Raw genomic sequence first — 57,671 nt, 5'->3', positions numbered from 1 at the left:
TTTTTTCAAGCGTATCCGCGGTTCCACCTTTGCCCGCCGCGATACCTGGGCCTACTCGCCGCTGTGCGTGTTGCTGGGCCTGGGCTTGCTGGCAGTGGCCTGGGGTTAATTGCCGCCATCGGTGCGGCGGCTGCTGATTTCCGCCGGCACGTCGTCGCCGGCCATGCGCTTGCGGAACAGACCCGCCCGGGCCAGCAGCAGGGTGGTCACCGGCATGGTGATCGACAGCAGGATCGGGATCAGCCAGGCATGCAGCACGGGGCCTTCCTTGAGCGCCGAAAAGTAGAGGATCGAGGCCAGCGCCACGGTCCACGCCCCGAGTGTGGAGGCCAGGGCCGGCGGGTGCATGCGCTGGAAGAAGTCCTTCATGCGCACCATGCCCCAGGCGCCTGCCAGGGTGAACAGGCTGCTGAGCACCAAGAGGATGCCCACCGGTAGTTCGATCCAGATCGACAATTGGCTGACGCTGTTCATTCGATCACCTCGCCGCGCAGCAGGAACTTGGCCAAGGCAAACGAGCCGACAAAACCCAGCAGGGCGATCAGCAGCGCGGCCTCGAAGTAGGTGTCACTGGCGTAGCGGATGCCCAGCACCAGCATCATCAGCATGGCGATGATGTACAGGTAGTCCAGCGCCAGAACCCGGTCCTGGGCCGAGGGGCCCTGGAACAGGCGCACCAGGGTCAGGACCATGGCCAGGGAAAAAATGAACAGGCTCACGAGTATCGCGTTGGCGAGCAGGGGGCTCATTCAAAGATCTCCATCAATGGCCGCTCATAGGCCGCCTTGAAATGCTGGATAAACCGCGCTTCGTCATCCAGGTCGAACACGTGCAGCAGCAGTACGCTGCGGTCCAGGGCCAGTTCCGACCACACCGTGCCGGGCACCACCGTGGTAATCATCGACAGCGCGGCCAGGCCATTGGCGTCGCGCAGTTGCAGCGGCACTTTGACAAAGCGCGAGCGCGGCGGGCAGCGCCCGGCCCTGAGCACGCCCCACGCCACCAACAAGTTGGACACCAGCACATCCTGGCCCACCCGCAGGACCAGGCGCAGGATCACACCGGGGCGGCGGATGCGGATTGGCAGCGGCCGCAACGGCCGCATCATCAAGGGCGCGACAAGCCCCAGGAGCGCGCCGAGCAGCAGATTGCCAGCGCTCAAGGACAGGTTCAGCACCAGCCACAACAGCCAGAGCGCCAGGGACAGCCAGGGAGCCGGGAACAGACGTTTCATGGTTGCACCTGCGCGCCTGCGGCACGGGCTTCGGGGCTGGGAACTGCCCGGGTGCCGAGCACGGCCATCACGTACTGCTCGGGGTTATTCAGGCTCTGCGCGGCGGCCTGGGTGTAGCGCAGCAGCGGCTCGGCCTTGAAGGTCATACCGATGCTCAGGCCCACCAGCAAGATGATGGGCACGCACTCCAGGCGATGCAGCAACGGCGAGGGGCGTTCTTCGGGGGTCCAGAAGCGCTGGATGCCCAGGCGCGAGAAGGCGATCAACGACGCCAACCCCGAGAGAATCAGCAGCGCCAGCAGGCCCCAGGCCGCGCCCGGGATCGGCGCGTCGCTGTCGGCGCCCAGGCCCATGGGGTTGAGCAGGGCGCTCATCAGGCTCAGCTTGCCGATAAACCCCGACAGTGGCGGCATGCCGATAATCAGCAGCGCGCAGGCGATGAAGCTCAGGCCCAGGAACGCCATGGTCCAGGGGATTACCTGGCCGACTACGGCTTTTTGATCGTCATCGAGGTTGGTGCCCTTGATCGGTTGCGCCGATGCCGGGATGCGCGGCAGGGCTTCGGCCTCGTCTTCCAATGCCGATTCATGGACCGAACGGCAGCGCTCGATCAACTCGGCCAGCAAGAACAGTGCGCTCAAGGCCAGGGTCGAGCTGACCAGGTAGAACAGCGCCGCTGCAACCAGGCTGGGCTGGGCGAAACCGACGGCGCACAGCAGGATCCCGGCGGAGACGAGGATGCTCAGGCTGGCCATGCGCTCCAGGCGCTGGGCGGCGAGAATCGCCAGGGCGGCGCAGACAATGGTGGCCATACCCCCGTAGATCAGCCAATCGCCGCCAAAGTACGCCGAGGCGCCGGCCTGCCCGGAAAACAGCAAGGTCCACAGGCGCAGCAAGGTGTACACGCCAACCTTGGTCATGATCGCGAACATTGCCGCCACCGGTGCGCTGGCGGCGGAGTAGGCCGGCACCAGCCAGAAATTCAGCGGCCACATCCCGGCCTTGGCCAGAAACGCCACGGCCAGGATTCCCGCACCGGCGTGCAGCAGGCCGCGATCGGCCTCGGGCACCAGGGGAATCTTCAGCGCCAGGTCGGCCATGTTCAGGGTGCCGGTCACCCCATAAATCAGCGCCGCGCCAATCAGAAACAGCGAAGAGGCCAGCAGGTTGATCGAGATGTAGTGCAGGCCCGCCGACACCCGCGGGCGCCCAGAGCCGTGGAGCATCAAGCCGTAGGAGGCGGCCAACAGTACCTCGAAGAACACGAACAGGTTGAACAGATCCGCTGTGAGGAACGCGCCATACAGACCCATCAACTGGATCTGGAACAAGGCGTGGAAGCTCGAACCGGCACGGTCCCAGCGCGCCATCGCAAACAGCAGGGCGCACACGCCGATGATCCCGGTCAGCACCAGCATCAGTGCCGACAGACGATCGACCACCAGCACGATGCCGAAGGGCACTTGCCAATTGCCCGGCAGGTAGACGCCGATGGCGCCGGGCACCTCGGTGCGCATCGTCCATTGCAGCAGGGCGATGGAGATACCCAGCCCCAGAATGCTGGAGAACAGGTTCAGGCGCGCCTTGAGCGGGCGCCGCTTCTCGCCCAGCATCAGCATCAACGCGGCGGTGAGCAGCGGCAACAGGATGGGGGCAGCGATCAGGTGGGTCATCCCGTTCATTCTTTAGGCTCCCGGCCATCGACATGGTCGGTGCCGGTCAAGCCCCGGGAGGCCAGCAAGACCACCAGGAACAGGGCGGTCATGGCGAAACTGATGACGATGGCCGTAAGCACCAGGGCCTGGGGCAACGGGTCGGTGTAGTTGAGCAAATCCTGCGGCACGCCGTCCTTGATGATCGGCTCCTTGCCGATAAACAGGCTGCCCATGCTGAAAATGAACAGGTTGACCCCATAAGACAGCAGGCACAGGCCCATCACCACTTGGAACGTCCGTGGCCGCAGCACCAGCCAGACGCCGGACGCGGCGAGCACCCCAATGGCAATTGCAATGACTTCTTCCATTAGGCGGCTCCAGGCGCGAGGACGGGTTTGGATGGGGTGCCAGGCTTGTGGCCACGCACCGATTGGTGCGCCAGGGCAGTGAGAATCAACAGGGTGGAGCCGACCACCACCGCGTACACGCCCACATCGAAGAACAGCGCGCTGGCGATATGGATATCCCCCAAAAGCGGCAGTGCAAAGTGCCAGGTGTGGGTGGTCAGGAACGGATAGCCCGCCGCCATGGCGCCCAACCCCGTGACGCTGGCGAACAGCAGCCCGGTGCCCATCCAGCGCATGGGGCGCAGGCTCATCTGGGCCTCGACCCACTGCGTGCCGGCGACCATGTACTGCAGGATGAACGCCACCGACATCACCAGCCCGGCGACAAAACCACCGCCAGGTTGGTTGTGCCCGCGCATGAACAGGTAGAACGACACCACCAGGGCAATCGGCAGCAGCAGGCGTACCAGCACCGCCGGCACCATCATGAAGCCCAGCGCTGTGTCGCTGGCCTGGCGTGGGTTGACCAGGTCGGTGACCACGTCCGGCGCCAGTAGGCGCTGCTGGGCGGGGAGCTGCATGCTCTCCTTGGGTGGGCGGAAGCGGCGCAGCAGGGCGTAGACGGTAAGCGCCACGGCGGCCAGCACGGTGATTTCGCCCAGGGTGTCGAAACCCCGGAAATCCACCAGCATCACATTCACCACATTGCTGCCGCCGCCTTCAGGCAGGGCGCGGCTGAGGTAGAAGGAGGAAATGTCGTTGGGGGTCTGGCGCGTCAGCATCGCGTAGGACAACAACGCCATGCCGCCGCCGACCACCGTGGACAGCAGCAAATCGCGCAGGCGCCGCATCCGTGCCTTGCGCAGGCTGCTGGGCAATGGCGAGACCTCTTCGATGCGCCGTGGCAACCAGCGCAGGCCCAGCAGGATCAGCACCGTGGTCACCACCTCAACCACCAACTGGGTCAGGGCCAGGTCTGGCGCGGAGAACCAGACGAAGGTCACGCAGGTCATCAGGCCGCAGACGCTGACCATGGTCAGGGCCGCGAGCCGGTGGTACTTGGCCTGCCACGCGGCGCCGAGGGCGCAGGCGATAGCCAGCAGCCAGAGGGTGACGAACACGATGGAACCGGGGATCTTCGGCCGGTCGCCCCAGCTCAGGGAACTGTGGAGCATGGGGATCAGGCCGGCCAGCACCGCCGCCAGCACCAGCCAAAACAACTGGGTCTGCAAGCGCCGAGTGCTGATGAAGCGCTCCAGGCGCCGGGCCCAACGCATCATGATGACCAGGCCACGCTCGAACAGGCGCTTGCCGTTAAAACGGTTGATAAGCGGCGCATGGGCGAAGCGGCCGTGGCGCAACTGATTGCGCAGCACCAGGTACAGCACGATGCCGCCGGTCATGGCGATCAGGCTCATAATCATCGGCGCGTTCCAGCCGTGCCAGATGGCTAGGCTGTACTGGGGCAAGGTGCCGCCCACCACCGGCAGTGCCGCAGCGGCCAGCAGCGAACCGACCATTTGTGCCGGAAAAATCCCCACCAACAGGCAGGTAAACACCAGCAATTCCACCGGCGCACGCATCCAACGCGGCGGTTCGTGGGGTGTATGGGGCAGGTCGGTGGCAGGCGGGCCGAAGAACACGTCCACGGTGAAGCGCAGGGAATAGGCGACGCTGAACGTACCGGCAATGGTCGCGATCACCGGCAGCGCGGTTTCCACCCACGCGGTGGCGGAGATGAACACCGTCTCGGCGAAGAACATCTCCTTAGACAGGAAACCGTTGAGCAGCGGCACGCCAGCCATCGAGGCACTGGCCACCATGGCCAGGGTGGCGGTGAATGGAATCAGTTTTATCAGGCCGCTGAGCTTGCGGATGTCCCGGGTGCCGCTTTCGTGGTCGATGATCCCGGCGGCCATGAACAGCGAGGCCTTGAACGTGGCGTGGTTGAGAATGTGGAACACCGCCGCCACCGCCGCCAGCGGGCTGTTGAGGCCTAGCAGCAGGGTAATCAGCCCCAAGTGGCTGATGGTGGAATAGGCCAGCAGGCCCTTGAGGTCGTTCTGGAACATCGCGCAGTAGGCACCCAGCAACAGGGTGCAGGCGCCGGCGCCGCTGACGATGTAGAACCATTGCTCACTGCCTGACAGCGCGGGCCACAGCCGCGCCAGCAGGAACACACCGGCCTTGACCATGGTTGCCGAATGCAAGTAAGCCGACACCGGCGTCGGCGCGGCCATGGCGTGGGGCAGCCAGAAATGGAAGGGAAACTGCGCGCTCTTGCTCAGCGCACCGATCAGGATCAGGGGCAGTAAAACGGGGTAGAGGGCATGGGCGCGGATCAGATCACCGGCCGCCAAGACCTTGTCCAGGTCATAGCTGCCTACGACATGGCCGAGCAGCATTACCCCCGCCAACAGGCATAAACCGCCCGCGCCCGTCACCATCAGCGCCATATAGGCACCGCGGCGGGCGTCGGAACGGTGGTGCCAATAGCCGATTAACAGGAACGAAAACAGGCTGGTCAGTTCCCAGAAAAATACGATCTGGATTAGGTTGCCGGAAATCACCAGGCCCAACATGGCGCCCATGAACGCCAGAAAAAACGCGAAGAAACGCGGCACCGGGTCGTCCGGTGACATGTAGTAGCGCGCATACAACGACACCAAGGTGCCGATGCCCAACACCAGCAAGGAAAACAGCCAGGCGAAACCGTCCATGCGCAGGACAAAATTCAGCCCCAGGCTGGGCAACCAGAAAAATTCCTCACGGATCACGCCGCCATCGGCGATTTGCGGGTAGAGCAGGGCGACTTGAATAGTGCCGGCCAGGGCAACGAGGCCGGCCAACAGGGATTCGGTGTTGCGTGCGTTGTGCGGCAGCAGGGCCGCTAGACAGCTGCCTATAAAGGGCAGAAGCAGTAGAACTATCAGGGACATAGGCTTCTAATCTGCGGAAGTTTGCGAAGGATCATACGTGCCGTGCCCCAGATCACCAACCGCCAAGCTGTGGCAGAATCCTACAGAGTGTATGGAAAAAACCGATTCCATGTTGCTCCAACCCAGTAGCAAGGGGGCTTGCCCGCGCTGGGTTGCGCAGCAGCCCTAATAGAGTGGCCGCGCGGCCTATTTACGGTCGCTACGCGCCTGAGCGCGGGCGAGCCCGCTTACTACAGGAGTCAGGGCTGCAATTCGTTTTCCAGGGTTTCTTGCGGTCCGGGCGGGGTGTTGCGTTGGCCCTTGGTTTTGAGTTCGCTGACGATCACCGCGACCACGATCAGTGCCGCGCCGAACAGGGCGATGGCAGGCAAACGCTCCCCCGCCAGGCGCCCGGCGATGCCGGCCCACACCGGTTCACCGGCGTAAATCAGAGTGGCCCGAGTGGGTGAAACGCTCTTCTGCGCCCAGTTCATTGCCACCTGGATCGCCGCACTCGCCGCGCCCAGGCCCACGGCGCTGGCCAGGAGCAGCCAGGAAAACGACGGAATCGCCTCGCCGGTGGGCACAATCATCACAAAGGCCAGCACCGAGGCAGTGGCCAGTTGCACCAAGGTGACCCGGCGCACATCCACTTGCCCGGCATAGGTGCTGATGAGGATGATTTCCGCAGCAATCGCCACGGCGCTGATAAGGGTGACAATTTCGCCGCTGCTGAAATTCAACGAAGCGCCTGCTGGCCCCGATAACAGCATCAGCCCGGTAAAGGCCAGCATGATGCCAATGCTCGGCATCAACCCAGGGCGGCGCCCCAGCACCAACCATTGCAGCAGCGGCACAAAAGGCACATAGAGCGCCGTGATGAACGCCGATTGGCTGCTGGGGATGGTTTGCAGGCCCACGGTTTGCAAGCCGTAGCCGAGCATGATCGACACGCCGATAAAGGCTCCGGCGCGCAACTCAAAAAACGTCAGCCCGCGCAGGCTGCGGGCCGAGAACAGCGCGACGATGACAGCGGCGGCGGCAAAGCGTAGGCCGACAAAAAACATCGGGCCGCTGACCGTCATCGCATGTTGCACCAGTAAAAAGGTGCCGCCCCAAATCATGGTGATAAACACCAGTACGCACTCGGCTTTGCTGAACCGCGAGAACAGAGGAGAGGAAGACGAGGGTTTCGCTGATGTCATGACCTTGCACACACCTGGAGTGAGACGCACAATGCGCGAAATGTTGGGCAGTATACTGCCCAACGCCATTTGGTGAGCAATATAGTGCACAAAGAAACCGCCCCCCGTACTTCGGTCCTACAACATGTCAGCCAGAACGTACGGCGCCTGCGCCATGCCGCCCGGCTCAGTCAGAGTGCGCTGTCGGAAAAGTCCGGGGTGAGCCGGCGCATGCTGGTGGCCATTGAGGCCGGCGAAAAGAATGTCAGCCTGACCACCCTGGACCGGGTCGCCGAGGCGTTGGACGTGGTGTTCAGCGACCTGATCCAAGCCCCTGATGCCCGCGACCCGAGCCGCATCGATGAGTTGGCCTGGGTCGGCGAAATTGCCGGTAGTAAAGCGGTACTGCTGTCCAAGGCCAGCGCCACGCGGGAAGTGGAACTGTGGGAATGGCGCCTGGAGGCGGGCGAGCGCTATCCCTCGCAACCGGATGCCGTTGGCTGGAGCGAGCAGTTCTATGTGTTTGAGGGGTGCCTGACCCTGGAGTTGACCGGGGGCGACCAGCGGATTGGTACGGGAGAGTTCTATATGTTTGCCAGCCATCAACCCCATGCTTATCGCAATGACGGGCCTGGGCCGGTGCGGTTTGTGCGAAATGTGGTGATCTAAAAAGCACTAGCGAGGCCAGGCCTCGCTAGTGTGGAAGTCCAGAAACAACACCTAAAGCAGCCCCTTATCAAGAGTGGGAGTGAGCGCTACTTGAAGGAGTTGCCGATGCCTGGGGAAACACCGGGTGTTATTTCTGGAGAACCAAAGCATTACGCGTTTCAGCGAATGTTATTGATGGTGCCTTTGTTGCCGGTAACGGTCACGTCCACTTTCTTGAAGATGAAGTAGTCGGCGACATTGACTTCATAACGCGGTGCAACAATCAGGTCCGAACCGGAGCTTTTTACAGCCTTGTAAGCCGCTGCGGCTTTGGCCGATGCCACCGGGTCCAGCAGGCTGAAACCCGAGCCGCTGCTGCCACCGTAGCCAACGCCATCGGCGAACTGGCTGTCGCCGCCCACTTGCAGCCATCCGAACAGGATGTTGGTGGAAGACTGGCCAGTGATTTTTTCGCCGACTTTAACATCGGCCTTCAACTTGGCATCTACTTGGCCAACTAGGGGAGCCGTTGGTTGATTGATGTTATGACTTGTGCAACCACTGGTGGTGATAAGTGCAGCGACAACCAGTGCGGGCATCCACAGTTTTTTCATTGTAAAGCTCCAGAGTTGTTGTGTTCCGTATTTGCAGCGGCGGAACTGTACTCAGGCGAAAAATAAATTAATGTCGGCAACATTTTCATGACTTGTAAGGTTGTCGTGTTTTTTGTGTAGGAAATGATGATGATGGTAGGTTTTTTCGTCGGAAGACTGGAGGATTTGTGCCTCTATTCGTCCGAATCAATACAAGCCTGTTACCCGTATAACCCCATTAAAACGGGGCCCATGGCCTGTTTAGTTCAGGGCGAATAACAACCCCGCCCTTGTTTTTTATAGACGCAGGTGGCGGTGCAATACTGGCCTTTAGTACTGCTTGTGAAATTAAGATGCGCGCCCCGGTTTATGATTCACGCCAAGAGGGTGGGCGCAATGGATAACCACAGAGAGAACGGCATGAGCGATCGGGCAGGGCACACAGATATCCTGATTGTCGGCGGCGGCCTGAGCGGTACCCTGCTGGCGGCGCAGTTGATGCGCCTGCCGGGGCGCCGGCGGGTGCGGGTTATCGAACCCCGCGCCGAACTAGGGCGGGGCGAGGCCTATAGCGCGGTGGAGTTGGGCCACACCCTTAACGGCAACGCGGCGCGCATGAGCGTTGACCCGGACAACGCCGATGACCTGAGCCAATGGCTGAGCGAGTTCATCGACGTCGGCGGCTGGCCCGAGGCCCATGAGCAACGGGTGTCGGTCAGCGAGTTGTTCCCGCCCCGGGGCCTTTTCGGTTTGTACGTGCAGCAGCGTTTGGCCGAGGCGCAAGCTGTGGGCGAGCCTCAGGGCTCCAGCGTCGAGCACATCCGTGGCGAAGCGGTGCGGGTAAGCCCCGATGGCCCAGGTGTGCAGGTGCAACTGGCAGATGGCCAGTGCTTGCAGGGGGATGTGGCGGTGTTGGCCACCGGCATGTTTGCCGCGGCCCACACGCCCCAAATTCACGCCACTGGTGTCAACGCGACGGCCCTCGACCCATGGGACGTGGCCGCCATGGCGCGCCTGGCCCCCCAGGCGCCGGTGCTGATAATCGGCTCCGGGTTGACCATGGTCGATGCCGTGGTGTCGCTGGAGCAAGCCGGGCACCGCGGGCCCATCGAGGTGTTTTCCCGTCATGGCCTGTTGCCCCATGTGCGCCGTCAGCCCCCGGCCTGGGTGGACTTCCTCGCCCAGGACCTAAGCCTGCGCAGCCCCCGTCAACTGCTGCGCGAACTGCGTCGCCAATGCCGCGCGGCCCAACAGCAGGGGGTGGACTGGCAAGCGCCGTTGGACACGGTGCGCAGCCATATCCCGCGCCTGTGGAGCCAGGCCAGTGATGCCCAGCGCCGCCAATTCGTGCGCCATGTGCGGCCCTGGTGGGAAAGCCATCACCACCGTTCGCCACCGCTGAGTGCGGCCCTGGTGGCACGCTTGCATCAGCAAGGGCGACTGCGCATCCACGCCGCGTCCTTCCAGGGCCTGGAGCCCGCGCCATCGGGCCAGGTGTGCATCCGCCTGCGCCGCCGCGGCCAGGCCCAGAGCGAAGTGGTGTGCGGGGCAGCGCTGATTAACTCCAGCGGCATTGAATACGACTGGCGCCGGGTGGCCAAGCCGCTGCCCCAGCAATTGCTGGCCAGCGGCCTGATCCAGCCTGGCCCTCTGGCGCTGGGGATCGCTGCCGACCCGGGCGGTGCGCTGATCGACGCCCAGGGCCAGGTGGCCCGGTGCTTGTTCGCCCTGGGCCCGCCTCTGCGAGGTATGTGGTGGGAAAGCACGGCGGTGACGGATGTGGCGATTCAGGCCAAGGCCCTGGCAGAACGCTTGGCCCATTGCCGTTGATGCGCCTTAGCGCAGGGTGCCCACCAGCGCGGCCACGGTGCTCAACACGTCTTTGCCCAGTTGCATCGAACGCTTGCCTGACCAACCGGTGATTGGGTTCGGCGCATCGTTGTTGTCCTTGAACGGCATTTCCAGGGTCAGGGACAGGCAGTCAAAGGCCTGGCCAACGCTGTTGCACGCCAGGGTCATGTTGGCCTGGCCGGGCAGGTCGCGGGTGTAGCCGTGTTTGCTCTGGAAGTCTTTGGTGAGGCCTTTGAGGTGCTCGCGAAAATGCTTTTCCAGGGCTTCGATGCGTGGTGTGTAGCCGGGGTTGCCTTCGCAACCGGCGGTGAACACGTAGGGGATTTCCTCGTCGCCGTGGATGTCGAGGAACAGGTCAACACCATGCAGCTTCATTTGCTGCTGGACGAAGAACACTTCCGGGCTCAGTTCTTCGCTGGCGTTCTGCCACGCCCGATTGAGGTCCTGGCCCTTGGCGTTGGTGCGCAAATGGCCGTGGAAGGCGCCGTCAGGGTTCATGTTCGGCACCAGGTACAGGTCGGCGCCGGCCAGGAGTTTTTCCAGGATGGTGTCGTCGTGACGGCACAGGCGCTCGATCACGCCTTCCATGAACCATTCGGCCATGTGCTCGCCGGGGTGTTGTTGGGCAATGATCCAGACCTTGCGCCGGCCTTCGGCGCCGCTGCCCTTACGTAGCAACGGGATGTCGCGGCCCTCGACGCTTTTGCCGGTGGCCAGCAGTTCGGTGCCGGCTTTGGTCAGGGCGTGGTCGATCAACCAGTCGTGGCGGGCACGGCTGTAGGGCTCGAAGTAGGCGAACCAGGCGTGGGTGTGCTCGGCCTCGAGGCTGAAGCGCAGGGTGTCGCCTTCGAAGATGGTGGGTACGCGGAACCAGTTGACGTGATCGTAGGACGCCACTGCCTGATAGCCGTCCCACGCCTTGTTGAAGAAGGACTTGCTGGCGTTGCCCAGACGAAACCAATGCTCTTGGCCCACATGCAGGCCGCTGACCTTGAAGTGGAACCATTGAAAGTGCGGGCTGTGGGTGTCGGGCTTGATCTCCAGCAGTACTTGGAGTGGGTTGCTGGTGTCCAGCACCTTGATATTGCCGCTGTCGAAAGCGTCGGTGATCTGAAAACTGCGGTGCGCCACGGTCATAGTCTGGGTCCCTGAATATGATTGTTGTGGCGGCTACTTTACACCCGGGGCCGGGAAAAACAGGGGGGTAGATCAGGGAAATGGGGAAGGGGGCGTCATCCTTGACGCTGGGCAAGCTTAGGGTTTATGCGATTGATTCTCAAGTGCTAAATAGGGATACATGCCGCCGCAGCCTTGCAACGCGATATTCTTTTGCTATCATCGCGGCCATTCAGAGGCAGTGACCACTGCCCACCGTCTTCATTAGCCTGAAGCGCAAGCCAGAAAACTGGCAAAAAAAAGACCCGGCCAAAGAGCCGGGTCAAAAACCGTGATTAGCCTGATGAGGAGATAGCCCAGGCGACCGACCTAAGGTCACTTGGTCTATCACTGATCTCGCGATCAGTTGCTGCAATAATAATCATTATCATTTGAAAGTCAAATGACTTTCTGTGCTTTGCCGAAATTATTTTCTGGCGCCTTCTCGCTACCCCCGCACACCTGGAACCTCACGCTGATTGCGCGTGCTGTTCATGCGGTCCGGTTCCCGTTCAGGGACCTGTCGACCATGGCCTTGGCCAGATCAATCATGTAGACCACCGAGAACGCCAGGTCCCTGGGCGTGCCGTTGAGGCTGCCTGCCGATTCGTAGGCTGCGGCCGCGGCACAGCGCAGCAGGTCCGAGGCGTGGATCATCGCTTCTTCGCCGCTGATGCCAGCCTTGACCTCGAACAGCGAATCCTCGAGGGCCGGCGCGTCGGCGCTGCCCACTGAAACAGTTGGTTTCAAGTAATAATCCAGGGCGCGCTGGGCGGCGGTGCAGTCTTTATAGGACGCGGCGACGGGGCGTAGGTCCATGTCCAGTGGGTCGTCGTTGGGTATTGTCATGGGGCGGGTACTCCGGTACGTATTGAAATGAGTCACCGGTAAAGTTAGTACATCACGTATTTGTTCCGAAAAATTAAATACTACAATATGTGTATTGAGGGCCCGAGTACACAAAGTATTGTTCCGGCCATGGATAAATGGATCGAATTGGTCAAGGCCAAAATGAGTGAGCTTAAAATCACTCAAGAGAAACTCGCAGAACGCCTGGGCATGTCCCAAGGTGGCGTGGGCCATTGGCTCAACAAACGTCGCGAGCCGAAAATCACCGACATGAACCGTGTGCTCGAGGAACTGGGCCTGGGGTTTCTCGAAGTGGCGCTGGTGATCCGCGAGCCAGCCACACAACAGACGCTGGATGGCGAAGACGAGGCCTACGGTTTGACCCTTGCAGAAAAGTACAACCCGTACTTCCGCTACCCGGTGAGCGACTGGAAAGACCCTTGCCAGACGCGCGAATCCCCACCCGGGGCGTACAACCCCAATCGTTATGAATTGACCGATTACCACGCCCAGGGCGCGGCGTTCTGGCTACGGGTCATTGGCGATGCCATGACCGCCCCCAGCGGTTTGAGCGTTGCCGAGGGCATGTTGATTCTGGTGGACCCGGCGGTGGAGGCGGTGCCGGGCAAACTGGTGATCGCCCGTTGGCCGGGCAGCGCTGAGGCGACCTTCCGCAAGTTGATCGAGGAGGGCGGCCAGCGTTACCTGGTGCCGCTCAACCCGACGTACCCCAAGGCGCTGTACAGCGAAGAATGCCGGATCATCGGCGTCGTCATGCAGGCCACTGCCAAATTCTGACAGCCCACGGCCCGGCGCCTGACACCGGGCCGTGGTTTTTCGCGGTCACTCCAGCTCCACCAGCGCACTGCCTTCGCTGACCATTTCCCCTTCAGCACAGAACAACGCCTTGACCACACCGGCCTCGGGCGCGCGGATGCTGTGTTCCATTTTCATCGCTTCGAGCACCACCAGTTGCGCCCCGGCTTCTACCTGTTGGCCGACTTCCACCAGCACCCGCACGATGCTGCCGTTCATTGGGGCCGTCAGCCCGCCCTGTTGGCTGTGGCTGGCGTCGGCGGCAGCAATGGGGTCGTAGGCTTTGATGCAGTGGAGTTCGCCGCCCCAGTGCAGGTACAGGCTGTCGCCCTGGCGGATGGCCCGGTGCTGGCGGCGCACGCCCTGCTGGGTGCGGTGCAGGTATTCGCCGTGCAGTTCGGCGCCGTCGGGCGCGAGGTTGACGGCGCGGTCCTGTTCCTCGCAGCTCAGGTGCAGGCTGGTTTGGGCCGCCAAGCCCAAGCGCAGGCCGGTGGTGGCCGCCCAAGGCGAATCACGCTCATCGTCACGCTGAAGGGCCGGTTGGCTCTGGATAAATGCCTGGGCGGCGGCTTCCCAGAACTCGTCGCTGAGTTCGCCTGGTGCTGGCAGCAGTTGCGCCTGGTGGCGCGGGATGAACCCGGTGTCCAGCTGCGCCTCGGCGAAGGCCGGGTGGGCGATGATGCGCCGCAAAAAGCCGATATTGGTCTTCAGCCCGCCGATGGCGAACTCATCGAGCATGGCCAGCAAGCGCAGGCGCGCCTGTTCGCGGTTTTCGCCCCAGGCGATGAGCTTGCCCAGCATGGGGTCGTAGAACGGTGAAATCACATCGCCCTGTGCCACGCCGCTGTCCACGCGCCGCCCCGGGCCCGGCGCGGATTCGCGGTACAGCGCCAGGCGCCCGGCGGCCGGAAGAAAGTCGTGGCCGGGGTCTTCGGCGTACAGCCGCACTTCGATGGCATGGCCGTGCAGGGGCACTTGGGCCTGGGTCATGGGCAGCGCCTCGCCCTGGGCGACGCGGATCTGCCACGCTACCAGGTCCAGGCCGGTGATGGCTTCGGTGACCGGGTGTTCGACCTGCAAGCGAGTGTTCATCTCCATAAAGAAGAATTCGCCGCGGGCATCGAGCAAAAATTCCACGGTGCCCGCGCCCACGTAGCCGATGGCTTGTGCGGCGCGCACGGCGGATTCGCCCATGGCCTGGCGCTGGGCTGGGCTCAGGCCGGGGGCCGGGGCTTCCTCGACGACTTTCTGGTGGCGACGCTGGATCGAGCAGTCGCGCTCGTTGAGGTACAGGCAGTGGCCGTGCTGGTCGGCGAACACCTGGATTTCCACGTGGCGCGGTTTGAGCAGGTACTTTTCCACCAGCATGCGCGAGTCGCCGAACGACGACAGTGCTTCGCGCTGCGCCGAGGCCAGGGCTTGGGCCAGTTCGCCGACGTGCTCGACCACTTTCATGCCTTTGCCGCCGCCGCCCGCCGTGGCCTTGAGCAGCACCGGGTAGCCGATGCGCTCGCAGGCGAGGCGGAAGGTTTCCAGGTCTTGCTCGGCGCCGTGGTAGCCGGGCACCAGGGGCACGCCCGCGGTTTCCATCAGGGCCTTGGCCGCGGACTTGCTGCCCATGGCGTCGATGGCGGAGGCGGGCGGGCCGAGGAAGATCAACCCGGCGGCCTCGATGGCGCGGGCGAACCCGGCGTTTTCCGAGAGAAAGCCGTAGCCGGGGTGAATCGCCTGGGCGCCGCTGGCCTGGGCGGCGGCGATCAGTTTGTCGATTTGCAGGTAGCTGTCGGCGGCCTTGCTGCCGCCCAGGTCAACGCAAATGTCCGCTTCGCGGCTGTGTCGCGCCTGGCGGTCGGTGGCGCTGTGCACGGCCACGGTGGTCAGGCCCATGGCCTTGGCGGTACGCATGACCCGGCAGGCGATTTCGCCGCGGTTGGCCACCAGCACGGTGGTGATACGGGGGGCGCTCATCAACGGGGCTCCTGGGCGGTGGTGTCGGTTTGCCAGCTGGGCGTGCGTTTTTGCAGGAAGGCGCGCAGGCCTTCCTGGCCCTCGGGGCTGACGCGGATACGGGCGATGGCGTTTTCGCAGTAGCGGCGCAGGGCCGGTGTGGAGACGCCGCTGCCCACTTCACGCAGCAGGTCTTTGCTCGCCCGCATGGCGGCGGGGCTGTTGAGCAGCAGGTTGGCGACCCATTGCTCGACCCGTTGCTCCAGCTCCGTGGCCGGGTAGCTGTCGGATAGCAGGCCGATTTCCCGCGCACGCTGGCCGTCGAAGCGCTCGGCGGTGAGGGCATAGCGCCGCGCCGCGCGTTCGCCGATGGCCTGCACCACGAAGGGGCTGATGACCGCCGGGGCCAGGCCGATGCGTACTTCGGAAAGACAGAACTGCGCGTCGTCAGCACCGATGGCCATGTCGCAGCAACTGATAAGGCCCAGCGCGCCGCCGAACGCCGCGCCCTGAACCACCGCCAGGGTGGGGATTTTCAGCTTGGCCAGGTTGTACATCAGCTCCGCCAGTTCCCGGGCGTCGTCCAAGTTGGTGTTGTAGTCCAGTTCGGCCGATTGCTGCATCCAGGCCAGGTCGGCGCCGGCGCTGAAGTGCTTGCCGCGCCCGCGCAGCAGCAAAAAGCGCAGGCTGGGGTCGGTTTGCACCTGGTCCAGGGCCAGGATCAGTTCGCGGATCATTTCGGCGTTGAAGGCGTTTTTTTTCTGCTCGCGGTTCAGCCACAGGGTGGCAAAGCCGCGCGGGTCGCGGCTCAGTTGCAGGGTGTTGAAGCTGTTCATCGTTGTCTGTCTCCACGGTGCTGGTGGCCGCGCGCTGGCGCCTGCCACGGGAGCGATCACATCCGGAACACGCCAAAGCGGCTCGGTTCGATAGGCGCGTTCAGCGCGGCGGATAGGGCCAGGCCCAGCACGTCGCGGGTTTGCGCGGGGTCGATGACGCCGTCGTCCCACAGGCGGGCGCTGGAGTAGTACGGGTGCCCCTGGTGTTCGTACTGGTCGAGGATCGGTTGTTTGATCTCGTGTTCCTGGGCGGCGCTGAACGCCTGGCCGCTACGCTCGGCCTGTTCGCGCTTGACCTGCACCAGCACGCCGGCGGCTTGTTCGGCGCCCATCACGCCGATGCGCGCGTTGGGCCACATCCACAAAAAGCGCGGGTCGTAGGCGCGCCCGCACATCCCGTAGTTCCCGGCGCCAAAACTGCCGCCGATGATGACGGTGAACTTGGGCACCTGGGCGCAGGCCACGGCTGTCACCAGTTTGGCGCCGTGCTTGGCGATGCCGCCGGCCTCGTACTTCTGGCCAACCATGAAGCCGGTGATGTTCTGCAAAAACAGCAACGGGATGCCGCGCTGGCAGGCCAGTTCGATGAAGTGCGCGCCTTTTTGCGCGGCTTCGGCGAAGAGGATGCCGTTGTTGCCCAGGATCGCGATGGGGTAACCGTGCAGGTGGGCGAAGCCGCACACCAGGGTGGTGCCGAACAAGGCCTTGAATTCATCGAACACCGAGCCGTCCACCAGGCGTGCGATCACTTCGCGCACGTCGAAAGGCTGCTTGGCGTCCGCCGGCACCACGCCGTACAACTCATCGCTGGCGTACAGCGGCGCGATGGGCGTGCGTTGCTGCACCTGGCCCAATTTGCGCCAGTTAAGGTTGGCGACGCTGCGCCGGGCCAGGGCCAGGGCATGTTCGTCGTTTTGCGCGTAGTGGTCGGCCACCCCGGAAGTGCGGCAATGCACGTCGGCACCGCCCAAATCCTCGGCGCTCACCACCTCGCCGGTGGCGGCTTTGACCAGCGGCGGGCCGGCGAGAAAGATCGTCGCCTGCTCGCGCACCATGATGGCTTCGTCGGCCATGGCCGGCACATAGGCGCCGCCCGCGGTGCAGGAGCCCATGACCACGGCGATCTGCGGGATGCCCTGGGCGCTCATGTTGGCTTGGTTGAAGAAGATCCGCCCGAAGTGTTCGCGGTCGGGAAAGACTTCGTCCTGGCGCGGCAGGTTGGCGCCGCCGGAGTCCACCAGGTAAATGCACGGCAGGCGATTCTGCTGGGCGATGGTCTGGGCGCGCAGGTGTTTTTTCACTGTCAGCGGGTAGTAGGACCCGCCCTTCACCGTGGCGTCGTTGGCCACGATCATGCACTCGACGCCTTCGACACGGCCGATGCCGGCGATCACGCCCGCTGCTGGCACGTCTTCGCCGTACACCTCATGGGCCGCCAGTTGGCTCAGCTCCAAGAAGGGCGAACCGGGGTCGAGCAGGCGATTGATGCGTTCGCGGGGCAACAGTTTGCCCCGCGAGGTGTGGCGCTCCTGGGCCTTGGCGCCGCCGCCTTGGCGGATCGACTCAAGCAGTGTGCGCAGGGCTGCGACCTGTTCAAGCATGGCTGCGCTGTTGGCGGCGAAATCCGCCGAACGGGGATTGAGCTGGGAATGCAAATGCATGGATGACTCCGTCGTAGCGGCAAGCGGCAAGCTTTAAGCGGCAAGAGCGTAGGGCTGCTGCGGGTGGCTTGCAGCTTGTCGCTCACCCCTTGCCGCTGCCCTTATTTCGTTTCGTTGAAGAGTTCGCGCCCGATGAGCATGCGGCGGATTTCGCTGGTGCCGGCGCCGATTTCGTAGAGCTTGGCGTCGCGCAGCAGGCGCCCGGCGGGGAATTCGTTGATGTAGCCGTTGCCGCCCAGGATCTGGATGGCGTCCAGGGCCATTTGGGTGGCGCGCTCGGCGCTGTAGAGGATCACCCCGGCGGCGTCCTTGCGCGTGGTCTCGCCGCGCTCGCAGGCCTGGGCCACCGCGTACAGGTAGGCGCGGCTGGCGTTGAGCTGGGTGTACATGTCGGCGACTTTGCCTTGGATCAGCTGGAATTCGCCGATGCTCTGGCCGAACTGCTTGCGGTCGTGGATGTAGGGCACGATCAGGTCCATGCAGGCCTGCATGATGCCGGTGGGGCCGCCGGAGAGCACCACGCGCTCGTAGTCCAGGCCGCTCATCAGCACCTTCACGCCGCCATTGAGCACGCCGAGGATGTTTTTCTCGGGCACGGGCACGTCATCGAAGAACAGCTCGCAGGTGTTGGAACCGCGCATGCCGAGCTTGTCGAACTTGTTGCTGCGGCTAAAGCCCTTCCAGTCGCGCTCGACGATGAACGCGGTGATGCCGTGGGCGCCCTTGTCCAGGTCGGTCTTGGCGTAGATCACGTAGGTGTTGGCGTCGGGGCCATTGGTGATCCAAGTCTTGCTGCCGTTGAGCACGTAGTGGTCGCCGCGTTTGTCGGCGCGCAGCTTCATCGACACCACGTCGGAGCCGGCGTTGGGCTCGCTCATGGCCAGGGCGCCGACGTGCTCGCCGCTGATGAGCTTGGGCAGGTACTTGGCTTTCTGTTCGTGGGTGCCGTTGCGGTTGATCTGGTTTACGCACAGGTTGGAGTGGGCGCCGTAGGACAGCGCGACCGAGGCCGAACCGCGGCTGATTTCTTCCATGGCCACCACGTGGGCCAGGTAGCCCAGGCCCGCGCCGCCGTATTCCTCAGGCACGGTGATGCCCAGCAGGCCCATGTCCCCGAACTTGCGCCACAGGTCGGCGGGGAACAGGTTGTCGATGTCGATCTGCGCCGCACGCGGGGCGATTTCTTTGGCAACGAAGGACTGGACCTGATCGCGCAGCATGTCGAGGGTTTCGCCCAGGGCGAAATTCAGGGAGGGGTAGCTCATGGGTCACCTTTTGATGTTTTTGTCGGGCGGGAAGGGCGCGGGACTCGCTCTCACCTTTACGTTAACGTAAACCTGCGTCCGCAGGCTGTCAATCGACGGCTGGCCCATGAAGGCAACCTGCCAGTGTTGTGCCTTGCTTTGTGCGGACACTTCTCCTTACCATTAGCAATGATTCTTAATAACTTTTGAGCCAATTCCTATGCCCCTCGTCGAGCCGCCGTATCAGCGCGTGATTCACGACCTCTACAGCGAGCACCACGGTTGGCTGCTGGGCTGGCTGCGGCGCAAGTTGGGTTGTGCCCACAATGCCGCCGACGTGGCACAGGACACCTTTGCGCGGATTCTCGCTACCCGCGAGTCGGTGGGGGCCATTCGCGAGCCCCGGGCTTACCTGAGCACCACTGCGCGGCGGCTGATGATCGACCAGGCGCGGCGCAGGCAGATCGAGAGTGCTTACCTGCAGGAATTGATGCTGACCGTCGATACCCTGCAAGGCTTCCAGTCGCCGGAACAGCTCCATGCCACCCTGCAAGCCCTGGAGCAGATCGCCTTCCTGCTCGAAGGCCTGGCGGAAAAACCCCGCCAGGCGTTTGTGCTGTATTACCTGGACGACCTGACCCAACGGCAGATTGCCAGCCAGTTGCGGCTGTCCGAACGCACGGTGCGCAAGTACCTGATTCAAGCACTGCTGCATTGCAGCCACAGCCTGGATGTTTGAGCGCGCTATGCCCATGTCTTCGCGCCAACAGATCGACGAGCAGGCTGCCGAATGGATGCTGCGCCTGCATGAAGGGCCGCTGAGCGAAGAACAGCGGGCGGCGTTCGAGTGCTGGCAACAGCAAGGCCCGCAACACGCGGCGGCGGCGGCGCGGATGCAGGAAGTGGTGGGGCGCATGCAAGCCTTGCGCGGCCGCCCGGCGGCGGCCAAGGCCGGGCTCAGCGCGGCGTTCGCCGGCAGCGGCAAGCGGGCGGTGCGTCAGCGTGCCATGCGCCACTGGGCGTTGGCCGCGTGCCTGGTGGTGCCGGCGATGCTGCTACTCAACAGTTCCTACCCTGGCCGTTGGACGGCGGACTTGAGCAGCGGCCCCACCGACTGGAAAACCGTGCGCCTGGAGGATCAGTCCACCCTGGTGCTCAATGGCGCCAGCGCGGTGAACCTGCACTTCGACGGCCAGCAGCGGCGCATCGAATTGCTCCAGGGCGAGGTGCTGGTGGAGGTGGCCCCTGACGCTGCGCGGCCGTTTATCGTGCAGACCGCCCAAGGCACGATGCGCGCCCTGGGCACCCGTTTTGTGGTGCGCCGCGGCCAGGACACCACCGTGTTGACCATGCTCCACTCGCGCGTGGCCGCGCAGAGCCTGGACGCGCGGCAAACCCTGGAAGTGGCAGCGGGAGGGCAGGCGTTGATCCGCGCCGATGGCGTGCAACGCCTGGGTGCGATCGACCCGCGCAGCATCGACGAAGCCTGGCGCCGCCATCAACTGGTGGTGGACGACCGCCCGCTGCCCGAGGTGCTGGATGAATTGGCCCGCCACCGCCACGGCCGGGTGCAGTTCGACCGCGCTGCCCTGGCGCACCTGCGGGTGTCGGCCGTGCTGCCCCTGGACGACACCGACCGGGCGTTGCAACTGATCGCCGAGAGCTTGCCGGTGCAGGTGCGCCAATTCACGCCCTGGCTGTCGTGGGTGAAGCCGTCGCCAGGTGCTGAAAAATAATTATTCGCATTGCTTCCGCTTTTTTTCGGGTTGCCCGTCAAGGGAGGTACATAACCGAATAAAGGACTGCCTTCACCATGCCGACCCCTTCCTCGAACCTGCGTCCGCTGGCGCTAGCCATCCACCTGGTTGCCGCCACGGCGGCGGGCGCCCTAAGTGTCAATTGGGCCCAGGCCAGCCAAGCGGTTGCTCAACCATTCGACATCCCGGCGGGGCCGCTGAGCAATACGCTGAACCGCTTCGCCCAGCAAGCGGGCGTGGCGATCCTGTTCCAGTCCCACAACCTTGGTGGCTTGAGCAGCCAGGGCCTGCACGGCCGTTACCCGGTGGAGGAGGGCTTCGCAGCCTTGTTGCAGGGCAGCGGCTACGAGGTGGTGCAGGGCGCCAATGGCTATTTGCTGCAAGCGGCACCCACCTCCGGCACGGCCCTGGAACTGGGCGCCACCCAGGTCAGCGCCAACCAGTTGGGCACCATCACCGAAGGCTCGGGCTCGTACACCACCGGCAGTATCGCCACCGCCGCGCGCCTGGTGCTTACGCCGCGGGAAACCCCGCAGTCGATCTCGGTGGTGACCCGCCAGGCCATGGACGACTTCGGCCTGACCTCCATCGATGACGTGATGCGCCACACGCCAGGCATCACCGTGACCGCCTACGACAGCGACCGCACCAGCTATTACTCCCGCGGTTTCGCCATCCAGAACTTCCAGTACGACGGCATCCCCACCCTGCAGGACCCGCAGTACTCGGCCGGCCAGACCCAAAGCGACATGGCCATCTATGACCGCGTGGAAGTGCTCAAGGGCGCCCCGGGCCTGCTCGCCGGGGCGGGCGGCCCGGGCGGGGTTATCAACCTGGTGCGCAAAAAACCGACCCACACGTTCAAGGCCAGCGTGGAACTGGGCGCCGGCTCCTGGGACAACTACCGTTCGCAACTGGATGTCAGCGGCCCGCTGAGCGAAACCGGCAATGTGCGTGGCCGCGCCGTGGCGGCCTATTCGGACAAGCATTCGTTCATGGACCACTACCAGCGCCAGACCAGCGTGTTCTACGGCATTCTCGAAGTGGACCTGAGCCCCGACACCCTGCTGACCCTGGGCGGCGATTACCAGGACACCGACCCGCAGGGTTCGAGCTGGTCCGGCAGCGCCGCGCTGTACGACTCCAAGGGCAACCGCATCAGCACGCCGCGGTCCTACAACAACGGCGCCCACTTCAGCAACTGGTCGCAGTACACGCGTACGGCATTTGCCACCCTGGAGCACAGCTTTGCCAACGGTTGGGTCGCCAAGGGCCAGTACAACCACCAGATCAACGGCTACAACGCACCGCTGGGCGCGCTGATGCCGCCCAACGCCGACACCGGCATCGCCTCGCTGCTGTCGCGCAAGTACACCGGCGAAACCGTCAGCAACAGCGGCGACCTGTACGTTTCCGGGCCGTTCGACCTGTTGGGGCGTGAACACCAATTGGTGGTGGGCACCTCGCTGTCCACCTCCCACTGGACCGGCAAGAACTTCACCGATGCCATCCAGGTCGGCAACGCCTACGACTATTTCAACTGGGACGGCGACGGCCGCGAGCCGGACTGGAGCAAAGTGTCGCGCTACAACGACGAAACCACACGCCAGAGCGCCGGCTACCTCACCGGGCGCTTCAGCCTGGCCGATGACTTGTCGCTGCTGCTGGGCGCGCGGGTGGCCAACTTCCAGGTGACCGGCACCTCCGACGTCCAGAAAAGTGGCAAGGTCGTGCCCTATGCCGGGCTGGTCTATGACCTCAACGACAACTTCTCGCTGTACACCAGCTACACCGAGATCTTCCTGCCCCAACGGGACAACCGCGACCGTAACAACAAGCCGCTGGACCCTAACGAAGGCAAGAACTACGAGGTCGGTATCAAGGGCGAATTCTTTGACGGGCGGCTCAATTCCAGCCTGGCGTACTTCGAGGTGCACGAAGAAAACCGCGCCGAAGAAGACACCGAATACAACGCCAATCCCAACTACGACGTGATCGATTACGCGGTGATGGGCATCAAGTCCAAGACCAAGGGGTTCGAGGCGGAAATCTCCGGGGAACTGGCGCCGGGCTGGCAATTGCAGGGCGGCTACACCCACAAGATCAGCCGCGACGAAAGCGGTGCCAAAGTGGCCACCTTCGAACCCGAGGACCAGTTGAATGTGTACACCAGCTACAAACTCCACGGCGCCCTCGACCAACTGACCTTGGGCGGCGGCGCGCGCTGGCAGGCGCAGGGTTGGCGCATCCTGAGCAACTACGGCAAGGGCACGCAGGAGAAGTACAGCCAGGAAGCGTACTGGCTGGTGGACCTGATGGCCCGCTACCAGGTCAGCGAAAACCTCTCGGCCACCCTCAACGTCAACAACGCGTTCGACAAGAAGTACATGACCAACATTGGCTTTTTTAACGCGTCGTACTACGGCGACCCGCGCAACGTGATGCTCACTACGCGCTGGGATTTCTAGGCCGGCGTCAATGTCGTCAGCCGGCAACGCCTGAATCCCCTTGCCGTCGGTCGCTTTACAACGCACTGCTGGAGAATTTTCCGTCCCGACCTTTACGTTAACGTCAACTTGCGCGAGAGTAAGGGCGCTTTGTGTGGAGCTCAGCGCTCCCCGTCCATCCCGCCAAAAAAAGACAATAGGGGTCGTCATGGATCAACTAGGTGTGCACCCAAGCCAGAGCTACAGCCGCGGCTCCCAGGAAAAAGCCTTGCTCGCCCAGACCATCGGTCAGGCCTTCGACAACACGGTTGCCCGTTACCCCGAGGGGGAGGCCCTGGTGGTGCGCCACCAGCAGTTGCGTTACACCTGGGCGCAGTTGGCGCACGCGGTCGATCTGCATGCGCGGGCGTTGATGGCCCTGGGCATGCGCCCGGGCGACCGCCTCGGCATCTGGGCGCCCAACTGCGCGCAGTGGTGCATCAGCCAGTTCGCCAGCGCCAAGATCGGCGTGATTCTGGTCAATATCAACCCGGCCTACCGCAGCAGCGAATTGGAATACGTGTTGAAACAGTCCGCTTGCCAATGGTTGGTGTGCGCCGGGGCGTTCAAGAGCAGCGATTACCACGCCATGCTGCAAGCGCTGGTGCCGGAGTTGGCCGAGCAATCCATCGGCCTGCTGCAAAGCGAGCGCCTGCCGCACTTGCAAGGGGTCATCAGCCTGCAGGCGCAGCCGCCGTCGGGGTTCCTGCCTTGGTCGCAACTGGCGGCGCTGGGCGAGGCGGTGACTGCGGCGCAACTGCACGAACGCCAACACAGCCTGCATTTCGACCAGGCCGTGAATATCCAGTACACCTCCGGCACTACGGGGTTCCCCAAGGGCGCGACCCTGAGCCACTACAACATCCTCAATAACGGCTACATGGTGGGCGAAAGCCTGGGCCTGAGCGCCGCCGATCGCCTGGTGATCCCGGTGCCGCTGTACCACTGCTTTGGCATGGTCATGGGCAACCTGGGCTGCATCACCCACGGCACCACCATGATCTACCCCAACGACGCCTTCGACCCGTTGCTGACCCTGGCCACCGTGGCCGAGGAGCGGGCCACGGCCCTGTACGGCGTGCCGACCATGTTTATCGCCATGCTCGACGAACCCCGGCGCCAGGCGTTCGACCTGTCGAGCCTGCGCACCGGGATCATGGCCGGGGCCACGTGCCCCATCGAAGTGATGCGCCGGGTTATCAGCGAAATGCATATGAGCGAAGTGCAGATCGCCTATGGCATGACCGAGACCAGCCCGGTGTCGTTGCAGACCGGCCCCGATGATGACTTGGAGCTGCGGGTGACCACCGTGGGCCGCACCCAGGCGCAATTGGAAAGCAAGATCATCGACGCTACTGGCAACACCCTGGCCCGCGGCCAGATCGGCGAACTCTGCACCCGCGGTTACAGCGTGATGCTCGGCTACTGGAACGACCCCCAGGCTACCAGCGAGGCCATCGACCCGGCAGGCTGGATGCACACCGGCGATCTGGCGACCATGAACGAGCAGGGCTACGTATGCATCGCCGGGCGCAACAAAGACATGATTATTCGCGGCGGCGAGAACATTTACCCCCGTGAGCTGGAGGAGTTTTTCTTTACCCACCCGGCGGTGGCGGATGTGCAGATCGTCGGTATCCCCGACAGCAAGTACGGCGAGGAAATCGTTGCCTGGATCAAGTTCCACCCCGGCCACTGCGCCAACGAACTGGAGCTGCAAACCTGGTGCAAGCGCCACATTGCCCACTTCAAGATGCCGCGCCACTTCAAGTTCGTGGATGAATTCCCCATGACCGTCACCGGCAAGATCCAGAAATTTCGCATGCGCGAAATCAGCATCGAGGAATTGAAGGGGAGTAAGCCCGAGTAGACGCAAGTAGTGGGTGGCTACGGTGGGAGCGAGCCTGCTCGCGATTGCGCCAGGCCAGCAGGTAAGGATGCCTGGGCTTTACTGGCCCCATCGCGAGCAGGCGCGCTCGCGCTCAAGATCCGCTGCATTCCAAGAACCCCAGACAGCACAAAGGGGAGCCGAGGCTCCCCTTTAATTTGTCGTGACGTGCTCTTTTTTATTATTGAGGGGCGGTCTGTTGTTGTTATTGGCAACCGTTGCCCTTGTTGCTGTTTTGGGCGACCCCCATCCGGGGTCAAGAGCAAACGTATTTTTTTGAGCGCTGATCTGCGTTTTCGTTGAACGAACCAACCAGTTCGGGAGCTACCTGAGGGTAGTTTTATTGTTCTCTGCCCGGTTGCGGGTCGCTGCGAGTAGCCCCCTGAAAGCACACCTTCTCCAAAAAAATCTGTTAGCTGCGTCTCTGCCGTGTTGTTTTTGTTATGTCAGAGTCGTTACGTCTTATTTTTATTAGGTTTGCCGCTTTTTTTATTTTTGTTGTGCGATAGAGATAGCAGAACCCGTGCCAACTTTTTAAAAGCCTTTTAAATCAATGGCTTGGGTTTTTTGTCGGAGAAAACGTTCAGCTTTTTTTGAGGGTGGTGTTTCCGTGTTACTCGCTTGCGCCCCGCGTAAGCGGGGGCGGTAACACTTGGACATGGGTTGGGCGGGGTGTGCGGGCCTACACCGCGCTACGGGCCTTGGCCACCCGCGAACCGGTGGGGCGCCCCAGTACTGTGCAAATCTGCTGGCCGGCCACCAGCAAACGCTCCAAGTCCACGCCCGTTTCGATCCCCAAGCCATTGAGCAGGTACAGCACGTCTTCCGTGGCCACGTTGCCGCTGGCGCCCTTGGCGTACGGGCAGCCGCCGAGGCCGGCGATGGAGCTGTCGAACACCGCGATGCCTTCGAGCAGGCTGGCGTAGAGGTTGGCCATGGCCTGGCCGTAGGTGTCGTGGAAGTGCCCGGCCAACTTGTCGCGCGGGACCTGGGCGCCGACCACGTCGAACATCCGTCGTGTGGCCCCTGCGGTGCCGGTGCCGATGGTGTCGCCCAGGGACACTTCATAGCAGCCCATGGCGTACAACTCGCGGGCCACCAGCGCCACTTGCTCGGGGGCGACGTCGCCCTCGTAAGGGCAGCCCAGCACGCAGGACACATAGCCGCGCACGCGGATGCCCTGGCGCTTGGCGGCGTCCATGATGGGCGCGAAGCGTGCCAGGCTGTCGCTGATGGAGCAGTTGATATTGCGCTGGGAGAACGACTCGGAGGCCGCGGCGAACACCGCCACTTCCTTGACCCCGGCCGCCACCGCATCTTCAAAGCCGCGCAGGTTCGGCGCCAGGGCGGCATAGGTAACGCCCGGTTGGCGGCGGATCTGTGCAAACACCTCGGCCGAGCCGGCCATTTGCGGCACCCACTTGGGCGAGACGAAACTGCCCACTTCTATATAGCCAAGCCCGGCGTCACTCAGGGCGTCCACCAGGCGCACCTTGTCGGCGACGCTGATGGGCTGGGCTTCGTTCTGCAAACCGTCGCGCGGGCCGACTTCGACCAGGCGTACCTGTTGGGGCAAGGTCATGGCTGCACCTCTTGCTGGTTCTTGAGGGTTTGTTCCAGGGCCTGGGTACAGCGCTCTTCGGCGGTGTCCAGTTCCAATTTCATCTGTTCGATGTCGAGCATCTGTTGCTCCAGTTGCTCGCGGCGTTCGGTGATCTTGGCCAGCATGCTGTGCAGCTGCTTGGTGTTACCGCCGCTGGGGTCGTAGAGCTCGATCAGCTCGCGGCACTCGGCCAGGGAAAAGCCGATGCGCTTGCCCCGCAAAATCAGCTTGAGGCTGACTTTGTCGCGGGGCGAGTAAATGCGCTCCTGGCCACGGCGCTCGGGGGCGAGTAGGCCTTGTTCTTCATAGAAGCGGATGGCGCGGGTGGTGATGTCGAGCTCGCGGGCGAGGTCGGAGATGCTGTACGTCTGGCTGCTCATGGGCACGCTCTGGGAAAAAACCTGCGGCTAAGCTAATTCGCGGTTGACGTATACGTCAAGCCTGCCTGCAACAGCTAAAGGCTCAAGCTTTATCGAGTTTCTTTTCATGGGCGGTGACTTGCTGGCACAACTCGATCATCTGTTCGCGCATCCAGCGGTTGGCCGGGTCCTGGTCGGTGCTTTCGTGCCAGTAGAGGTGGGTTTCCACCGCTGGCACGTCATTGATCGGCAGGCTGAACGAATGCAGGTCGTGGCGGCGGGCGAAGCGCTCGGGCACGGTCATGACCATGTCGGTCTGGTGCAGCACCTGGGAGGCCATCAGGTAATGCTGGGAGCGCAGGGCGATCTTGCGCTGGATGCCCATTTTGCCCAGCGCCAGGTCAACATGGCCCAAGCCGTTGCGGCGGCTGGAGATGTGTACGTGGGTCAGGGACAGGTAGTCATCGAGGGTGAACTTTTCCTTGGTCGCCAGTGCATGGCCCTTGCGCATGGCGCACACGTAGCGGTCTTCCATCAGCTTGACGTGGCGCACCTGGGGGTCGGTGTTGAGCGGCGCATCCACGGCGAAATCCAGGCGCCCGGCGGCCAGTTCCTTGGTGGTTTCGCGGCGCTTGGACAAAAAACTCTCGATGATGACCGTCGGCGCCAGGCGCCGCAGGCGTTGGAACAGCGGCGGCAGGATCACCGCCTCGGTGAGGTCGGTCATGCTGATGCGGTAGGTCTTGGCGGCCTGCAAGGGGTTGAAGATGCGGCTCTCTTGCACTGACACCCGCAGCAGCGACAGTGCATTGCGCACCGGGCCGATGATGTTCTGCGCCATGGGTGTGGGCACCATGCCTTGGGCGGTACGCACGAACAACGGGTCGTTGAAGGTTTCGCGCAAACGCGCCAGGGCGTTGGACACCGCAGGCTGGGTGATGCCAACGATCTGCCCGGCGCGGGTGAGGTTGGCTTCGGTGTAGATCGCGTCGAAGACGATGAAAAGGTTGAGGTCGACCTTGCTCAGATTCATTGCGCTGCACTCTTATTTTTAGGATTCAATCAACCGACTATATATCGGTGATGAATGTTAATACACGCCGAGAATAGGTTAGGTAAATTTTCGTAGCTGCCCTAGCATCGATTTCATGACCTCAACACCACCCTTGAAAAGGTAGCCGCCCATGGATTTTTCTTACTCCCCCAAGGTTCAGGAACTGCGTGAGCGCGTTACCGCGTTCATGGACGCCTATGTTTACCCCGCCGAGGCGGTGTTTGAGCGCCAGGTGGCCGAAGGCGACCGCTGGCAGCCGACGGCAATCATGGAAGAACTCAAGCTCAAGGCCAAGGCCGAAGGCCTGTGGAACCTGTTCTTGCCCGAGTCGGACCGGGGCGCTGGCCTGACCAACCTTGAGTACGCGCCGCTGGCGGAAATCATGGGCCGCTCCTTGCTGGGCCCGGAGCCGTTCAACTGCTCGGCGCCGGACACCGGCAACATGGAAGTGTTGGTGCGCTACGCCAACGAAGAACAGAAGCAGCGCTGGCTCGAACCTTTGCTGCGCGGTGAAATCCGTTCGGCCTTCGCCATGACCGAACCGGACGTGGCGTCTTCGGATGCCACCAACATGGCCGCCCGCGCCGTGCGCGATGGCGACGAGTGGGTCATCAACGGCAAAAAATGGTGGACCTCGGGCGCGTGCGACCCGCGCTGCAAGATCATGATTTTCATGGGCCTGAGTAACCCGGACGCGCCGCGCCACCAGCAGCACTCGATGATCCTCGTGCCGGTGGATGCCCCCGGGGTGAAAATCGTCCGCCCGCTGCCGGTGTTCGGCTACGACGACGCGCCCCACGGCCACGCCGAGGTGCTGTTCGACAACGTGCGGGTGCCTTACGAGAACGTGCTGCTGGGCGAGGGCCGGGGCTTTGAAATCGCCCAGGGGCGCCTGGGCCCGGGCCGTATCCACCACTGCATGCGCTCCATCGGCATGGCCGAACGGGCCCTGGAATTGATGTGCAAGCGTGCGGTTAGCCGCACCGCGTTCGGCAAGCCGTTGGCCCGCCTGGGCGGCAATATCGACAAGATCGCCGACTCGCGGATGGAGATCGACATGGCCCGCCTCTTGACCCTCAAGGCGGCGTACATGATGGACACCGTGGGCAACAAAGTGGCGAAAAGCGAAATCGCCCAAATCAAAGTCGTGGCGCCCAACGTGGCCCTGAAAGTGATCGACCGCGCCATCCAGATCCACGGTGGCGCCGGGGTGTCCAATGACTTCCCGCTGGCCTACATGTACGCCATGCAACGCACCCTGCGCCTGGCCGACGGCCCGGACGAAGTGCACCGCGCCGCCATCGGCAAGTTCGAGATCGGCAAGTATGTGCCGCGGGATATGCTGCGTAGCGGGCAGTAAACCTGGGCAGGCCCGCCGCCATCGCGAGCAGGCTCGCTCCCACAGGGGAAAAATGAAAATCCCCTCCACGCCACCGTTTAACTGTGGGAGCGGGCCGGGCGGTGCTCCGCTCGCCTGCGATGGCGGCATGACTGCTGGCAAATGTGCCGGCTGTATTGGCCTCATCGCGGGCAGGGCCTGTTTCACAGGGGTTGAACCCTTGTGGGAGCGAGCCTGCTCGCGATAGCGCCCACCCAGGCACTACACAATCAGCCCTTCAGTCAACCCACACCTCCACTCGCCGATTCTTGATCCGCCCCTCATCCACGTCATTGGCCGCCACCGGCATTTGTGCGCCCATGCCGCGCACGTCGCGCAGTACCACGGCGTTTTTCACCAGCTCCCGGCGCACCGCCATGGCCCGCAGTTTCGACAACAGGGCGGCTCGCTGGGGGTCGTCCTTGGCGTCGCCAAACCCCACCAATGTCACGCGCCGGTCCAGCAGGTCGTGGGCCTTGAGGTAGTCGAGCACCCGGCCCAGGTCTTGGCGCGCCTTGTTGTCCAGGCTGGCGCTGCCTTCTTCGAAGCGAAAATTCACCGTCAGGCGTTTGCCCTGGCGGCTCAGGCGTTGATAGTCCGCGGGCATTTGCGCACTCGGGGCAACGCGGATGGCTTGCACGGTCTGCGCGATAAAGCCGTTGGCGGCGACGATGGCCTGGCCCTTGGCACTTTGCGCAAACTTCACCAGGGCCCGGGCCCAGGGCGATGGAGCGTTCGGCGGCAGGTAAAAAAACAGCCGCCGCGACAGCGGATAGTCTTCGGTGGCGATCAGGCTGTTGCCGGGCAGCATGGGCTGCGAGGCGCCGTCGGCAATCGCCAGGGGCTTGGCCTGGCGGATGTAGGGCAGGCCGATAAAGCCAATGGCCCGAGGGTCGAGGCTGACCGCGTCGGACAATTGTTCACTGGATTCAAAGCGCTTGGCCGAGGCCAGCAAGGGCTTGGCGCGGCGGCTCAGCACCAGCTCTTTAAAGGTGTCGTAGGTGCCGGACTGGTCATCCCGGGCGTACAGGGTGATGGGCCCGCCGACGCCACCCAGGGCTTCCCAGGAGGTGATTTCGCCGTTGAACACCTGGGCCAGTTGCTCGGTGGTTAATTGGCTGACCGGGTTTTGCGGGTGCAGGATGATCGCCAGGCCATCGATGGCGATCACCTGCTCGGCGCCCGGGCTCTTCAGGTCGCCCAGAGGTTGCAGCGCCTGGCGTTCGCTGTCCTTGATCGGGCGCGATGCGGCGGCCAGGTCGGCGCTGGCGTTCTTCAGGGCGGTGAACCCAGTGCTCGAACCGTGGGCGGCGACGTCCACGATCACCTGTTGGCCCTGGGCGGTCTGCCCGACCAGGCGTTGTTCGTTGCTGATGCCGGTGACTTCGCGGCGGATATTGAGCACACCCTGCTCTTGCAGCAGCCCCTGCACCAGCGCCGGGCCGAGCGTGGCGCCGATGGTGTTGGAGCCCTGGATGCGCAAAGCCGGGCCGTGGGCGGGGAGGGGTAGCGGGGTGGCACTGGCCGGTGCGGCCAACAGCGCGCACAACCATAGCGGGAACAGAGCGCGCAGCATGGCCGGCACCTTCTAAGACCAAAGGAAGTGCCGGGAGATTAAGTCAGCCAGGTTGCATAAATATGACGGCGTGCGGGCCTCAGCTCAGTTCCAGCCAGATCGGCGCGTGGTCGGAAGGTTTCTCCATGGCCCGCAGGTCGTAGTCCACACCGGCGTCCTTGATCCGCGGCAGCAGGGCCTGGGAGGTAAGGATCAGGTCGATGCGCAGGCCGCGCTTGGGTTCATCCTCAAAGCCGCGGCTGCGGTAGTCGAACCAACTGAAGCGGTCGGCTACGTCGGGGTTGAGGTGGCGGAAGCTGTCCACCAAGCCCCAGTTCTTGAGGCGTTCCATCCACTCGCGTTCTTCGGGCAGGAAGCTGCATTTGCCGGTTTTCAGCCAGCGCTTCATGTTGTCCGGGCCGATGCCGATGTCGCAGTCCTGGGGCGAGATGTTCACGTCGCCCATCACCACCAAGGCCTGGTCGTTGCTGAAGCGGCTTTCCAGCAGGTGCTGCAAATCACTGTAGAAACGCTGCTTGGCGGGGAATTTGGTGGGGTGGTCGCGGCTTTCGCCCTGGGGGAAATAGCCGTTCATGATGGTTACCGGTTGGCCGTGTTCGTCGGCGAAGGTGCCCCAAATGAAGCGGCGCTGGGCGTCTTCGTCATCCGTGTCGAAGCCCTTGTGCAGCGCCAGGGGTTCTTGGCGCGAGAGCAGGGCGACGCCGTAATGGCCTTTTTGCCCGTGGTAGTAGACGTGGTAACCCAGGGCCTGCACCTCGGCCAGGGGGAACTGGTCGTCGTGGACTTTGGTTTCCTGCAGGCCGATGACGTCCGGTTGGTGTTTCTCGATCAGCGCCGCCAACTGATGGGGCCGGGCGCGCAGGCCGTTGATGTTGAACGAGACAATCTTCATGGGCGGCAGTCCTGGAAAAAACAGCGATGCTAGCCGACAAGCGCCATAGGGGCCAGCGTGGCGCCATCAGGGAACGGCTGCTAGGGTTCCTCTGTGCCGCTGCAACGGTGGTGCGCCTAACACCGTCATTACGACCGCCACGCAGCCGAGCGCGGGCAAGCCCGCTTTCTACACACAAGCAAGGGAACGAGTGACCCGCGCGCAGGTTCGTACCAATAAGAAGCCGGCCCCTTCGAGCCGGCCCAGGGGAGTTCCACCGTCATGCCAGACACTTCAACCGCCATCGCCCAGATCCACATGCTCGACAGCGGCTATTCGCGCGAAGCCCGCTCGCTGCTGTACCACGCCTACCGTCACGAACCGACCTTCGCCTTTCTGTTCGAGGCTGAGCGCCCTGGCTATGAACAACGGGTGCGGGCCACGGTGCGCGAGTTGGTCAAACAGCATTTTCTCCAGGACCTGCCGGCCATTGGCCTGCTGGTCAATGATCGTCTGGTGGGCATCGCCCTGATCGCGCCGCCGCAACGGCGCCTGGGGATCACCGAGAGCTGGGCGTGGCGCCTGCGCATGGTGCTCAGCACCGGTTTTCGCTGCACCCGGCGTTACCTGGATTACCACGCGGCGGTCTTGGCCTGTGTGCCCACCGATGCGGTGCACATGCTGCCGCTGCTGGGCATCCACCCGCAGTTCCAGGGCAATCACTTTGGCGAACAACTGCTTGAAGCGGTGCACAACTGGTGCGCGGTGGACCCCAACTCCCAAGGCGTGGTGCTCGATACCGGCAACCCGCGCTACCTGGCGTTTTATCAGCGCCAGGGTTACGAGGAGATCGGCGAAGTGGCGGTGGGGCCGGTGCGCGAGCATGTGTTTTTCCATGCCAACCCCCAGGCGTTACAAACAGCAACGGCTTGAGGGCCGAACTTTTTGCGCCAACCCAGGCTCTATCACGCTCCCGAGCACGTGATAGCATCCGCGCCTATGAAGTTTTCCCAACGAATCACCAGCGGTTTGCTCCTGCTGATCGCCAGTGCATCGGTGCTGGCCCAAAGCGAACTGGACGTGCGTATCAAGCCGTCCAACGACGAACTCAAGGCCAACGTTGAAGGCTATATCGGCGGCCTTGGCGAGCGTGACGAAGAGGCGTTGCTGCGCTTTAGCCGCGGTGCCGAGGAACAGGCGCGCAAAGCCGCCCAGGCCCTGGGTTTCTACCAGCCGCAGATCGAAAGCGAGGTCAAGCCCGGCAAGTCTCCACGGCTGGTGCTGCGCATCGACCCCGGTGAGCCGGTGCACCTGCGCAACGTCACCGTGCGCATCGACGGCCCGGCGGCTGCCCTCAAGGCCTTTCGCGTACCCAGGAGCGACCAGCTCAAGCCCGGCGCGGTGCTCAACCACGGCCATTACGAAGACGCCAAGCGCCTGATCCAGAACCAGGCCTCGCGCTACGGTTTTTTCAGTGGCCGCTTCACCCGCCAGGTGTTGTCCGTGGATCCCCAGGCCGGGGTGGCGGATATCGAACTGGTCTACGACAGCGGCCCACGCTATGCCTTGGGGGCTGTCAGTTTTGCCGGTGACACGCCGTTCGATGAAGAACTGCTGCACCGCATGGTGCCATTCAAGGCCGGCACGCCCTACGACTCGGAACTGATCGCCGAACTCAACCAGGCGCTGCAAGCCAGTGGCTATTTTGAAGGCGTGCGGGTAGACGCCGCGCCCGCGGCCGCCACCGCCAAGGTGATCCCGGTGGCCGTCAAGCTGCAGACCCGCAAGCCGCGCACCATGGGCCTGGGCCTGGGTTTTTCGACAGACGTCGGGCCGCGGGCCAAGGCCAACTGGACGCGTCACTGGGTCAACCCCCAGGGCCACAGCTATGGCTGGGAGGCGGAGGTCTCCCAGCCGCGGCAGAACGTCGGCCTGTGGTACGACGTGCCGTTGGACCCGCCGCTGACCGACAAGCTGCGTTTTGCCGGTGGCTATCAATATGAAGAAATGGCCGGCACCGATAGCCTGAGCAAACTGTTGACCTTGGGCCCGGAATGGCACAGCAAGCTGCCCAGCGGTTGGCAGCGGGTGGTGTCACTCAAATGGCAGCGCGAGGAATACCGTTTGGGCGATGACTCCGGGCTGAGCAACCTACTGATGCCGGGCCTGAGCTATGCCTACCTGCGCAGCGATAACCGCATCGACCCGCACAACGGCTACCGGCTGCAGTTCGATACCAAAGTGGCCAAGGAAGGGCTGGGCTCGGACAACAACTTGCTCTATGGCACGGCGTTGCTCAAAGGCCTGACCACGGTGTGGGACAACCACCGCTTCCTGGGCCGCGTGCAGTTCGGCGGCAGCGCCACCAATGGCTATAAGTCGATCCCGCCGTCGCTGCGCTTTTTTGCCGGTGGCGACCAGAGCGTGCGCGGCTACGACTACCAGAGCCTGTCGCCGAAAAACTCCGACGGCGACCGCATCGGCGGGCGCTACATGGTGGCGGCGAGTGCCGAATACCAATACGCCGTGGCCGACAAGTGGCGGGTAGCGACCTTTATCGACCAAGGCAACTCCTTCAATAAGCTCGAATTGCCCAACCTCAAGACTGGCGTCGGCGTCGGCGTGCGTTGGGTGTCGCCGGTGGGGCCGATCCGCCTCGACCTCGCCCACGCGATGGACGACGACGGCGGCATTCGCTTGCACTTTTCCATGGGGCCTGAGCTGTGAAACGTGGTGTGAAAGTAGCCGGGCTGACGACCCTGGCCCTGCTGATGGCCGTCGTGCTGGCCCTGTCATTGGTGCTGGGCACCTCCACGGGCAGCCGTTGGGCGTTGAACCGCGTTCCTGGGTTGACCCTGGAGAATTTCCAAGGGCGCCTGGGCGGCCAATGGCGCGCCGACTCTGTGGTGTGGCAGCAGGGCGATACTCGGGTGGAGCTGCGCCAGGTGCTGTTCGCCTGGGCGCCGTCATGCCTGGCGCGCCGTACCTTGTGCATCGAACAATTGCTCGCCGAACAGATCAGCCTGCAACTGGCACCCAGCACCGAGAGCAGCGCTGGCCCCCTCAGCCTGCCAGACCTGGACCTGCCCCTGGCCATCGAACTGGGCGATGTGCGCCTCGGCAGTTTGCTGCTCGATGGCAGCGAACAGCTCAAGGGCCTGCAACTGGCCGCGCACTGGCGAGGCGAAGGCTTGCAGATCGACGCCTTGCAACTGCAACGCGACGGTTTGCAACTGAGCCTGTCCGGCCAATTGCAACCCAAGGGCCAGTGGCCGCTGACAGCCCAAGGCAATCTCGACCTGCCGTATGCCCCCGGCGGCGCACCTTGGGCGGTGGCGCTGAAGATCGACGGCGACTTGCTCAAGACCCTCAACCTCGACGCCACCAGTAGTGGCTACCTGCCGGGCCACTTAAGCGGCGAGTTGCAGCCCTTGGCAGACAACCTGCCGGCGCGTTTGCGCCTCACCGCCGATGGCTTCAAGCCTGCCGCCGAGCTGCCGGACACCTTGCAACTCAATCAACTGGACCTCACCGCCAACGGTGACCTGAAAAACGGCTATCAACTGCAAGGCAAGGCCACGCTGCCTGCCGAGCAAGGCCCGGTGGCGCTGGCGCTCAATGGCAAGGTGGACGCCGACGGCGCGCAAATCGCCGCCCTCAACTTGGACGCCGGCCCCGAGCAACGCCTGAACCTGCGCGCCAACCTGGATTGGCGCGAGGGCTTTAGCGCCGACAGCACCCTCGATTGGCTGAATTTCCCCTGGCATCGCCTCTACCCGGTGATCGACGAGCCCGCTGTGGCCCTGCGCACCTTCAAGGCCAACGCCACTTACCGCGACGGTAAGTACCAGGGCCAGTTCGACGCTGCCCTCGATGGCCCGGCCGGTGCATTCAACCTGGCCAGCCCTTTTACCGGCGACCTCGGTCAGGTGGCGCTGCCCGAACTGAAATTGCTCGCCGGCCAGGGCAAGGCCCAGGGCCACCTGAACCTGAAATTCGCCGACGGCATCGCCTGGGACACCGCCCTGGAACTGGCGGCCCTCAACCCGGCGTACTGGCTTGCGGAACTGCCCGGCACCCTCGCTGGGCCATTGCGCAGCCAAGGCCAGATAAAAAACCAGCAGCTACAACTCAACGCCGAGTTGGACCTCAAGGGCAAACTGCGCGGCCAGCCTGCGCTGTTCCAGGCCAAGGCCCAGGGTGCCGGCGAGCAATGGAGCCTCGCGGCCCTGGAGATTCGCCTGGGAGACAACCGCATCAGCGGCAACGCCAGCCTGCGGGAAAAACTCGCCGGGCAACTGGACATCAAGGCCCCGCGCCTGGCCCAACTCTGGCCGCAGCTGCGCGGCCAACTCAGCGGCCGCGTCGACCTGGCCGGCAGCCTCAAGGCCCCCCAGGGCCAGTTGAACCTGCAAGGCAGCCAACTGGGGCTGGCCGACAATCGCCTGCAACGCCTCAACCTCGACGCGCGCCTGGACGGCGCGCAACGGGCGGTGATCGACCTCAAGGGCAGCGGCATCCAGGCCGGCGACACCGCGCTGGGCACGCTGACCGTCAGCGGCCAGGGCACCCTCAAGCAGCAGCAACTGGCGCTCGACCTATCCGGGCCCCAGCTCAAGCTGGCCCTGGGCCTGGACGGCAACCTGGACCAGGGCAACTGGCGCGGGCGCCTGGCCACGGGCGATATCCAGGTCGGCGGCCAGGACTGGACACTGCAAGCCCCGGCGAAGATCCAACGCCTGGCCGACGGCAAGCTGACCTTCGCCGCCCATTGCTGGACTTCCGGGGCGGCGAGCCTGTGTGGCGAAGACCAGCGGCTGATGCCCGAGCCCAAGTTGCGCTATCACCTCAAGCAGTTCCCCATCGACAGCCTGGCCCAATGGCTGCCCCAGGATTTCGCCTGGCAGGGCACGCTCAACGCCGATGTGCAACTGGACCTGCCGGCTAGCGGGCCCAAGGGCCAGATCCTGCTCGATGCCAGCGGCGGCACGTTGCGCGTCAAGGACCACGACCAGTGGCTGGACTTCCCCTACGACACGCTCAAGCTGCAAACCACCCTCAACCCCAAGCGGATCGACACCCAGTTGGACTTTCGCGGTGGCCAGCTCGGCCAGTTGCAGGTGCAGGCGCAGATCAACCCGTTGCCCAAAAGCAAACCGCTGACCGGCAGCTTCACCCTCACTGGCCTGGACCTGGCGGTAGCACGCCCCTTCGTGCCGATGGTGGAAAAACTCAGCGGCAAGCTCAACGGCAACGGCCGGGTCAGCGGCAGCCTGCTGGCGCCGCAGGTCAATGGCAGCGTCAACCTGATCGGCGGGGAAATTTCCGGCCCGCAACTGCCGGCCAGTTTCGAGGGCCTGAACATCCAGGCGCTGATCGCCGGGGAAAGCGTGCGCCTCAACGGTGCCTGGCGCAGTGGCAAGGCCGGGCAGGGCACCGTGCGTGGCCAGGTTGACTGGGGCCAGGCCCTGGCGGTGGACATCAACCTGCAAGGCAGCCAACTGCCGGTCACCGTGGAGCCCTACGCGGCCCTGGAAGTGGCGCCGGACCTGAAGATCACCCTGGTCAACGACAAACTGGCCATTGTCGGCAAGGTGCAGATCCCCAAGGGCGAGATCACCGTGCGCGAGCTGCCGCCGTCCACCGTCAAGGTCTCCGAGGACACCGTGATCGTCGGCCACCAGACCGAGGAGGGTAAGGCACCGTTGGCCATGGCGATGGACATCGACGTGGAAGTGGGCAAGGAGAAACTCAGCTTCGCCGGGTTCGGCCTGACCGCCAACCTACAAGGCCAGGTGCATATCGGCGACAACCTGGACACCCGTGGCGAACTGTGGCTCAACGACGGCCGCTACCGCGCCTACGGCCAGCGCCTGACGGTGCGCCGTGCGCGGTTGCTATTTGCCGGGCCGCTGGACCAGCCGTACCTGGACATTGAAGCGATCCGCCGGACCGATGACGTGGTCGCCGGCATCCGCCTCAGTGGCAGCGCCGAGCAACCGAACACGCAGATCTTCTCGGAACCGGCCATGAGCCAGGAGCAGGCGCTGTCCTACCTAGTGCTCGGGCGGCCCCTGAGTACCACCGGCGAAGACAACAACATGCTCGCCCAAGCGGCCCTGGGCCTGGGCTTGATGGGCAGCGCCGGGGTGACCTCGGATATTGCCAAGAGCCTGGGCATCCAGGACTTCGAGCTGGACACCCAGGGCAGCGGTAACGACACGGCGGTGGTGGCCAGTGGCAAGATCTCCGAGAAACTCAGCCTGCGCTACGGCGTGGGCGTGTTCGAGCCGGCCAACACCATTGCCTTGCGTTACCTGTTGAGCAAAAAGGTCTATGTGGAAGTAGCCAGCGGCGTCGCCAGCTCCCTGGATATCTTCTACAAACGCGACTTCTGACGGCAGGCTGGCTGCAGTTCTATAGGGGTGGGCGTGCCCGTGTGTTGGCTGTGATGGCCCTCCCGGGGCAAACCCCTGTGGGAGCGGGCTCTGCCCGCGACGAGGCCTAAATGGCCACAGCATTTCTGGTGGCTGGAATGCCGCCATCGCGGGCAAGCCCGCTCCCACGGGGCTGAGCGCTCCCCTCCACACCCTTCATCAGGTAAATACCAAGCAAGCTAATTAATGCTTGGTCATTCGCTGTCTAGGCAGTAACATCTCGACATAATTACCCTGCCACAGCAGCCAAAGGGTCGTCAGATGAAGCATTTCACCCCGGACAACTTTCAAAATTGCCACCTGGGCCTACTGCTCGGGCGCGCCGCGTTGCTCAAGGACCGCCTCCTTGACACCCACATGGAGCCCCACGGCATCACCGCCGCGCAGTTCAAGGTGCTCATCATCATGGCCCAGTTCGGTGTCGATACCCCGGCCGAGCTGTGCCGCCACCTGTCCCTGGACAGCGGTTCCATGACCCGCATGCTCGATCGCCTGGAGCAAAAAGACTTCCTCGCCCGCAAACGCTGCGAGGCTGACCGGCGCCAGGTGCAGTTGGTGCTGACTGCACAGGGCCAGGCGCTGGCCGACCGCTTGCCGCAGATCGGCGCTGAGGCGATGAACGAGTTGGCGGGGGCCTTGAGCAGCGAAGAGTTGCGCAGCCTGGAGGCGATCCTGAAGAAAATCCTGGTGGCGGCCGGTGACCCCATTACCTTGCAGCGAGTAGGTAAATAAATGAACAAGCACACCTTGCGTGCTTCCTTGAGCCTGGTGCTGCTGGCCCTGAGCCTGGCCGGCTGCGCCAGCTACAGCGGCCTGCACCCCGAAGGCGCGGCACTTGAGGCGCAGAACCTCAAGGCCGGGCAGTCGCTGAGCGGCGTAACCCTGAGCCCTGCGGCCTGGCCGAAAAACGATTGGTGGACCAGCCTGGGCGACCCGCAACTCGATGGTCTGATCCGCGAAGCGCTGCGTGACAGCCCCGACATGCAGATCGCCAGCGCCCGCGCCCACCAGGCCAGCGCCGCTGCCTATGCCGCCAACGCCGCACGTATGCCCACCCTGGACGCCAATGGCAGTGTCAGCCGCTCGCGCCTGGCCCGCGACCAAGACCCGACGGGGCAGGGCGGCAACTACAGCACCCTGCGCAGCCTGGATTTGGGCTTCAATTACCGCTTCGACCTGTGGGGCGGCCAGCGTGCCACCTGGGAAGCGGCCCTGGGCCAGGCGCGCGCCGCTGAGGTCGACCGCCAGGCCGCGCAACTGACCCTGGCCGCCGATGTGGCCCGGGCCTACAGCCACCTGGGGCAGGCCCATATCGTTCACGACTTGGCCAGCGATGACCTCAAGCGCACGCGGCAGATGCTCGACCTGAGCGAGCGGCGCCTGCGTTCGGGCATCGACAGCCAGTACCAGTACCAACAAACCGAAAGCCTGGCCGCCAGCTCCGAAGCCAGCCTGATCGACGCCCAGAAACGGCTGCAAAGCGCGCGCATCGCCCTGGCGGTGCTGCTGGGCAAAGGCCCGGATCGTGGCAACGAAATCCCCCGGCCCCAGGTCTTGCAGGCTAGCGCCGTGGCCTTGCCCTCGGTGCTGCCGGCCGAACTGCTGGGCCGGCGCCCCGATCTGGTCGCCGCGCGCTGGCGGGTGGAAGCGGCGAGCAAGAACATCGTCGCCGGCAAAACCAACTTTTACCCCAACCTCAACCTCAGCGCTGCCGCCGGCGTGCAGTCGTTGCTGGGGGACGCGATGTTCGGTTCGGCCAGCCGCTTTTTTAACGTCGCGCCGGCCGTTTCCCTGCCGATCTTCGACGGTGGCCGCTTGCGCGCCGACCTTGATGCCCGCGACGCCGACTACGACCTCGCGGTGGCGCAGTACAACAAACGCCTGGTCCAGGCCCTGGGGGACGTCAGCGACAGCCTCGCCCAGTTGGGGGACATCGGCCGGCAGATCAAGGCCCAGCAACACGCCACCGACATCGCCCAGGATTCCTACGACACCGTCGTCCAGCGCTTTGGCTCGGGCATCGGTAATTACCTGGACGTGCTCAGCATCGAGCAGCAATTGCTGCTGGCCCAACGCCAGTTGGCCAACCTCAATGGCGAGCAGATCGACCTCTCGATTCAACTGATGCAAGCGCTGGGCGGTGGGTTCGACGGCAGCGGCCCGAGCGCCGCCAGCCTGTCCCAGCCGCGCTGAGTCACTTATTCAAGGTAAACATCATGGCCAACGAACACGCTGGCACCGATCCCTCCCAGGACGGCGCCAACCCCGCAAAACGCAAATTCATGCTATTGGCCCTGGCCGCCCTCGTGCTCCTCGGCGGTGCCGGGGTGTGGGGCTGGCATGAGCTCTACGGGCGCTGGAATGAAAGCACCGACGACGCCTACGTGAACGGCAACGTGGTGGAGATCACCCCGCTGGTCACCGGCACGGTGGTCAGCATCGGCGCCGATGATGGCGACCTGGTGCACGAAGGCCAGGTGCTGATTAACTTCGACCCCAACGACGCCCAGGTCGGCCTGCAAAGCGCCCAGGCCAACCTGGCCCGCACCGTGCGCCAGGTGCGCGGCTTGTACAGCAACGTTGATGGGATGAAAGCCCAGGTCAACGCGCACAAAGCCGACGTGCAGAAGGCCCAGGACAACTTCAACCGGCGCAAGAACCTGGCGGCGGGCGGGGCGATTTCCCAGGAAGAGCTGTCCCATGCCCGCGATGACCTGACTTCGGCGCAAAACGCCCTGGCCAACGCCCAGCAGCAACTCAACACCAGCAGCGCCCTGGTGGATGACACGCAGGTGTCGTCCCACCCGGACGTGCAAGCCGCCGCCGCGCAACTGCGCCAGGCCTACCTGACCAATGCCCGCAGCACCTTGATCGCGCCGGTCACCGGTTACGTGGCCAAGCGCACCGTGCAACTGGGCCAACGCGTGCAACCGGGCACGGCGCTGATGGCGGTGATCCCGTTGGACCAACTGTGGATCGACGCCAACTTCAAGGAAACCCAACTGCGGGACATGCGCATCGGCCAACCGGTGGACATCGAAACCGATATCTACGGCAGCGACGTGAAGTACAGCGGCACCCTCGACAGCCTCGGTGCCGGCACCGGTAGCGCGTTCGCCCTGTTGCCGGCGCAGAACGCCACGGGCAACTGGATCAAGATCGTCCAGCGTGTGCCGGTGCGCATCCATATCAATGCCCAGCAACTGGCTGAGCACCCGCTGCGGGTGGGCCTCTCGACCCAGGTCAAGGTCAACCTGCATGACCAGAGTGGCCCGGTGCTGGCACAACAACCGCCGCAAAAGGCTTCGTTCAGCACGGCGGTGTACGCCCGGCAACTGGGGGAGGCCGATGCCATGATCGTGCGGCTGATCCACGACAACAGTGCCTTGCTCGGCAAGACCGCCCGGCGCTGACCTTCACGCCGCGCCCCTGGCGGGCGCGGCGCCTGCCTTGATTCCCAGGATGTGCGATGAACCACAACGCGTCTTTCACGCCGCCCAGTTTGCTGATGGCCACTATCGGCCTGTCCCTGGCGACTTTTATGCAGGTGCTCGACACCACCATTGCCAACGTCGCGTTGCCGACTATCTCGGGCAACCTGGGGGTGAGTTCGGAGCAGGGCACCTGGGTCATCACTTCGTTCGCAGTGAGCAACGCTATCGCCCTGCCGCTGACGGGTTGGCTGAGCCGGCGCTTTGGCGAGGTGAAACTGTTTTTGTGGGCCACGGTGCTGTTCGTACTGGCCTCTTTTTTGTGCGGCATCTCCACCTCGATGCCCGAGCTGATCGGCTTTCGCGTGCTGCAAGGCCTGGTGGCCGGGCCGTTGTACCCGATGACCCAGACCCTGCTGATTGCCGTCTACCCGCCGGCCAGGCGAGGCATGGCCCTGGCGCTGCTGGCGATGGTCACGGTGGTGGCGCCCATCGCCGGGCCGATCCTCGGCGGCTGGATCACCGACAGCTACAGTTGGCCGTGGATTTTCTTCATCAACGTGCCCATCGGCATTTTTGCGGTGATGGTGGTGCGCCAGCAGCTCAAGGCGCGTCCGGTGGTCACCCGCCACCAGCCCATGGACTACGTCGGTTTGCTCAGCCTGATCGTGGGCGTCGGTGCGTTGCAGATCATTCTCGACAAGGGCAATGACCTGGATTGGTTCGAGTCCAACTTCATCATTGTCGGCGCGTTGGTTTCGGTGGTGGCGCTGGCGGTGTTTGTCATCTGGGAAATGACCGACAAGCATCCGGTGGTCAATCTGCGCTTGTTCGCCCACCGTAACTTCCGCATCGGCACCCTCGTGTTAGTACTCGGTTACGCCGGGTTCTTTGGCATCAACCTGATTCTGCCGCAGTGGTTGCAGACGCAAATGGGCTACACCGCGACTTGGGCCGGGCTAGCGGTGGCGCCAATCGGCATCCTACCGGTGCTGATGTCGCCATTCGTGGGAAAGTACGCCCACAAATTCGACCTGCGCCTGCTGGCGGGCCTGGCGTTCCTGGCCATTGGCCTGAGTTGCTTTATGCGCGCCGGGTTCACCCACGAGGTGGATTTCCAGCACATCGCCCTGGTGCAGTTGTTCATGGGCATTGGCGTGGCGCTGTTCTTCATGCCGACCTTGAGCATCCTGATGTCAGACCTGCCGCCGCACCAGATCGCCGACGGCGCGGGGCTGGCCACCTTCCTACGCACCCTGGGCGGCAGCTTCGCGGCGTCGCTGACCACCTGGATCTGGATTCGCCGGGCCGACCAGCACCATGCCTACATGAGCGAAAACATGACCACCTACGACCCGGCCACGCGAGACGCCTTGCAGGCGCTCGGTGGAGCAGGGCACAAGGCTTACGCGCAACTGGACCAGATTCTCACCAGCCAGGCCTACATGATGTCTACCGTGGATTACTTCACGTTGCTGGGGTGGATGTTCATGGGGCTGATGCTGCTGGTATGGCTGGCCAAGCCGCCCTTTACGGCCAAAGCGGGGCCGGCAGCTTCCGGCCATTGAGGCTGCGATTCCTGCTCTTACAGGAGGGCGGAGTTATGTCACTAGCCAAGGGCTGGCGATCATAGCGTTCTGCAATTCTGCCGCCCGGCCGGTTTATTTTGTATTTGATTAATACGCCCTTCCTAGCGGACCAGTGATCTTGTTCACTCGCGTCCGCATCCCAAACTGCTGCACCCATCGGTGTGCACGCCGTTAAATCCTTATCTGTGCCTTTGGATGAGTAAGTTCACCTTTCCCACAAGTAGGTGTTCTTATGGAGTTGTGTTTCGAGGAATTATCCTTATTAAACTGCAAGAAGCATGTTTTTACAGTTTGCAGTAAATATTCACAAAGTCTTTTTTGGATTTTTCCTACTTGGTTTGGTTTGTTCGACCTACCTGCTCAGGTGAATCGGGCGACATATATATAAAAAAAGGTCGCGGATACTCCTCTGGCGTCGGACGGAGCCGACTTTTGATGTAAGTAGTTGGAAACTCCAGACTTTCGGCGCTTCTAAAAAACCCTTCTTGATAACAGCGGTTGTTGCTTTTTCAGCGACGGCTCGAGGCCCTCTGAATGACATGACAGTCTGGGGGTTAATTATTAAGTGGGGTTGTAAGTCGCACTGACTATATCGCTGGGTTAATACGTCCTGCGCACAGTCGTGACAGGAATAGTTCAAGATATTTATTAGGTGAAAATCTGTATGAAAAGTAAGTTCAAAACTGCACTGCTGTCCGTTGGGCTGCTGATGGGTTCGGTTACCGCTGCGCAAGCGGCGGACGGCACCGTTACGTTTTTGGGGTCGGTGCATTCGGGGGCTTGTTCCATCAAGCCGGAATCTGTCGATCAGAGCGTTCACTTGGGGTCGATTGCAAAGCATCAACTGATGGCGGGAGGGAAGTCCACCCCCAGAAGTGTGTTCATAGAACTTGAAGGTTGCGATTTGACCGGCCTCACCGACAAGACGGTGACGACGACCTTCACGGGTGCACCCTCCGCAGCAGTGCCGGGTGCGCTGGGTACGGTCGGCGGCGCGGGCGGCGTGGGCATCATGATGACCCACGGCGATAAGCTCGTTGAACTGGGTGTTCCAACGACCCCGCAACTTATTACTGCCGGTAACAACACGCTGGAATTCGGTGCGTACGTACAAGGTGCCGCCACGGCGCCGATCATTCCGGGTGATTTCAGTGCGGTAGCCAACTTTACCTTGGCTTATCAGTAAGGCTTCGCCCCTGCCACTTTCGGGTGGCAGGGGACACTGGTGGGAGATCCCGGTGAATACATTCATGCATCTCGCTGCTGCCTCTTCTTTAACGGTGTTCATTGCCCCTTGGGTTTTCGCTCAGGCGACTACTCAGGGCGATGGGACAGTGCTGTTGGGCGGGCAAGTGGTTGACTCCGCCTGCGGGCTGGAAGTGACAACGGTCGATCAAACGATTGAGATGGCTCCCGAGCCCATTGGCCGGCTGTTGCGGTACGGGCAGGGCAATACGCAGCCCTTTGAGTTGCGTCTGGTTAATTGTTCATTGACACGCCCTGATCCATCTCGCCCAGGCCAAAACCTGCCTGACTGGCAGCACCTGCGCGTGACCTTTGACGGTCCCCGAGACAGAGGCGGGCGTTCCTTTGCGGTCTCTGGTGACTCGCAAGGGGTCGCTCTTCATATTGAAGATGTGAATGGCCAAGAGAGTGTTCCGGGTGTGCCAATGGCGCTGCAACCATTGGCTGAAGGTGACATGACACTTCACTACACGCTTCGCTTGGTCGGCAATGGGTTGTCGATGTTGGCCGGGGCTCATACAGCGGCAGTGAAGTTCAAGTTGGAATACTTTTGAACAGTAATGGGTTGTTTGCATGTTGAATACGTCGACGCTCAAAAATACGCTCCGCCCAAGTATATTTGGCGGGCTGATGTCGCTGGCCGGAACCGCATTAGGTGCCGCGGATATCGAGTTCAATACCGACGTTCTGGATCTGAGTGATCGCACGAATATTGATTTGTCTCAGTTTGCCCGTAGTGGGTTTGTTATGCCTGGCACTTATTCGATGATGGTGCAGGTTAATGCCCAGGCTATTGCCGAGCAATCAGTCGCGTTTTATCCCCCTGACAATGACCCCAAGGGCAGTCAGGCTTGTTTAACTGAAGATCTGGTGGAACTACTGGGCCTCAAAGCCTCAGAAGTTGCCGCACTCGTCGGCTGGAAAGGTGGGCAGTGCCTGGATATCAAAGGCTTGGCCGGCGTTGAAGTCAGTGCAGATTTGGCCACCTCGACACTGAACATCAACATCCCCCAGGCCTATCTGGAATACAGCGCCATCAACTGGGACCCGCCTTCTCGCTGGGATGAAGGGGTGCCCGGGCTGCTGCTTGACTACAACATGACGGCGCAGTCCAACTATCAAAAGAAAGACGGCACCCGCAATAGCCTCAGTGGTAACGGAACACTGGGAGCCAATGCCGGGGCATGGCGTTTGAGGGCCGATTGGCAGGGGCGAGTAGACAACCGAAGTGAGGCGTTGCCGGTCGGTCAGAAACTGGAATGGAGCCGTTATTACGCGTATCGCGCCGTTCCGTCATTGAAGGCGCGGCTGGTGGTGGGCGAGGACTACTTGTATTCGGACCTGTTTGACAGCTTTCGTTTTACCGGGGCTGCACTCAAGTCGGATGAAAGCCAACTGCCGCCCAATTTGCGTGGTTACGCACCGCAAGTGGTAGGCGTCGCCAAGACTAATGCCAAAGTCATCATCAGCCAGCAAGGGCGTGTGCTGTATGAAACGCTTGTTGCGGCAGGGCCTTTTCGCATCCAGGACCTTAGCGATGCGGTGTCCGGCACGCTGGATGTGCGGGTGGAAGAGCAAGACGGAACCGTGCAGAGATTCCAGATGGATACGGCAGGCGTTCCCTACCTGACCCGACCAGGGCAGATTCGGTACAAGCTCGCCACCGGCAGACCGTCCAATCTCCAGCACGGTGGTGACGGCGACTTTTTCGGTACCGGCGAATTCTCCTGGGGGATCAGCAATGGCTGGTCGCTTTTGGGCGGTGGTATAGCTGATAGCAACTACCGTGCGCTGACTCTCGGTGTGGGCCGTGACCTGATGGCATTCGGGGCTGTATCGCTGGATGTGACGCAGTCCCATGCCGATGTTTGGAATGAGTCGTTGTCGGGCAAGTCCTACCGTCTTCAATACTCCAAGAACTTTGAACGATACGACAGCCAAGTAACGTTCGCCGGTTATCGGTTTTCCGATAAGAACTTCCTGAGCATGGGGGAATATCTGGACGCCCGCCATTACGGGTTGAATGGTGAACTTGCCGGGCGGCACGACGAAATGAATGACCGTGGTAGTAGCTGGAGGCCGATTGGCGATAGCAAGGCCCTTTATACGGTAACGATGAGCAAGCAATTCCGTGACCTGGGAGCCACTGTCTACGCCAGTTATAACAAACGAACTTATTGGGGACAGCCGGATAGTTCGCGCTGGAATCTATCGTTATCCCGCTACTTCAATGTGGGGTCCGTCAAAAACATGAGCTTGTCCCTGAACATGTATCGCAGCCAGGATTACAACTATAAGGACAACGGTATGGCGCTGACCGTCAGCCTGCCATTGGGGCGCACCGGCACACTGTCGCTGGATGCAAATAGAGCGGCAGGCCAAAACACGTTTTCAACACGCTACAGCGACCGCATCGATGAACGTAACAGCTATCAACTGAGCGCCAGCAACAACGCTGCCAGCGGCTATCTGAATCATGTCGGTGATTGGGCCGATATTGATCTGAGCGCCAGCACCCAACAAGGCGATAGCCGCACCCTCGGTGCCTCAATTCGCGGTGGTGGCACGCTGACGGCTCATGGTGGCGCCCTGCATCGTACCAACAGCCAGGGTGGCACCCGCCTGATGATCGATACCGGCGGTGTACCCGATGTACCTATGCGGGGTTACGGCGCACCGACGCGCACCAACGCCTTTGGCAAAGCGGTCATTTCCGACATCGGTAGCTATCAGCGTACGGCGGCCAGTGTCGATTTGGAGAGCCTGCCTAGCAATGTCGAAGCCACACAATCGGTGACGCAACTGACGCTCACTGAAGGGGCAATCGGTTATCGCGCAATTGACGTGATTTCGGGTGAGAAGGCCATGGCGGTGCTGCGCCTGCCTGATGGTAGTTCGCCACCCTTTGGCGCGACGGTGAAAAACATGAAGCAGCAGGACACCGGGATCGTGAATGACGACGGCAACGTCTACCTGAGCGGCATTCATGCCGGCCAGCAGATGGTCGTCAGTTGGGGCGGCGTCAAGCGTTGCACATTAACGCTTCCTGTCGTTTTGCCGGCCGATAGCTTGACCGATGTTCTGCAACTGCGATGCCAAATGGTAATCGCCGATCAATCCTTACCCAAGCCAGACGCGCTGAGCGGCAAGCGCAACGATACGGAGAACACAGCCTCATGATGTTTCATTCGCACCCCGCACCCTGGGTCTTTGCACTGTTGGTTTCAGGCTTGAGCCATAGCGCTTGGGCTGCTGTCGGTCTGGACCGTACCCGTGTGATTTTCGATGGAAGCAAAGACGCCACCAGCGTGAGCATCACTAACAACAATACCCAGCTTCCGTATTTGGCCCAGGGTTGGATCGAGGATGAAGCCGGCGAAAAAATCACCTCGCCCCTGATCGTACTGCCGCCCGTTCAGCGATTGGAGCCAGGCAAACAGAGCCAGGTGAAAGTGCAGGCATTACCCGCTGCCAAGTCGCTGCCACAAGACCGGGAGACTATCTATTACTTCAATTTGAGGGAGATTCCGCCGCGCAGCGACAAGGCCAACACCCTGCAAATCGCGCTGCAAACCCGGATCAAGTTGTTTTACCGTCCGCAGGCGATCGCACCCAGCCAGCAAGACCTTGCCAATCCCTGGCAGGAAAAGCTGACCCTTACCCGCGAAGGCCAACATTACCGGGTGCACAACCCAACGCCTTACTACGTGACCCTAGTGGATGCGCGCAGCAGTAAGGAGGGTAAAACCCTGGCGCAGTTCGAGCCGCTGATGGTCCCGCCCAAAGGCTCACAGACCTTGGGCCCAACGGCCAAAGCACTTGGTACGACGCCGTATTTGTCCTATGTGAATGATTACGGCGGCCGTCCGCTACTGGCGTTCACGTGCAGTGGCGGGACGTGCAAGGTGAATTCGCAAGCATCAGCGCCTGGTCAGTAGTACCTGCTGCAGGAGAACGTCATGAAGTTGCATACAGTGAAGGTTTTGGGCTGCCTATGGGTGGCCTTGGTGGGGCAGGTATACGCCGCGGATGAAGAGGATGTCGAAGGCGCAGTCGGGATGCTCAATGTGAAGGGCTCCATGTATGAAACCCCTTGCAGTGTGGAGATGGCCTCCCAGTATCAAACGGTCGACCTGGGCGCCATATCTGCCGGTCGGTTGCAACGGGCGGGCGATCAGGCCGACTCCGTGGCTTTTCAACTGCGCTTCGATGATTGTCAGCGAACCGCGGGCCGTATCGTTAACGAGCGTACGGGAAACCTGGTCTGGAGCGCCCATCAACCGGTGCTCTCGGTGACGTTTGTCGCGCCTGCCGATGCCGATGACCCGCGATTGGTCAAGGTGCAGGGTGTAACTGGAATGGGGCTGCGTTTGACCGACGCTCTGGGGCGCGATGTGCCGTTGGGCGCCAGAGGGGAGCCTCTGTTCATACCCACCGGCGACAGCATGCAAACCTGGAATGTCCAGCCCACGCGAACCTCTGCGCCACTGACCAGCGGGGCATTTCGGGCTGTGGTGGATTTCAGGCTCAATTATGAGTGAGGGCAGAACAATGACCAGGTTAACCGGCTCGCGGGCCATGTTTATCGGCGCGGGCCTACTGTGGGTTGTCAGTTCGGGTGCGCAAGCCGATGCCAACCTGAACATCCGCGCAGTCATCATTGCACCTCCGCCCTGTGTCATTAACAGTGGCGGCACGCTGAACATACCGTTTGGCAACGACCTGCTGACGTCACGGATCGACGGCGTCAATTACCGTCGAAACGTGCCTTATACGGTCACGTGCGACTCCCCCTTCAGCAACGCGATGACGCTGGAACTCAAAGGCACGGGAGCTTCGTTTGATAGCAAGGTGCTCCTGACCCGCAATACGGATCTTGGCGTAAAGCTGTTCGTCAACGGTGCCGATTGGCCGCTCAATACGGCGGTGAAATTTACCCATCCCAACTTTCCGGTGGTGCAAGCAGTGCCGGTTAAACGTGCAGGCAGCCAGTTGAGGGGCGGAACTTTCGATGCGGCTGCCACCCTCGTGGTCGAGTACCAATGAAGAGCACTGATAAAGAGGAACGATCCATGACAAGTTGGCCGCAGCGAGCATTACTCGCCTTGTGTTCAATCGGCCTTTGCAGTGGTGCGTCGGCCAACCTGACATTCAGCGGAACACTGAACGCGCCTCCGCCGTGCACGATTGACTCGGGCAGCACGATTGAAGTCGATTTTGGCGATGTCGGGATCAAGCGTGTCGACGGGGTGCAATACCGCAGGGGCGTGGGTTACACCATCCAATGTGGCACCGACACACTGCCGTGGTTACTCAAGTTGAGTGTCAACGGCACGGCAACCACGTTTGACCCATCGGCGGTGCAGAGCAGCGTGCCTGAATTGGGCATTCGGCTGTTTCAGAACAACGTGCCGTTCTCACTCAACACGCCACTGAATATCACCCTGTCGTCACCGCCCACATTGGAAGTTGTACCCGTCAAACGGCCCGGTTCGGTTCTGACGCCAGCACCGTTCACGGCGGTGGCCACATTGTTGGCCGAATACCAATAGGAGCCGAGATTTATGGGACGTGAAAACATTCATTGGGGCCGTGGCCTGTTGGCGTTGCTGCTCACCGCAGGCTTGGCCCCCATGGTGCATGCAGTGGACAACCTGCGGCTCAAAGGAAATCTGGTTGCCCAGGCCTGCACGATCCGCCCGGGCGATGAAGCCATCACCCTGCAGCTTTGGGACCTCACCAGCAAGCACCTTTACATCAACACGCGTTCGGAGGGTAAAGGGTTCAAGCTGCACCTGGAGGATTGCGATACCACCATTGGCGATACGGTCACCGTCATGTTCGGTGGGGTCGAAAACCGCGAGCTGCCTGGCTTGTTCGCGCTTGATGGTGGCAGTGGCGCCTCAGGTATCGGGCTGGGGCTGGAAACGCTGAGTGATAAGCCACTGCCCATCAACAGAGTCAGCGACAAACAGGTTTTGACCAACGGTAACAACGTGATCGAGCTAAAAGCCTATGTGCAGGGTGAGCCGCAGGCGATTAGGGACGAGACCATCGGGCCTGGCGCTTACAGGGTGACTTCCACGTTTACGCTGGATTATCCGTAGCTGTGAACCGTCATACATAGACAAACAGCCTAAGACAAACCTCAACTCTCTTCTGGGCGGCTTTAACGTGCGGGCTGATGTTCGCTGGGAGGTGTTCGGATAGAAGAGCAACGAGAGATCAACATGAAACGACTAAATACAGCCATTGTGCTTCTCGTCCTGATATGTGTTACGCCGATCGCGAGAGCCGTTGATTGCCGTGTGAATGGCGGACCCTGGACCACGTTAATCACCGGGAATATAAATCTTGAGGTTCCCGTAAATGTCCGATTGGATACGGCCCAGCCGTATATCTTGCTCGAAGGGGCGCGGCTCGAGTGTCGCTACACGATCGGTCCCCAGACTCCATCTTGGGGGGTAGACTATTGGGCAACTGGCAGCAATGCCGGGACCCCTTGGGAACCTGGCCCCAAATTCGCTCTAGAGGGCACTGGATTACGAGTAAACGGAACGTTCCAAAACAGCCCTGTTCCTATTGGCATTAGGGTGATTTCGATGCCTGACAATGCAATTGCTTATCCCATCAATGTTACGCCTTACATTTTGATGCGTAACAATCCGAGCAATCCTATCGACATTAGAGTAGGGGACAACCTCGGCTTGTTACGTATGACCCAGACCAACAATGAAGATAACCGTTCGGTGAGTCTTGCGGTCAGGTACATTGCCAACAACAACTTCACCGTCTCACCCTCAACTTGCACCATCAACAATAACAACCCGATCGAGATCAACTTCGGCGACGTCCACCAGAGGGCAATCGGCACCGATCCACTGAGCAGTCCCATTAGCAGCAGCCGCAGACTTACCTACGCCTGCCCGCAGCCCGGGATTACCTCGCCGATCACCATTACGTATAAAGGAACCCCCACAGCGTTCAATGACCGCCTGTTGAGCATGAGCAATGCGGATGTGGGCACGGCAATGGTTCGTGGCGGGTCGGCGGTTCGGGTGAACGGTTCGTTCCTGACTCAGATTACCAACAGCAGCGGGGGCGACGATGTGACATTCACGCTCGTTAGGCGAGCGGGCTCCCTACCGGCCGCCGGGGCCATCAGCGGCAGCGGTGTACTGATAATGGGGGTGCCATGATGCTCGCCTGTGCAAGCGCAAGTGTCAGGCGCCGGGCTGCGGTTTGACGAAATCGAAGGCTGCCAGTTGGAACCCTTGCTCATCCACCTGCAATGCCCAGCCTTGCTTGTCCCAGTCTCCCAGTACGATGCGCTTGGCGGCGTGTTCGCCCAGTTGCAACTTGTGGATGGCGGGGCGGTGCGTGTGGCCGTGAACCAGGGTCTTGACCCCGTAGTGCTGCATGATGCGCGGCACTTCTTCAGGGGTGACATCAACGATGTCGTTGGCTTTCATGCGGGTTTGCGCACGGCTTTCACTGCGCAGTTTACGCGCCAGCCTGTGGCGGGCGCCCAGGGGCAGGTGACGCAGGATAAACAGGGTAATGGGGTGGCGCAGGTAGCGGCGCAGCTTCATATAGCCGATATCGCGGGTACACAGGCTGTCGCCGTGCATCAGTAGCACCGGTTCGCCATTGAGTTGCACGACGCTGGGGTCCTTGAGCAAGGTGGCGCCAGCGGCCTTGCAGAACGCTTGGCCCAGCAGGAAATCGCGGTTGCCGTGCATCAGAAAAATCTGGGTGCCATGGTCGCTCAAGTCCCGCAGCGCCTGGCAGATGGAACGCTGGAACGGCGTCATGGCGTCGTCGCCGATCCAGGCTTCAAAAAAGTCGCCCAGAATGTACAACGCCTGGGCCGAGCGGGCACGCCCGCCGAGCAAATCCAGAAACGCCCGGGTAATGTCCGGGCGCTCCTCTTCCAGATGCAAATCTGAAATCAGCAATATCACTCAATGATCTCGGCTTTCTCGATCACTACGTCTTCGGCCGGTACGTCCTGGTGGCCGGATTTCATGGTGGTAGCCACGCCCTTGATCTTGTCGACCACGTCAGTGCCTTCGATCACTTTGGCGAACACGGCATAACCCCAACCCTGCACATTCTTGCCGCTGTGGTTGAGGAAACTGTTGTCGGCGACGTTGATGAAGAACTGCGCGGAGGCCGAATGCGGCTCCATGGTGCGGGCCATGGCGACGGTGTACTTGTCGTTGGAAAGACCGTTGTCGGCTTCGTTCTGGATGCTTGGGCGCTTGTCTTTCTTTTCTTTCATGCCGGGCTCGAAACCGCCGCCCTGGATCATGAAGTTACCGATGACGCGGTGGAATACGGTGTTTTCGTAGTGGCCGGCGTTTACGTATTCGATGAAGTTGGCCACGGTGATCGGGGCTTTCTCGGCGTTCAGCTCCAGCACGATGTCGCCGTGGTTGGTGGTCAGTTTGACTTGGGTCATGTTCGCTACTCGTTCAATGAATGCATGGGTTTCGGGGCGCGGGCCCCCAACCGGTTTAGCCGCCAGCGGCGCAGGCTGCGCAGTTTAGCGTGGCCGGCGTGGATTTCGAGGGGGTTTTTCAAAACAGATGCATTAAACGCGGCTGTTTTACCGGGCTTCTCTGTCAGCGGCTTGACAGCATCGGCTATGATAGCCGCTTTGTTTTGTCCGGCCCCATGAAGGCCAAGCACCTGTACGCCCAAGGATCCTATGAGCAAGCCCACTGTCGACCCGACCTCGAATGCCAAGACCGGCCCAGCCGTGCCGGTCAACTTCCTGCGCCCGATCATCCAGGCGGACCTGGACTCGGGCAAGCACACTCAGATCGTCACCCGCTTTCCGCCGGAGCCCAACGGCTACCTGCACATCGGCCATGCCAAGTCGATCTGTGTGAACTTCGGCGTGGCCCAAGAGTTCGGTGGCGTCACGCACCTGCGTTTTGACGACACCAACCCAGCCAAGGAAGACCAGGAATACATCGACGCCATCCAGAGCGACATCAAGTGGCTGGGCTTTGAGTGGTCCGGCGAAGTGCGCTACGCCTCGCAGTATTTCGAGCAACTGCACGACTGGGCGGTGGAGCTCATCAAGTCCGGCAACGCCTATGTCTGCGACCTGACCCCCGAGCAAGCCAAGGAGTACCGCGGCAACCTCACCGAGCCGGGCAAGAACAGCCCGTTCCGCGAGCGTTCGGTAGAAGAGAACCTGGACTGGTTCGCCCGCATGCGCGCCGGTGAGTTCCCGGACGGCGCCCGGGTGCTGCGGGCCAAGATCGACATGGCCTCGCCGAACATGAACCTGCGCGACCCGATCATGTACCGCATCCGCCACGCCCACCACCACCAGACCGGCGACACCTGGTGCATCTACCCCAACTACGACTTCACCCACGGTCAGTCGGACGCCATCGAAGGCATCACCCACTCGATCTGCACCCTGGAATTCGAAAGCCACCGCCCACTGTACGAGTGGTTCCTGGACAAGCTGCCGGTGCCCGCGCACCCGCGCCAGTACGAATTCAGCCGCCTGAACCTGAACTACACCATCACCAGCAAGCGCAAGCTCAAGCAGTTGGTGGACGAGCAGCACGTCCACGGTTGGGATGACCCGCGCATGTCCACGCTTTCGGGTTTCCGCCGCCGTGGCTACACGCCCAAGTCGATCCGCAATTTCTGCGAAATGATCGGCACCAACCGTTCCGATGGCATCGTCGATTTCGGCATGCTGGAATTCAGCATCCGTGACGACCTCGACCACAGCGCCCCGCGCGCCATGTGCGTGCTACGCCCGCTGAAAGTGGTCATCACCAACTACCCAGAAGGTCAGGTCGAGAACCTCGAACTGGCGTGCCACCCCAAAGAAGACATGGGCGTGCGCGTACTGCCGTTTGCCCGCGAGATCTACATCGACCGCGACGACTTCATGGAAGAACCGCCAAAGGGCTACAAGCGCCTGGAACCGGCCGGTGAAGTGCGCCTGCGCGGCAGCTACGTGATTCGCGCCGACGAAGCGATCAAGGACGCCGAGGGCAACATCGTCGAACTGCGTTGCTCCTACGATCCCGAAACCCTGGGTAAAAACCCCGAAGGGCGCAAGGTGAAAGGCGTGGTGCACTGGGTGCCGGCCGCCGCCAGCGTCGAGTGCGAAGTGCGCCTGTATGACCGTCTGTTCCGCTCCGCCAACCCGGAGAAGGCCGAAGACGGCGAAAGCTTCCTGAACAACATCAACCCTGACTCCCTGCAGGTCCTCACCGGTTGTCGTGCCGAGCCATCGCTTGGCAATGCACAGCCGGAAGACCGTTTCCAGTTCGAGCGCGAAGGCTACTTCTGCGCGGATATCAAGGACTCGAAACCCGGTCACCCGGTATTCAACCGTACCGTGACCCTGCGTGACTCCTGGGGTCAGTGATTCAAGGAAGCTAACGTGCTAACGATCTACAACACGCTCACCAAGAGCAAAGAAGCCTTCAAGCCGCTCGATGGCAACAAGGTGCGCATGTACGTGTGCGGCATGACCGTGTACGACTACTGCCACATCGGCCATGGCCGCAGCATGGTCGCCTTCGACCTGGTGACCCGCTGGTTGCGTTTCAGCGGCTATGACCTGACGTACGTGCGCAACATCACCGACATCGACGACAAGATCATCAACCGCGCCAACGAAAACGGCGAGTCGTTCGACGCGCTCACCGAGCGCATGATCGCCGCCATGCACGAGGACGAGGCCCGCCTCAACATCCTCAAGCCCGACATGGAACCGCGGGCCACGGACCACATCCCGGGCATGCACGCGATGATCCAGGCCCTGATCGACAAGGGTTACGCCTACGCCCCCGGTAATGGCGACGTGTACTACCGCGTCGCCAAGTTCATGGGCTACGGCAAGCTGTCGCGCAAGAAGATCGAAGACCTGCGCATCGGCGCGCGGATCGAGGTCGACGAGTCGAAGCAGGACCCGCTGGATTTCGTCCTGTGGAAAGCCACCAAGCCCGGCGAGCCGAGCTGGGAGTCGCCGTGGGGCGCCGGGCGGCCGGGCTGGCACATCGAATGCTCGGTGATGTCCACCTGCTGCCTGGGCGAGACCTTCGACATCCATGGCGGCGGTAGCGACCTGGAGTTCCCGCACCACGAGAACGAAATCGCCCAGAGCGAAGCCGCCACCGGCAAGACCTACGCCAATGCCTGGATGCACTGCGGCATGATCCGCATCAATGGCGAGAAGATGTCCAAGTCCTTGAACAACTTCTTCACCATTCGCGACGTGCTGGCTAAGTACCACCCGGAAGTGGTGCGCTACCTGCTGGTGTCGAGCCACTACCGCAGCGCTATCAACTACTCCGAAGACAACCTCAAGGACGCCAAGGGCGCCCTGGAGCGGTTCTACCATGCGTTGAAAGGCCTGCCGAACGTGGCGCCGGCCGGTGGCGAAGGGTTTGTCGAGCGTTTCACCCAGGTGATGAACGACGACTTCGGCACCCCGGAAGCCTGCGCCGTGCTGTTTGAGATGGTGCGCGAGATCAACCGCCTGCGCGAGAGCGACCTGGACGCCGCGGCTGGCTTGGCCGCACGCCTGAAGGAACTGGCCAGCGTGCTGGGGGTGTTGCAGCTTGAAGCCGACGACTTCCTTCAGGCCGGTGCCGAAGGCCGGGTGGACGCAGCGCAGGTTGACGCGCTGATCCAGGCGCGCCTGAACGCCCGCGCCAACAAGGACTGGGCCGAATCCGACCGCATCCGCGACCAGCTCACCGCCCTGGGCGTGGTGCTGGAAGACGGCAAGGGCGGCACGACCTGGCGCCTGGCGGACTGATCGCCAGCCCCGCCGCCAACAAAAACCCGCCTTGTGCGGGTTTTTTTTGGTTTGAAGGCTCGGGTTTTGGGGTGTGGTGGCTTCTGCCATCGGGGGCTCGCCCGCGATGACCATTTTCAAGCCGACCTCCCGATAACCTGTTTATGGGCCAAAACCGCTAACGCATCTGGCGCAACCGCTTGTACAGCGTGTTGCGGCTGACCCCCAGGCGTCGGGCGAGGTGGGAGATATTGCCGCCCGTGGCTTGCAGTTCGCGGGCCAGGGCTTGAGGGTCGTTGAGGTCGATCGGCCGCAATGGCGGGGTGTCGTGTGGCGCCATGTGCAGGTCGAGCAAGAACTCGTCTGGCAGATGCTCCACCCGGATCGGCTGGTGTTGGGCCATGGCCAGGGCCACCTGGATCACGCTGCTGGCCTGGCGCAGGTTGCCGGGCCAGGGGTGGCGCTCGAACAGTTCCAGCACTTCGGGGCTCAGGCCGGCCCACTGATGGGGTTCGCGGTGCTGTTCCCACAGACGTGTGAACAGCACCTGTTTGTCGGTGCGCTCGCGCAGCGGCGGCAGTTGCAGGGTCAGGCCGCCGATGCGGTAGTACAGGTCTTCGCGAAAGCGGCCCTGCTGTACCTGCTCGCGCAATGGGTGGTTGGTGGCCGACAGGATGCGAATATCGACCGGGTACAACTGGCTACAGCCCACCGGTTGCACGCAGCGCTCCTGCAACACCCGCAGCAGCCGCGCCTGGGTGGCTAGCGGCATATCGCCGACTTCATCGAGAAACAAGGTGCCTTTGTCCGCTTGGCGGATCAGGCCGATGCTGCCCTTGTGGTGGGCGCCGGTGAATGCGCCTTTCTCATAGCCAAACAGTTCCGATTCCACCAGTTCGGCGGGGATCGCCGCGCAGTTCACGGCGATCAGCGGTTTTGCCCGACGTGAGCCGGCCTGGTGCAGGGCCTTGACGAAGACTTCCTTGCCCACGCCTGTCTCGCCATGGATCAGCAGGGGAATGTCTTTTTCAATTAGGCGTTCGGCCTGGCGCACGGCTTTTTCCATGCGCGGGTCGCCGCCGTGCAGGCTGTCCAGGCCCAGGTGCGCGGCGGCCGGCGCGGATTGGCGGGGCGCGGGCTTGGGCCGCGGGCGTTTGAGCAGGCACTGGAAGCGGCTGCGGCCGGCGGCGTGCAGGGCGAAGGGCAGGCCATCGCCGTGGTTGCGTAACTCGGCCAGGGCGACGTTGAACAGGTAATCGACTTGGCCTTGG

General features: G+C 62.4%; 49 protein-coding genes (2 of these 49 cut by a window edge). 27 read left to right on the top strand and 22 right to left on the bottom strand.

Features of this window, described 5'->3' with window-relative positions:
* On the top strand, positions 1–109 hold the 3' end of the coding sequence (locus tag CKW13_RS18370; protein WP_095110017.1) for a DUF3995 domain-containing protein. 326 nt of this gene lie to the left of the window's left edge; the window shows 109 of its 435 coding nt (coding positions 327–435); its start codon lies beyond the left edge, outside the window; the stop codon is at positions 107–109.
* Here CKW13_RS18370 and CKW13_RS18365 read toward each other — a convergent pair.
* The 7 genes from CKW13_RS18365 to CKW13_RS18335 form a co-directional block, all read right to left on the bottom strand.
* Positions 106–474, bottom strand: coding sequence for a Na+/H+ antiporter subunit G (locus CKW13_RS18365; RefSeq protein WP_095110016.1), 369 nt, complete (start codon positions 472–474; stop codon positions 106–108). The two genes, CKW13_RS18370 and CKW13_RS18365, sit on opposite strands and share 4 nt — an antisense overlap.
* The gene (locus CKW13_RS18360; RefSeq protein WP_095110015.1) at positions 471–749 is read right to left on the bottom strand and encodes a K+/H+ antiporter subunit F; all 279 of its coding nucleotides are present in this window, start codon (positions 747–749) and stop codon (positions 471–473) included. The genes CKW13_RS18365 and CKW13_RS18360 overlap by 4 nt, the downstream gene beginning before the upstream one ends.
* Positions 746–1,234, bottom strand: a complete 489-nt coding sequence (locus CKW13_RS18355; protein ID WP_095110013.1) for a Na+/H+ antiporter subunit E — start codon at positions 1,232–1,234, stop codon at positions 746–748. The genes CKW13_RS18360 and CKW13_RS18355 overlap by 4 nt, the downstream gene beginning before the upstream one ends.
* The gene (locus CKW13_RS18350; RefSeq protein ID WP_095110012.1) at positions 1,231–2,916 is read right to left on the bottom strand and encodes a monovalent cation/H+ antiporter subunit D; all 1,686 of its coding nucleotides are present in this window, start codon (positions 2,914–2,916) and stop codon (positions 1,231–1,233) included. The genes CKW13_RS18355 and CKW13_RS18350 overlap by 4 nt, the downstream gene beginning before the upstream one ends.
* Positions 2,913–3,257: a Na+/H+ antiporter subunit C gene (locus CKW13_RS18345; RefSeq protein WP_005789164.1), complete on the bottom strand. Its 345-nt coding sequence runs from the start codon at positions 3,255–3,257 to the stop codon at positions 2,913–2,915. The genes CKW13_RS18350 and CKW13_RS18345 overlap by 4 nt, the downstream gene beginning before the upstream one ends.
* On the bottom strand, positions 3,257–6,175 hold the full coding sequence (locus CKW13_RS18340) for a monovalent cation/H+ antiporter subunit A (protein ID WP_095110011.1): 2,919 nt from the start codon (positions 6,173–6,175) through the stop codon (positions 3,257–3,259). The genes CKW13_RS18345 and CKW13_RS18340 overlap by 1 nt, the downstream gene beginning before the upstream one ends.
* 239 nt (positions 6,176–6,414) lie before the next feature.
* Positions 6,415–7,428 carry a DMT family transporter gene (locus CKW13_RS18335; protein ID WP_176465139.1) on the bottom strand — a complete coding sequence of 338 codons (1,014 nt, stop codon included), beginning with the start codon at positions 7,426–7,428 and terminating at the stop codon, positions 6,415–6,417.
* Between the two features lie 15 nt (positions 7,429–7,443).
* Here CKW13_RS18335 and CKW13_RS18330 point away from each other — a divergent pair, with 15 nt between their 5' ends.
* Complete coding sequence (locus CKW13_RS18330; RefSeq protein WP_095110009.1) at positions 7,444–8,007, top strand: helix-turn-helix domain-containing protein; 564 nt, start codon at positions 7,444–7,446, stop codon at positions 8,005–8,007.
* A 158-nt stretch (positions 8,008–8,165) separates the two neighbouring features.
* Here CKW13_RS18330 and CKW13_RS18325 read toward each other — a convergent pair whose 3' ends face one another.
* Positions 8,166–8,600 carry a hypothetical protein gene (locus CKW13_RS18325; protein WP_095110008.1) on the bottom strand — a complete coding sequence of 145 codons (435 nt, stop codon included), beginning with the start codon at positions 8,598–8,600 and terminating at the stop codon, positions 8,166–8,168.
* Positions 8,601–8,975: 375 nt separating this feature from the next.
* Here CKW13_RS18325 and CKW13_RS18320 point away from each other — a divergent pair, with 375 nt between their 5' ends.
* On the top strand, positions 8,976–10,409 hold the full coding sequence (locus tag CKW13_RS18320; RefSeq protein ID WP_095110007.1) for an FAD/NAD(P)-binding protein: 1,434 nt from the start codon (positions 8,976–8,978) through the stop codon (positions 10,407–10,409).
* Between the two features lie 6 nt (positions 10,410–10,415).
* Here the strand turns inward: CKW13_RS18320 and CKW13_RS18315 are convergent, their stop codons facing one another.
* Both CKW13_RS18315 and CKW13_RS18310 read right to left on the bottom strand, forming a co-directional pair.
* Positions 10,416–11,567 carry a M14-type cytosolic carboxypeptidase gene (locus CKW13_RS18315; protein ID WP_095110006.1) on the bottom strand — a complete coding sequence of 384 codons (1,152 nt, stop codon included), beginning with the start codon at positions 11,565–11,567 and terminating at the stop codon, positions 10,416–10,418.
* 510 nt (positions 11,568–12,077) lie between these two features.
* On the bottom strand, positions 12,078–12,434 hold the full coding sequence (locus CKW13_RS18310; protein ID WP_095110005.1) for a DUF6124 family protein: 357 nt from the start codon (positions 12,432–12,434) through the stop codon (positions 12,078–12,080).
* 129 nt (positions 12,435–12,563) lie between these two features.
* Between CKW13_RS18310 and CKW13_RS18305 the strand changes: the two genes are divergently transcribed.
* Positions 12,564–13,232 carry a LexA family transcriptional regulator gene (locus tag CKW13_RS18305; RefSeq protein WP_095110004.1) on the top strand — a complete coding sequence of 223 codons (669 nt, stop codon included), beginning with the start codon at positions 12,564–12,566 and terminating at the stop codon, positions 13,230–13,232.
* Between the two features lie 45 nt (positions 13,233–13,277).
* On the opposite strand, the gene CKW13_RS18300 is transcribed toward CKW13_RS18305, so the two are convergent.
* From CKW13_RS18300 to CKW13_RS18285, 4 genes are all read right to left on the bottom strand, one after another.
* Positions 13,278–15,218 (bottom strand): acetyl/propionyl/methylcrotonyl-CoA carboxylase subunit alpha, encoded by a 1,941-nt coding sequence (locus CKW13_RS18300; RefSeq protein WP_095110003.1) that lies wholly within the window; start codon positions 15,216–15,218, stop codon positions 13,278–13,280.
* Entirely contained in the window at positions 15,218–16,033 is an 816-nt protein-coding gene (locus CKW13_RS18295; RefSeq protein ID WP_095110002.1) for a gamma-carboxygeranoyl-CoA hydratase, read from the bottom strand. Before CKW13_RS18295 ends, CKW13_RS18300 begins: the two co-directional genes overlap by 1 nt.
* A gap of 56 nt (positions 16,034–16,089) precedes the next feature.
* Complete coding sequence (locus tag CKW13_RS18290; protein WP_095110001.1) at positions 16,090–17,694, bottom strand: carboxyl transferase domain-containing protein; 1,605 nt, start codon at positions 17,692–17,694, stop codon at positions 16,090–16,092.
* A gap of 101 nt (positions 17,695–17,795) precedes the next feature.
* Positions 17,796–18,959 carry an isovaleryl-CoA dehydrogenase gene (locus tag CKW13_RS18285; protein ID WP_095110000.1) on the bottom strand — a complete coding sequence of 388 codons (1,164 nt, stop codon included), beginning with the start codon at positions 18,957–18,959 and terminating at the stop codon, positions 17,796–17,798.
* Between the two features lie 199 nt (positions 18,960–19,158).
* Here CKW13_RS18285 and CKW13_RS18280 point away from each other — a divergent pair, with 199 nt between their 5' ends.
* The 4 genes from CKW13_RS18280 to CKW13_RS18265 all read left to right on the top strand — a co-directional run bounded on the left by CKW13_RS18280 (position 19,159) and on the right by CKW13_RS18265 (position 25,051).
* A complete protein-coding gene (locus CKW13_RS18280; protein ID WP_095109999.1) occupies positions 19,159–19,677 on the top strand; it encodes a sigma-70 family RNA polymerase sigma factor in 519 nt (172 codons plus the stop codon).
* 7 nt (positions 19,678–19,684) lie between these two features.
* The gene (locus tag CKW13_RS18275) at positions 19,685–20,674 is read left to right on the top strand and encodes a FecR family protein (protein WP_095109998.1); all 990 of its coding nucleotides are present in this window, start codon (positions 19,685–19,687) and stop codon (positions 20,672–20,674) included.
* Positions 20,675–20,751: 77 nt separating this feature from the next.
* Positions 20,752–23,163, top strand: a complete 2,412-nt coding sequence (locus CKW13_RS18270; RefSeq protein ID WP_095109997.1) for a TonB-dependent receptor — start codon at positions 20,752–20,754, stop codon at positions 23,161–23,163.
* 187 nt (positions 23,164–23,350) lie between these two features.
* Positions 23,351–25,051, top strand: a complete 1,701-nt coding sequence (locus CKW13_RS18265) for an AMP-binding protein (RefSeq protein ID WP_095109996.1) — start codon at positions 23,351–23,353, stop codon at positions 25,049–25,051.
* A gap of 700 nt (positions 25,052–25,751) precedes the next feature.
* Here the strand turns inward: CKW13_RS18265 and CKW13_RS18260 are convergent.
* The 3 genes from CKW13_RS18260 to CKW13_RS18250 form a co-directional block, all read right to left on the bottom strand.
* On the bottom strand, positions 25,752–26,651 hold the full coding sequence (locus CKW13_RS18260) for a hydroxymethylglutaryl-CoA lyase (protein WP_095109995.1): 900 nt from the start codon (positions 26,649–26,651) through the stop codon (positions 25,752–25,754).
* Positions 26,648–27,052, bottom strand: coding sequence for a MerR family DNA-binding transcriptional regulator (locus tag CKW13_RS18255; protein WP_095109994.1), 405 nt, complete (start codon positions 27,050–27,052; stop codon positions 26,648–26,650). Before CKW13_RS18255 ends, CKW13_RS18260 begins: the two co-directional genes overlap by 4 nt.
* A gap of 82 nt (positions 27,053–27,134) precedes the next feature.
* Positions 27,135–28,064: a LysR family transcriptional regulator gene (locus tag CKW13_RS18250; protein WP_095109993.1), complete on the bottom strand. Its 930-nt coding sequence runs from the start codon at positions 28,062–28,064 to the stop codon at positions 27,135–27,137.
* A 151-nt stretch (positions 28,065–28,215) separates the two neighbouring features.
* Here CKW13_RS18250 and CKW13_RS18245 point away from each other — a divergent pair, with 151 nt between their 5' ends.
* On the top strand, positions 28,216–29,445 hold the full coding sequence (locus CKW13_RS18245; RefSeq protein ID WP_095109992.1) for an acyl-CoA dehydrogenase: 1,230 nt from the start codon (positions 28,216–28,218) through the stop codon (positions 29,443–29,445).
* 256 nt (positions 29,446–29,701) lie between these two features.
* On the opposite strand, the gene CKW13_RS18240 is transcribed toward CKW13_RS18245, so the two are convergent.
* Both CKW13_RS18240 and xthA read right to left on the bottom strand, forming a co-directional pair.
* A complete protein-coding gene (locus CKW13_RS18240) occupies positions 29,702–31,039 on the bottom strand; it encodes a substrate-binding domain-containing protein (protein WP_095109991.1) in 1,338 nt (445 codons plus the stop codon).
* A gap of 79 nt (positions 31,040–31,118) precedes the next feature.
* Positions 31,119–31,931, bottom strand: a complete 813-nt coding sequence (xthA, locus tag CKW13_RS18235; protein WP_095109990.1) for an exodeoxyribonuclease III — start codon at positions 31,929–31,931, stop codon at positions 31,119–31,121.
* 261 nt (positions 31,932–32,192) lie between these two features.
* On the opposite strand from xthA, the gene CKW13_RS18230 reads away from it, so the two are divergent.
* The 16 genes from CKW13_RS18230 (at position 32,193) to CKW13_RS18155 (ending at position 51,811) form a co-directional block, all read left to right on the top strand.
* Complete coding sequence (locus tag CKW13_RS18230) at positions 32,193–32,843, top strand: N-acetyltransferase (RefSeq protein ID WP_095109989.1); 651 nt, start codon at positions 32,193–32,195, stop codon at positions 32,841–32,843.
* A gap of 66 nt (positions 32,844–32,909) precedes the next feature.
* Complete coding sequence (locus CKW13_RS18225; RefSeq protein ID WP_095109988.1) at positions 32,910–34,637, top strand: autotransporter assembly complex family protein; 1,728 nt, start codon at positions 32,910–32,912, stop codon at positions 34,635–34,637.
* Positions 34,634–38,308, top strand: a complete 3,675-nt coding sequence (locus CKW13_RS18220; protein WP_095109987.1) for a translocation/assembly module TamB domain-containing protein — start codon at positions 34,634–34,636, stop codon at positions 38,306–38,308. The genes CKW13_RS18225 and CKW13_RS18220 overlap by 4 nt, the downstream gene beginning before the upstream one ends.
* 300 nt (positions 38,309–38,608) lie before the next feature.
* Positions 38,609–39,079: a MarR family winged helix-turn-helix transcriptional regulator gene (locus tag CKW13_RS18215; RefSeq protein ID WP_095109986.1), complete on the top strand. Its 471-nt coding sequence runs from the start codon at positions 38,609–38,611 to the stop codon at positions 39,077–39,079.
* Entirely contained in the window at positions 39,080–40,540 is a 1,461-nt protein-coding gene (locus CKW13_RS18210; protein ID WP_095109985.1) for an efflux transporter outer membrane subunit, read from the top strand. It begins immediately after the preceding gene.
* A 23-nt stretch (positions 40,541–40,563) separates the two neighbouring features.
* Positions 40,564–41,760, top strand: coding sequence for an efflux RND transporter periplasmic adaptor subunit (locus CKW13_RS18205; protein WP_095109984.1), 1,197 nt, complete (start codon positions 40,564–40,566; stop codon positions 41,758–41,760).
* A 56-nt stretch (positions 41,761–41,816) separates the two neighbouring features.
* Complete coding sequence (locus CKW13_RS18200; RefSeq protein WP_095109983.1) at positions 41,817–43,346, top strand: DHA2 family efflux MFS transporter permease subunit; 1,530 nt, start codon at positions 41,817–41,819, stop codon at positions 43,344–43,346.
* A gap of 685 nt (positions 43,347–44,031) precedes the next feature.
* Positions 44,032–44,553, top strand: coding sequence for a fimbrial protein (locus CKW13_RS18195; protein WP_095109982.1), 522 nt, complete (start codon positions 44,032–44,034; stop codon positions 44,551–44,553).
* 52 nt (positions 44,554–44,605) lie between these two features.
* Entirely contained in the window at positions 44,606–45,166 is a 561-nt protein-coding gene (locus CKW13_RS18190) for a fimbrial protein (protein WP_095109981.1), read from the top strand.
* A gap of 19 nt (positions 45,167–45,185) precedes the next feature.
* Positions 45,186–47,792 (top strand): outer membrane usher protein, encoded by a 2,607-nt coding sequence (locus CKW13_RS18185; protein ID WP_095109980.1) that lies wholly within the window; start codon positions 45,186–45,188, stop codon positions 47,790–47,792.
* Entirely contained in the window at positions 47,789–48,550 is a 762-nt protein-coding gene (locus CKW13_RS18180; RefSeq protein ID WP_095109979.1) for a fimbria/pilus periplasmic chaperone, read from the top strand. Before CKW13_RS18185 ends, CKW13_RS18180 begins: the two co-directional genes overlap by 4 nt.
* 21 nt (positions 48,551–48,571) lie before the next feature.
* A complete protein-coding gene (locus CKW13_RS18175; protein ID WP_095109978.1) occupies positions 48,572–49,153 on the top strand; it encodes a fimbrial protein in 582 nt (193 codons plus the stop codon).
* Positions 49,154–49,163: 10 nt separating this feature from the next.
* Positions 49,164–49,658, top strand: coding sequence for a fimbrial protein (locus CKW13_RS18170; protein WP_095110081.1), 495 nt, complete (start codon positions 49,164–49,166; stop codon positions 49,656–49,658).
* A 26-nt stretch (positions 49,659–49,684) separates the two neighbouring features.
* Positions 49,685–50,164 carry a fimbrial protein gene (locus tag CKW13_RS18165; protein ID WP_095109977.1) on the top strand — a complete coding sequence of 160 codons (480 nt, stop codon included), beginning with the start codon at positions 49,685–49,687 and terminating at the stop codon, positions 50,162–50,164.
* A 12-nt stretch (positions 50,165–50,176) separates the two neighbouring features.
* Complete coding sequence (locus CKW13_RS18160; protein ID WP_095109976.1) at positions 50,177–50,719, top strand: fimbrial protein; 543 nt, start codon at positions 50,177–50,179, stop codon at positions 50,717–50,719.
* 123 nt (positions 50,720–50,842) lie between these two features.
* On the top strand, positions 50,843–51,811 hold the full coding sequence (locus tag CKW13_RS18155) for a fimbrial protein (RefSeq protein WP_095109975.1): 969 nt from the start codon (positions 50,843–50,845) through the stop codon (positions 51,809–51,811).
* A 24-nt stretch (positions 51,812–51,835) separates the two neighbouring features.
* On the opposite strand, the gene CKW13_RS18150 is transcribed toward CKW13_RS18155, so the two are convergent.
* Together CKW13_RS18150 and CKW13_RS18145 are read right to left on the bottom strand one after the other, a co-directional pair.
* Positions 51,836–52,576, bottom strand: coding sequence for a UDP-2,3-diacylglucosamine diphosphatase (locus CKW13_RS18150; protein WP_095109974.1), 741 nt, complete (start codon positions 52,574–52,576; stop codon positions 51,836–51,838).
* Positions 52,573–53,076 carry a peptidylprolyl isomerase gene (locus CKW13_RS18145; RefSeq protein WP_095109973.1) on the bottom strand — a complete coding sequence of 168 codons (504 nt, stop codon included), beginning with the start codon at positions 53,074–53,076 and terminating at the stop codon, positions 52,573–52,575. Before CKW13_RS18145 ends, CKW13_RS18150 begins: the two co-directional genes overlap by 4 nt.
* Positions 53,077–53,325: 249 nt before the next feature.
* Between CKW13_RS18145 and CKW13_RS18140 the strand changes: the two genes are divergently transcribed.
* A complete protein-coding gene (locus CKW13_RS18140; protein WP_095109972.1) occupies positions 53,326–55,023 on the top strand; it encodes a glutamine--tRNA ligase/YqeY domain fusion protein in 1,698 nt (565 codons plus the stop codon).
* Between the two features lie 15 nt (positions 55,024–55,038).
* Positions 55,039–56,421, top strand: a complete 1,383-nt coding sequence (cysS, locus tag CKW13_RS18135) for a cysteine--tRNA ligase (RefSeq protein ID WP_095109971.1) — start codon at positions 55,039–55,041, stop codon at positions 56,419–56,421.
* A gap of 157 nt (positions 56,422–56,578) precedes the next feature.
* Here cysS and CKW13_RS18130 read toward each other — a convergent pair whose 3' ends face one another.
* Positions 56,579–57,671 carry the 3' portion of a sigma-54-dependent Fis family transcriptional regulator gene (locus CKW13_RS18130; protein ID WP_095109970.1) on the bottom strand. The gene runs 725 nt beyond the window's last position, so the window shows 1,093 of its 1,818 coding nt (coding positions 726–1,818); the start codon falls outside the window, past its right edge; its stop codon occupies positions 56,579–56,581.

Source organism: Pseudomonas sp. Irchel 3E20, assembly GCF_900187645.1.
Classification (GTDB): Bacteria; Pseudomonadota; Gammaproteobacteria; order Pseudomonadales; family Pseudomonadaceae; genus Aquipseudomonas.
This window is presented reverse-complemented; position numbering and strand designations above follow the sequence as displayed.

Bases quoted from the DNA above. Each gene is read 5' to 3' on its own strand.
- CKW13_RS18365 (WP_095110016.1), bottom strand. From the start codon at position 474: ATGAACAGCGTCAGCCAATTGTCGATCTGGATCGAACTACCGGTGGGC.
- CKW13_RS18360 (WP_095110015.1), bottom strand. From the start codon at position 749: ATGAGCCCCCTGCTCGCCAACGCGATACTCGTGAGCCTGTTCATTTTT.
- CKW13_RS18355 (WP_095110013.1), bottom strand. From the start codon at position 1,234: ATGAAACGTCTGTTCCCGGCTCCCTGGCTGTCCCTGGCGCTCTGGCTG.
- CKW13_RS18350 (WP_095110012.1), bottom strand. From the start codon at position 2,916: ATGAACGGGATGACCCACCTGATCGCTGCCCCCATCCTGTTGCCGCTG.
- CKW13_RS18345 (WP_005789164.1), bottom strand. From the start codon at position 3,257: ATGGAAGAAGTCATTGCAATTGCCATTGGGGTGCTCGCCGCGTCCGGC.
- CKW13_RS18340 (WP_095110011.1), bottom strand. From the start codon at position 6,175: ATGTCCCTGATAGTTCTACTGCTTCTGCCCTTTATAGGCAGCTGTCTA.
- CKW13_RS18335 (WP_176465139.1), bottom strand. From the start codon at position 7,428: ATGGCGTTGGGCAGTATACTGCCCAACATTTCGCGCATTGTGCGTCTC.
- CKW13_RS18325 (WP_095110008.1), bottom strand. From the start codon at position 8,600: ATGAAAAAACTGTGGATGCCCGCACTGGTTGTCGCTGCACTTATCACC.
- CKW13_RS18320 (WP_095110007.1), top strand. From the start codon at position 8,976: ATGGATAACCACAGAGAGAACGGCATGAGCGATCGGGCAGGGCACACA.
- CKW13_RS18315 (WP_095110006.1), bottom strand. From the start codon at position 11,567: ATGACCGTGGCGCACCGCAGTTTTCAGATCACCGACGCTTTCGACAGC.
- CKW13_RS18310 (WP_095110005.1), bottom strand. From the start codon at position 12,434: ATGACAATACCCAACGACGACCCACTGGACATGGACCTACGCCCCGTC.
- CKW13_RS18305 (WP_095110004.1), top strand. From the start codon at position 12,564: ATGGATAAATGGATCGAATTGGTCAAGGCCAAAATGAGTGAGCTTAAA.
- CKW13_RS18300 (WP_095110003.1), bottom strand. From the start codon at position 15,218: ATGAGCGCCCCCCGTATCACCACCGTGCTGGTGGCCAACCGCGGCGAA.
- CKW13_RS18295 (WP_095110002.1), bottom strand. From the start codon at position 16,033: ATGAACAGCTTCAACACCCTGCAACTGAGCCGCGACCCGCGCGGCTTT.
- CKW13_RS18290 (WP_095110001.1), bottom strand. From the start codon at position 17,694: ATGCATTTGCATTCCCAGCTCAATCCCCGTTCGGCGGATTTCGCCGCC.
- CKW13_RS18285 (WP_095110000.1), bottom strand. From the start codon at position 18,959: ATGAGCTACCCCTCCCTGAATTTCGCCCTGGGCGAAACCCTCGACATG.
- CKW13_RS18280 (WP_095109999.1), top strand. From the start codon at position 19,159: ATGCCCCTCGTCGAGCCGCCGTATCAGCGCGTGATTCACGACCTCTAC.
- CKW13_RS18275 (WP_095109998.1), top strand. From the start codon at position 19,685: ATGCCCATGTCTTCGCGCCAACAGATCGACGAGCAGGCTGCCGAATGG.
- CKW13_RS18270 (WP_095109997.1), top strand. From the start codon at position 20,752: ATGCCGACCCCTTCCTCGAACCTGCGTCCGCTGGCGCTAGCCATCCAC.
- CKW13_RS18265 (WP_095109996.1), top strand. From the start codon at position 23,351: ATGGATCAACTAGGTGTGCACCCAAGCCAGAGCTACAGCCGCGGCTCC.
- CKW13_RS18260 (WP_095109995.1), bottom strand. From the start codon at position 26,651: ATGACCTTGCCCCAACAGGTACGCCTGGTCGAAGTCGGCCCGCGCGAC.
- CKW13_RS18255 (WP_095109994.1), bottom strand. From the start codon at position 27,052: ATGAGCAGCCAGACGTACAGCATCTCCGACCTCGCCCGCGAGCTCGAC.
- CKW13_RS18250 (WP_095109993.1), bottom strand. From the start codon at position 28,064: ATGAATCTGAGCAAGGTCGACCTCAACCTTTTCATCGTCTTCGACGCG.
- CKW13_RS18245 (WP_095109992.1), top strand. From the start codon at position 28,216: ATGGATTTTTCTTACTCCCCCAAGGTTCAGGAACTGCGTGAGCGCGTT.
- CKW13_RS18240 (WP_095109991.1), bottom strand. From the start codon at position 31,039: ATGCTGCGCGCTCTGTTCCCGCTATGGTTGTGCGCGCTGTTGGCCGCA.
- xthA (WP_095109990.1), bottom strand. From the start codon at position 31,931: ATGAAGATTGTCTCGTTCAACATCAACGGCCTGCGCGCCCGGCCCCAT.
- CKW13_RS18230 (WP_095109989.1), top strand. From the start codon at position 32,193: ATGCCAGACACTTCAACCGCCATCGCCCAGATCCACATGCTCGACAGC.
- CKW13_RS18225 (WP_095109988.1), top strand. From the start codon at position 32,910: ATGAAGTTTTCCCAACGAATCACCAGCGGTTTGCTCCTGCTGATCGCC.
- CKW13_RS18215 (WP_095109986.1), top strand. From the start codon at position 38,609: ATGAAGCATTTCACCCCGGACAACTTTCAAAATTGCCACCTGGGCCTA.
- CKW13_RS18210 (WP_095109985.1), top strand. From the start codon at position 39,080: ATGAACAAGCACACCTTGCGTGCTTCCTTGAGCCTGGTGCTGCTGGCC.
- CKW13_RS18205 (WP_095109984.1), top strand. From the start codon at position 40,564: ATGGCCAACGAACACGCTGGCACCGATCCCTCCCAGGACGGCGCCAAC.
- CKW13_RS18200 (WP_095109983.1), top strand. From the start codon at position 41,817: ATGAACCACAACGCGTCTTTCACGCCGCCCAGTTTGCTGATGGCCACT.
- CKW13_RS18195 (WP_095109982.1), top strand. From the start codon at position 44,032: ATGAAAAGTAAGTTCAAAACTGCACTGCTGTCCGTTGGGCTGCTGATG.
- CKW13_RS18185 (WP_095109980.1), top strand. From the start codon at position 45,186: ATGTTGAATACGTCGACGCTCAAAAATACGCTCCGCCCAAGTATATTT.
- CKW13_RS18180 (WP_095109979.1), top strand. From the start codon at position 47,789: ATGATGTTTCATTCGCACCCCGCACCCTGGGTCTTTGCACTGTTGGTT.
- CKW13_RS18175 (WP_095109978.1), top strand. From the start codon at position 48,572: ATGAAGTTGCATACAGTGAAGGTTTTGGGCTGCCTATGGGTGGCCTTG.
- CKW13_RS18170 (WP_095110081.1), top strand. From the start codon at position 49,164: ATGACCAGGTTAACCGGCTCGCGGGCCATGTTTATCGGCGCGGGCCTA.
- CKW13_RS18165 (WP_095109977.1), top strand. From the start codon at position 49,685: ATGACAAGTTGGCCGCAGCGAGCATTACTCGCCTTGTGTTCAATCGGC.
- CKW13_RS18160 (WP_095109976.1), top strand. From the start codon at position 50,177: ATGGGACGTGAAAACATTCATTGGGGCCGTGGCCTGTTGGCGTTGCTG.
- CKW13_RS18155 (WP_095109975.1), top strand. From the start codon at position 50,843: ATGAAACGACTAAATACAGCCATTGTGCTTCTCGTCCTGATATGTGTT.
- CKW13_RS18145 (WP_095109973.1), bottom strand. From the start codon at position 53,076: ATGACCCAAGTCAAACTGACCACCAACCACGGCGACATCGTGCTGGAG.
- CKW13_RS18140 (WP_095109972.1), top strand. From the start codon at position 53,326: ATGAGCAAGCCCACTGTCGACCCGACCTCGAATGCCAAGACCGGCCCA.